Source organism: Rhizobium sp. BK212 (assembly GCF_014197475.1).
GTDB lineage: Bacteria > Pseudomonadota > Alphaproteobacteria > Rhizobiales > Rhizobiaceae > Rhizobium > Rhizobium anhuiense.
Genome location: NZ_JACIFS010000003.1, coordinates 511,933 through 568,663 on the forward strand (window position 1 = coordinate 511,933; position 56,731 = coordinate 568,663).

General features: G+C 61.3%; 54 protein-coding genes (2 of these 54 running past the window's edge). 18 read left to right on the forward strand and 36 right to left on the reverse strand.

Going from position 1 to position 56,731, the window contains the following annotated elements; all coding sequences use genetic code 11:
* Nucleotides 1-302, forward strand: the 3' portion of a protein-coding gene (locus FHT79_RS12425; RefSeq protein ID WP_047615141.1) for a DUF4864 domain-containing protein. 127 nt of this gene lie to the left of the window's left edge; the window shows 302 of its 429 coding nt (coding positions 128-429); the start codon falls outside the window, past its left edge; the stop codon is at nt 300-302.
* A gap of 90 nt (nt 303-392) precedes the next feature.
* Here FHT79_RS12425 and tgt read toward each other — a convergent pair whose 3' ends face one another.
* The 5 genes from tgt to coaD all read right to left on the reverse strand — a co-directional run bounded on the left by tgt (nt 393) and on the right by coaD (nt 4,339).
* Nucleotides 393-1,523, reverse strand: a complete 1,131-nt coding sequence (gene tgt, locus FHT79_RS12430; RefSeq protein WP_097594511.1) for a tRNA guanosine(34) transglycosylase Tgt — start codon at nt 1,521-1,523, stop codon at nt 393-395.
* Nucleotides 1,524-2,603 carry a tRNA preQ1(34) S-adenosylmethionine ribosyltransferase-isomerase QueA gene (gene queA, locus FHT79_RS12435; protein ID WP_097594512.1) on the reverse strand — a complete coding sequence of 360 codons (1,080 nt, stop codon included), beginning with the start codon at nt 2,601-2,603 and terminating at the stop codon, nt 1,524-1,526.
* A gap of 72 nt (nt 2,604-2,675) precedes the next feature.
* The gene (locus FHT79_RS12440) at nt 2,676-3,185 is read right to left on the reverse strand and encodes a peptidylprolyl isomerase (protein ID WP_028756879.1); all 510 of its coding nucleotides are present in this window, start codon (nt 3,183-3,185) and stop codon (nt 2,676-2,678) included.
* A gap of 28 nt (nt 3,186-3,213) precedes the next feature.
* Nucleotides 3,214-3,786, reverse strand: a complete 573-nt coding sequence (locus FHT79_RS12445) for a peptidylprolyl isomerase (protein ID WP_028756878.1) — start codon at nt 3,784-3,786, stop codon at nt 3,214-3,216.
* Nucleotides 3,787-3,844: 58 nt separating this feature from the next.
* On the reverse strand, nt 3,845-4,339 hold the full coding sequence (gene coaD / locus FHT79_RS12450; protein ID WP_003539657.1) for a pantetheine-phosphate adenylyltransferase: 495 nt from the start codon (nt 4,337-4,339) through the stop codon (nt 3,845-3,847).
* 253 nt (nt 4,340-4,592) lie between these two features.
* On the opposite strand from coaD, the gene FHT79_RS32120 reads away from it, so the two are divergent.
* The 3 genes from FHT79_RS32120 (at nt 4,593) to FHT79_RS32390 (ending at nt 5,232) form a co-directional block, all read left to right on the forward strand.
* Nucleotides 4,593-4,763: a hypothetical protein gene (locus FHT79_RS32120; protein ID WP_244604870.1), complete on the forward strand. Its 171-nt coding sequence runs from the start codon at nt 4,593-4,595 to the stop codon at nt 4,761-4,763.
* A 142-nt stretch (nt 4,764-4,905) separates the two neighbouring features.
* Nucleotides 4,906-5,061 (forward strand): hypothetical protein, encoded by a 156-nt coding sequence (locus FHT79_RS12460; RefSeq protein ID WP_164735989.1) that lies wholly within the window; start codon nt 4,906-4,908, stop codon nt 5,059-5,061.
* A 36-nt stretch (nt 5,062-5,097) separates the two neighbouring features.
* Nucleotides 5,098-5,232 (forward strand): hypothetical protein, encoded by a 135-nt coding sequence (locus FHT79_RS32390; RefSeq protein WP_018445350.1) that lies wholly within the window; start codon nt 5,098-5,100, stop codon nt 5,230-5,232.
* A 185-nt stretch (nt 5,233-5,417) separates the two neighbouring features.
* Here the strand turns inward: FHT79_RS32390 and gyrA are convergent, their stop codons facing one another.
* Nucleotides 5,418-8,240, reverse strand: coding sequence for a DNA gyrase subunit A (gene gyrA, locus FHT79_RS12465; protein ID WP_097594513.1), 2,823 nt, complete (start codon nt 8,238-8,240; stop codon nt 5,418-5,420).
* Between the two features lie 237 nt (nt 8,241-8,477).
* Here gyrA and FHT79_RS12470 point away from each other — a divergent pair, with 237 nt between their 5' ends.
* Complete coding sequence (locus tag FHT79_RS12470; RefSeq protein WP_018445353.1) at nt 8,478-9,125, forward strand: MarC family protein; 648 nt, start codon at nt 8,478-8,480, stop codon at nt 9,123-9,125.
* 84 nt (nt 9,126-9,209) lie between these two features.
* Here FHT79_RS12470 and FHT79_RS12475 read toward each other — a convergent pair whose 3' ends face one another.
* A complete protein-coding gene (locus FHT79_RS12475; protein WP_025554957.1) occupies nt 9,210-9,728 on the reverse strand; it encodes a single-stranded DNA-binding protein in 519 nt (172 codons plus the stop codon).
* Nucleotides 9,729-10,011: 283 nt separating this feature from the next.
* Here FHT79_RS12475 and uvrA point away from each other — a divergent pair, with 283 nt between their 5' ends.
* Genes uvrA through FHT79_RS12490 form a run of 3 tightly spaced genes read left to right on the forward strand, consistent with a single transcriptional unit; the run spans nt 10,012 to nt 14,222 of the window.
* Nucleotides 10,012-12,933 (forward strand): excinuclease ABC subunit UvrA, encoded by a 2,922-nt coding sequence (gene uvrA, locus FHT79_RS12480; protein ID WP_097594514.1) that lies wholly within the window; start codon nt 10,012-10,014, stop codon nt 12,931-12,933.
* Entirely contained in the window at nt 12,930-13,391 is a 462-nt protein-coding gene (locus FHT79_RS12485; protein ID WP_097594515.1) for a GNAT family N-acetyltransferase, read from the forward strand. The genes uvrA and FHT79_RS12485 overlap by 4 nt, the downstream gene beginning before the upstream one ends.
* A 24-nt stretch (nt 13,392-13,415) precedes the next feature.
* Nucleotides 13,416-14,222: a DUF72 domain-containing protein gene (locus FHT79_RS12490; protein ID WP_097594516.1), complete on the forward strand. Its 807-nt coding sequence runs from the start codon at nt 13,416-13,418 to the stop codon at nt 14,220-14,222.
* 105 nt (nt 14,223-14,327) lie between these two features.
* Here FHT79_RS12490 and FHT79_RS12495 read toward each other — a convergent pair whose 3' ends face one another.
* Nucleotides 14,328-15,800: an NAD(P)H-hydrate dehydratase gene (locus FHT79_RS12495; RefSeq protein ID WP_183903430.1), complete on the reverse strand. Its 1,473-nt coding sequence runs from the start codon at nt 15,798-15,800 to the stop codon at nt 14,328-14,330.
* 343 nt (nt 15,801-16,143) lie between these two features.
* On the opposite strand from FHT79_RS12495, the gene FHT79_RS12500 reads away from it, so the two are divergent.
* From FHT79_RS12500 to hspQ, 3 genes are all read left to right on the forward strand, one after another.
* Nucleotides 16,144-16,482: a P-II family nitrogen regulator gene (locus FHT79_RS12500; protein WP_003539626.1), complete on the forward strand. Its 339-nt coding sequence runs from the start codon at nt 16,144-16,146 to the stop codon at nt 16,480-16,482.
* A 78-nt stretch (nt 16,483-16,560) separates the two neighbouring features.
* Nucleotides 16,561-17,970 (forward strand): type I glutamate--ammonia ligase, encoded by a 1,410-nt coding sequence (gene glnA / locus FHT79_RS12505; RefSeq protein ID WP_028756888.1) that lies wholly within the window; start codon nt 16,561-16,563, stop codon nt 17,968-17,970.
* Nucleotides 17,971-18,229: 259 nt separating this feature from the next.
* On the forward strand, nt 18,230-18,559 hold the full coding sequence (gene hspQ, locus FHT79_RS12510; RefSeq protein ID WP_063475575.1) for a heat shock protein HspQ: 330 nt from the start codon (nt 18,230-18,232) through the stop codon (nt 18,557-18,559).
* Between the two features lie 116 nt (nt 18,560-18,675).
* On the opposite strand, the gene FHT79_RS12515 is transcribed toward hspQ, so the two are convergent.
* Nucleotides 18,676-19,335 carry an invasion associated locus B family protein gene (locus FHT79_RS12515; protein ID WP_047615121.1) on the reverse strand — a complete coding sequence of 220 codons (660 nt, stop codon included), beginning with the start codon at nt 19,333-19,335 and terminating at the stop codon, nt 18,676-18,678.
* Nucleotides 19,336-19,623: 288 nt separating this feature from the next.
* Here FHT79_RS12515 and FHT79_RS12520 point away from each other — a divergent pair, with 288 nt between their 5' ends.
* Together FHT79_RS12520 and FHT79_RS12525 are read left to right on the forward strand one after the other, a co-directional pair.
* Nucleotides 19,624-21,426, forward strand: coding sequence for an extracellular solute-binding protein (locus FHT79_RS12520; RefSeq protein WP_097594518.1), 1,803 nt, complete (start codon nt 19,624-19,626; stop codon nt 21,424-21,426).
* A 63-nt stretch (nt 21,427-21,489) separates the two neighbouring features.
* Entirely contained in the window at nt 21,490-22,161 is a 672-nt protein-coding gene (locus FHT79_RS12525; RefSeq protein WP_168333784.1) for a DsbA family oxidoreductase, read from the forward strand.
* A gap of 35 nt (nt 22,162-22,196) precedes the next feature.
* Here the strand turns inward: FHT79_RS12525 and FHT79_RS12530 are convergent, their stop codons facing one another.
* Genes FHT79_RS12530 through FHT79_RS12540 form a run of 3 tightly spaced genes read right to left on the reverse strand, consistent with a single transcriptional unit; the run spans nt 22,197 to nt 26,486 of the window.
* Nucleotides 22,197-22,664, reverse strand: a complete 468-nt coding sequence (locus FHT79_RS12530; RefSeq protein WP_097594520.1) for an OsmC family protein — start codon at nt 22,662-22,664, stop codon at nt 22,197-22,199.
* 16 nt (nt 22,665-22,680) lie between these two features.
* The gene (gene mfd / locus FHT79_RS12535; RefSeq protein ID WP_097594521.1) at nt 22,681-26,184 is read right to left on the reverse strand and encodes a transcription-repair coupling factor; all 3,504 of its coding nucleotides are present in this window, start codon (nt 26,182-26,184) and stop codon (nt 22,681-22,683) included.
* Nucleotides 26,181-26,486 carry a succinate dehydrogenase assembly factor 2 gene (locus tag FHT79_RS12540; protein WP_017960426.1) on the reverse strand — a complete coding sequence of 102 codons (306 nt, stop codon included), beginning with the start codon at nt 26,484-26,486 and terminating at the stop codon, nt 26,181-26,183. The genes mfd and FHT79_RS12540 overlap by 4 nt, the downstream gene beginning before the upstream one ends.
* Nucleotides 26,487-26,578: 92 nt before the next feature.
* Between FHT79_RS12540 and recG the strand changes: the two genes are divergently transcribed.
* Nucleotides 26,579-28,684: an ATP-dependent DNA helicase RecG gene (gene recG / locus FHT79_RS12545; RefSeq protein ID WP_097594522.1), complete on the forward strand. Its 2,106-nt coding sequence runs from the start codon at nt 26,579-26,581 to the stop codon at nt 28,682-28,684.
* Nucleotides 28,685-28,715: 31 nt separating this feature from the next.
* Here the strand turns inward: recG and FHT79_RS12550 are convergent, their stop codons facing one another.
* The 14 genes from FHT79_RS12550 to pcsA all read right to left on the reverse strand — a co-directional run bounded on the left by FHT79_RS12550 (nt 28,716) and on the right by pcsA (nt 44,995).
* Nucleotides 28,716-29,423 (reverse strand): DUF502 domain-containing protein, encoded by a 708-nt coding sequence (locus FHT79_RS12550; RefSeq protein WP_047615113.1) that lies wholly within the window; start codon nt 29,421-29,423, stop codon nt 28,716-28,718.
* 135 nt (nt 29,424-29,558) lie between these two features.
* Nucleotides 29,559-31,385: a glutamine--fructose-6-phosphate transaminase (isomerizing) gene (gene glmS / locus FHT79_RS12555; RefSeq protein ID WP_097594523.1), complete on the reverse strand. Its 1,827-nt coding sequence runs from the start codon at nt 31,383-31,385 to the stop codon at nt 29,559-29,561.
* A 109-nt stretch (nt 31,386-31,494) separates the two neighbouring features.
* On the reverse strand, nt 31,495-32,856 hold the full coding sequence (gene glmU / locus FHT79_RS12560) for a bifunctional UDP-N-acetylglucosamine diphosphorylase/glucosamine-1-phosphate N-acetyltransferase GlmU (RefSeq protein WP_047615423.1): 1,362 nt from the start codon (nt 32,854-32,856) through the stop codon (nt 31,495-31,497).
* Nucleotides 32,857-33,020: 164 nt separating this feature from the next.
* Nucleotides 33,021-33,806 carry a FadR/GntR family transcriptional regulator gene (locus FHT79_RS12565; RefSeq protein WP_047615420.1) on the reverse strand — a complete coding sequence of 262 codons (786 nt, stop codon included), beginning with the start codon at nt 33,804-33,806 and terminating at the stop codon, nt 33,021-33,023.
* Between the two features lie 16 nt (nt 33,807-33,822).
* Nucleotides 33,823-34,791 (reverse strand): galactofuranose ABC transporter, permease protein YjfF, encoded by a 969-nt coding sequence (yjfF, locus tag FHT79_RS12570; protein WP_047615110.1) that lies wholly within the window; start codon nt 34,789-34,791, stop codon nt 33,823-33,825.
* Nucleotides 34,788-35,801 (reverse strand): ABC transporter permease, encoded by a 1,014-nt coding sequence (locus tag FHT79_RS12575; RefSeq protein WP_047615108.1) that lies wholly within the window; start codon nt 35,799-35,801, stop codon nt 34,788-34,790. The genes yjfF and FHT79_RS12575 overlap by 4 nt, the downstream gene beginning before the upstream one ends.
* Nucleotides 35,798-37,321: a galactofuranose ABC transporter, ATP-binding protein YtfR gene (gene ytfR, locus FHT79_RS12580; RefSeq protein ID WP_047615106.1), complete on the reverse strand. Its 1,524-nt coding sequence runs from the start codon at nt 37,319-37,321 to the stop codon at nt 35,798-35,800. The genes FHT79_RS12575 and ytfR overlap by 4 nt, the downstream gene beginning before the upstream one ends.
* Nucleotides 37,322-37,439: 118 nt before the next feature.
* Entirely contained in the window at nt 37,440-38,402 is a 963-nt protein-coding gene (gene ytfQ, locus FHT79_RS12585; protein WP_063475569.1) for a galactofuranose ABC transporter, galactofuranose-binding protein YtfQ, read from the reverse strand.
* Nucleotides 38,403-38,546: 144 nt separating this feature from the next.
* The gene (locus tag FHT79_RS12590) at nt 38,547-39,623 is read right to left on the reverse strand and encodes a BMP family ABC transporter substrate-binding protein (RefSeq protein WP_047615813.1); all 1,077 of its coding nucleotides are present in this window, start codon (nt 39,621-39,623) and stop codon (nt 38,547-38,549) included.
* Nucleotides 39,624-39,676: 53 nt separating this feature from the next.
* Nucleotides 39,677-40,597 (reverse strand): ABC transporter permease, encoded by a 921-nt coding sequence (locus FHT79_RS12595; protein ID WP_063475568.1) that lies wholly within the window; start codon nt 40,595-40,597, stop codon nt 39,677-39,679.
* Entirely contained in the window at nt 40,594-41,679 is a 1,086-nt protein-coding gene (locus FHT79_RS12600) for an ABC transporter permease (protein WP_028757437.1), read from the reverse strand. Before FHT79_RS12600 ends, FHT79_RS12595 begins: the two co-directional genes overlap by 4 nt.
* Nucleotides 41,669-43,237 (reverse strand): ABC transporter ATP-binding protein, encoded by a 1,569-nt coding sequence (locus tag FHT79_RS12605; RefSeq protein ID WP_097594524.1) that lies wholly within the window; start codon nt 43,235-43,237, stop codon nt 41,669-41,671. Before FHT79_RS12605 ends, FHT79_RS12600 begins: the two co-directional genes overlap by 11 nt.
* A 39-nt stretch (nt 43,238-43,276) precedes the next feature.
* Nucleotides 43,277-44,257 (reverse strand): quinone oxidoreductase, encoded by a 981-nt coding sequence (locus FHT79_RS12610; protein ID WP_097594525.1) that lies wholly within the window; start codon nt 44,255-44,257, stop codon nt 43,277-43,279.
* A 9-nt stretch (nt 44,258-44,266) separates the two neighbouring features.
* Nucleotides 44,267-44,995 (reverse strand): phosphatidylcholine synthase, encoded by a 729-nt coding sequence (gene pcsA, locus FHT79_RS12615; RefSeq protein ID WP_097594526.1) that lies wholly within the window; start codon nt 44,993-44,995, stop codon nt 44,267-44,269.
* A 366-nt stretch (nt 44,996-45,361) separates the two neighbouring features.
* On the opposite strand from pcsA, the gene FHT79_RS12620 reads away from it, so the two are divergent.
* A complete protein-coding gene (locus FHT79_RS12620) occupies nt 45,362-46,174 on the forward strand; it encodes a ferredoxin--NADP reductase (RefSeq protein ID WP_097594527.1) in 813 nt (270 codons plus the stop codon).
* Between the two features lie 51 nt (nt 46,175-46,225).
* Here FHT79_RS12620 and FHT79_RS12625 read toward each other — a convergent pair whose 3' ends face one another.
* From FHT79_RS12625 to FHT79_RS12670, 10 genes are all read right to left on the reverse strand, one after another.
* Nucleotides 46,226-46,840, reverse strand: coding sequence for a GntR family transcriptional regulator (locus FHT79_RS12625; RefSeq protein WP_097594528.1), 615 nt, complete (start codon nt 46,838-46,840; stop codon nt 46,226-46,228).
* Between the two features lie 191 nt (nt 46,841-47,031).
* A complete protein-coding gene (locus FHT79_RS12630; protein ID WP_132574602.1) occupies nt 47,032-48,234 on the reverse strand; it encodes an ABC transporter permease in 1,203 nt (400 codons plus the stop codon).
* Nucleotides 48,224-48,940, reverse strand: coding sequence for an ABC transporter ATP-binding protein (locus FHT79_RS12635; protein ID WP_097594530.1), 717 nt, complete (start codon nt 48,938-48,940; stop codon nt 48,224-48,226). Before FHT79_RS12635 ends, FHT79_RS12630 begins: the two co-directional genes overlap by 11 nt.
* 12 nt (nt 48,941-48,952) lie before the next feature.
* The gene (locus FHT79_RS12640; RefSeq protein ID WP_097594531.1) at nt 48,953-50,245 is read right to left on the reverse strand and encodes an efflux RND transporter periplasmic adaptor subunit; all 1,293 of its coding nucleotides are present in this window, start codon (nt 50,243-50,245) and stop codon (nt 48,953-48,955) included.
* 256 nt (nt 50,246-50,501) lie between these two features.
* Entirely contained in the window at nt 50,502-50,876 is a 375-nt protein-coding gene (locus FHT79_RS12645) for a GFA family protein (protein WP_028757294.1), read from the reverse strand.
* A gap of 9 nt (nt 50,877-50,885) precedes the next feature.
* Nucleotides 50,886-51,095 carry a hypothetical protein gene (locus tag FHT79_RS12650; protein WP_097594532.1) on the reverse strand — a complete coding sequence of 70 codons (210 nt, stop codon included), beginning with the start codon at nt 51,093-51,095 and terminating at the stop codon, nt 50,886-50,888.
* Nucleotides 51,096-51,451: 356 nt separating this feature from the next.
* Nucleotides 51,452-52,078, reverse strand: a complete 627-nt coding sequence (locus FHT79_RS12655; RefSeq protein WP_183903431.1) for an isoprenylcysteine carboxylmethyltransferase family protein — start codon at nt 52,076-52,078, stop codon at nt 51,452-51,454.
* 73 nt (nt 52,079-52,151) lie between these two features.
* The gene (locus FHT79_RS12660) at nt 52,152-52,862 is read right to left on the reverse strand and encodes a YafY family protein (protein WP_348649671.1); all 711 of its coding nucleotides are present in this window, start codon (nt 52,860-52,862) and stop codon (nt 52,152-52,154) included.
* A gap of 2 nt (nt 52,863-52,864) precedes the next feature.
* Nucleotides 52,865-53,797: an NAD(P)-dependent alcohol dehydrogenase gene (locus FHT79_RS12665; RefSeq protein ID WP_183903433.1), complete on the reverse strand. Its 933-nt coding sequence runs from the start codon at nt 53,795-53,797 to the stop codon at nt 52,865-52,867.
* Nucleotides 53,798-53,817: 20 nt separating this feature from the next.
* Complete coding sequence (locus FHT79_RS12670) at nt 53,818-54,186, reverse strand: antibiotic biosynthesis monooxygenase family protein (RefSeq protein ID WP_028757298.1); 369 nt, start codon at nt 54,184-54,186, stop codon at nt 53,818-53,820.
* Nucleotides 54,187-54,500: 314 nt separating this feature from the next.
* Between FHT79_RS12670 and FHT79_RS12675 the strand changes: the two genes are divergently transcribed.
* The 3 genes from FHT79_RS12675 to FHT79_RS12685 all read left to right on the forward strand — a co-directional run.
* Nucleotides 54,501-54,881 (forward strand): DUF2255 family protein, encoded by a 381-nt coding sequence (locus FHT79_RS12675; RefSeq protein ID WP_028757299.1) that lies wholly within the window; start codon nt 54,501-54,503, stop codon nt 54,879-54,881.
* A gap of 87 nt (nt 54,882-54,968) precedes the next feature.
* Nucleotides 54,969-55,952, forward strand: coding sequence for an aldo/keto reductase (locus FHT79_RS12680; protein WP_028757300.1), 984 nt, complete (start codon nt 54,969-54,971; stop codon nt 55,950-55,952).
* A 73-nt stretch (nt 55,953-56,025) separates the two neighbouring features.
* Nucleotides 56,026-56,731 carry the 5' portion of a carboxymuconolactone decarboxylase family protein gene (locus FHT79_RS12685; RefSeq protein WP_028757301.1) on the forward strand. The gene runs 89 nt beyond the window's last position, so the window shows 706 of its 795 coding nt (coding positions 1-706); it begins with the start codon at nt 56,026-56,028; the stop codon falls past the right edge of the window.

The following is a 56,731-nucleotide window of genomic DNA, read 5'->3' on the forward strand; positions in this document are numbered from 1 at the left end:
AGGACGATGCCGAGACCGCCTATTCCTTCGCCGCTCCCGGCATCCGGGCGATGTATCCCGACAAGAATCTGTTCTTCGCCATGGTGAAGAAGAGCTACGAGCCGGTCTATCATCCCGGCAACTACGCCTTCGGCCGCAGCCGCTCGATCGACAACGGCGCGCTGATCTATCACGAAGTGCTGATTTCAGGCCGCGATGGCAAAGACTGGACGGCGATCTACCAGATCACCCGCCAGCCGGATGGCAGCTACCGGATCAACGGCGTGCAGATCATCCCAGATGCGGACAGCAAGGGTATTTGATCCCGATCGATCCAACCTCGTTGGATTGGATCAAACAGGTTCGATCGGGATCAAACAGGTTCGATCGGGATCAAACAGGTTTGATCGGGATCACACGGGCTGGAGATCGCCTCTTGCCCATTCCTCCTGCGTTTCCGCCATGAAATCGGCGAAGCGGCCTTCGGCGATCGCCTTGCGGATGCCCTGCATCAGTTCCTGGTAATAGGCGAGATTGTTCCAGGAGAGCAGCATGCCGCCGAGCGCCTCGTTGGAGCGGACGAGATGGTGCAGATAGGCACGCGAATAATCGCGTGAGGCCGGACAATTCGACTGTTCGTCGAGCGGGCGCATATCCTCGGCATGGCGGGCATTGCGGATGTTGACCTTGCCGCGGCGGGTAAAGGCCAGGCCATGGCGGCCGGAGCGAGTGGGCATGACGCAGTCGAACATGTCGATGCCGCGCGCAACCGATTTCAGAATATCATCCGGCGTGCCGACACCCATGAGGTAACGCGGCTTTTCCAGAGGAAGGACCGGCAGCGTCGTTTCCAGCATCTGCAGCATGACATCCTGCGGCTCGCCGACAGCGAGGCCGCCGATGGCATAGCCCTTGAGGTCGAGTTGGCTCAATGCCTCGGCCGAACGGATACGCAGCGCCGGGATGTCGCCGCCCTGAACGATGCCGAACATCGCCTTGCCGGGCTGCTCGCCGAAGGCCACCCGGCAGCGTTCGGCCCAGCGCAGCGACATTTCCATGGCGCGCTCAATCTCTTTCGCCTCGGCCGGCAGTGCCACGCATTCGTCGAGCTGCATCTGGATATCGGAGCCGAGCAGCCCCTGGATTTCTATGGAGCGCTCCGGCGACATGTGATGCAGGCTGCCGTCGACATGCGATTTGAAGGTGACGCCCTGCTCGTCGAGTTTACGCAGGCCGGACAGCGACATGACCTGGAACCCACCGGAGTCGGTCAGGATCGGATGTTCCCAACGGATGAGCTTATGCAGGCCGCCAAGGCGGGCGACGCGCTCGGCCGTCGGGCGCAGCATCAGGTGATAGGTATTGCCGAGGATGATGTCGGCGCCGGTCTCGCGCACCTGGTCGAGATACATGGCTTTGACCGTGCCGACGGTGCCAACCGGCATGAAGGCCGGCGTGCGGATATCGCCGCGCGGCATGGAGATCTTGCCGAGGCGGGCGCCGGCATCGGTCTTGTCAAGCGTGAATTGGAAGCGGTCGGTCATCTAATCTTTCCGGAAGAGAAGGCTGGCATCGCCATATGAATAGAAGCGGTAGCCCGTCTGGATGGCGTGGTCATAGGCGGCGCGCATAGTGTCGAGGCCTGAAAAGGCCGAGACCAGCATGAAGAGCGTCGAGCGCGGCAGGTGGAAATTGGTCATCAGCATGTCGACGGCCTTGAAGCGGTAACCCGGCGTGATGAAAATGCCGGTGGCGCCGCTCCAGGCGCGAATTTCGCCACTGTCTTGTGTTGCGCTCTCGATCAGCCGCAGTGAGGTGGTGCCGACGCAAATGATGCGTCCCCCTCTTTGCTTGACGGCATTCAGCCGGGCGGCGGTTTCGGTGCCGACATAACCGCTTTCGAGATGCATTTTGTGATCGGCGGTATCGTCTGCCTTGACGGGCAGGAAGGTGCCGGCACCGACATGCAGCGTCACGAAATGGCGTTCGACACCGGCCTTGTCGAGCGCCTCGAACAAAGCGGGTGTAAAATGCAGGCCGGCCGTGGGGGCTGCAACAGCGCCCTCCTCCCGTGCATAGATGGTCTGATAGTCGGCGCGGTCGCGTTCATCCTCCGGCCGCTTGGCGGCAATATAGGGCGGCAGAGGAATGTGACCGACGCTGGCAATCGCTTCGTCCAGTGCGGGGCCGGAGAGATCGAAGGCCAGTGTCACTTCGCCGGCCTCGCCCTTTTCTTCCACCGTCGCGTCAAGCGAGCCGATCATGCAGCTTTCGCCGGAATGGCCGAAGGCGATGCGGTCGCCCTCCTTGATACGCTTGCCGGGCTTGGCGAAGGCCTTCCATTTGTTGGCGCCGATACGCATGTGCAGCGTCGCCGACACCTGCTGGCCGCCCGCACCCTCTCGATGGCGAATGCCCTCGAGCTGGGCCGGAATAACCTTGGTGTCGTTGAAGACGAGCGCGTCACCGGGCCGCAGAAAAGACGGCAGATCGCCGACGCGATAATCCCGGATGTTCTCCACATTCGGATCGACGACGAGCAGCCGCGCGCTGTCGCGCGGCTCGGCGGGCCGCAACGCGATGCGTTCATCAGGCAGGTCGAAATCGAAAAGGTCTACGCGCATCAGGGCACTTTCAGGCAAAGCGAAACCCGCCCCGCGCTTTCGCGCAAGGGCGGGTTTCAGCAGAAATCACAATCAGACGTCGGCGGCAACCCGCATGGAGACGATCGAGTCCGGATCGGAAACCGGCTCGCCGCGCTTGATCTTGTCGACGTTGTCCATGCCTTCGATGACCTGGCCCCAGACGGAATACTGCTTGTTCAGCCACGGCGCGTCGGTAAAGCAGATGAAGAACTGAGAGTTGGCCGAGTTCGGGTTCTGCGAACGGGCCATCGAGCATGTGCCGCGCGTATGGGTGGTTGCCGAGAATTCAGCCTTCAGGTCCGGCTTGGAGGAGCCGCCCATGCCGGCGCGGCTGGGATTGAAGGTTTCCGAGCCCTTCTTGCCGAATTCGACATCGCCCGTCTGGGCCATGAAATCCTGGATGACGCGGTGGAAGACGACGCCGTCATAGGCCTTCTCGCGGGCGAGTTCCTTGATGCGGGCGACATGCTCCGGGGCGACCTGCGGCAAAAGCTGAATGACAACCTTGCCCTTGGTGGTTTCCAGAATGATGGTGTTTTCGGGATCCTTGATCTCGGCCATTGCCTTCTCCTCTTGTTTCTCTCGTAACTTACTTCTTGCCCAGGGTGACCTTGATCATCCTGTCGGGACTTTTGACTTCGCCGTTCTGGCCTTCGCCGCGCTTGATCTTGTCGACATTTTCCATGCCGGAAACGACCTTGCCGACGACGGTGTACTGGCCGTTCAGGAAGGAACCGTCGGCGAACATGATGAAGAACTGCGAATTGGCGGAATTCGGATCCTGCGAACGGGCCATGCCGACCGTGCCGCGCACGAACGGGGTCTTGGAGAATTCAGCCGGAATGTCAGGCAGATCGGAAGAGCCGGTGCCGGCGAGGCTCGCATCGAAGCCCTTTTCCATATTGCCGTACTTGACGTCGCCGGTCTGAGCCATGAAACCGTCGATCACGCGGTGGAATGCGACGTTGTCGTATTCGCCCTTCTTTGCCAGTGCTTCGATCTGGGCGACATGCTTCGGCGCCACCTCAGGCATCAACTGAATGACGACGGGGCCGTTCTTCAGCTGGATGGTGAGATAGTGATCGGCCGACTGGGCGAAGGCATCTCCGGCGAAGGAGGCGAGATACAGCACGCCGGCAAATGCGAGATAAAAGAGTTTCATATGAGCTCCATTGCGGCGGGTTCCGCCTGGTCTTTGCGCTTGCTAGTCTTTGTTCTTACTAGTTTGGGCGCTTGGATGTGAGGGCTTGCAAGACGGCGGCCGGCACGAAAGCGCTGACATCGCCGCCCATGGCGGCGATCTGGCGGACCAATGTGGCGGTTATGGGCCGCGAGGCCGTGCCCGCCGGCAAAAAGATGGTCTGGATATCGGGCGCCATCGTCCGGTTCATTCCGGCCATCTGCATTTCGTAATCAAGGTCGGTGCCGTCGCGAAGACCGCGGATCAACAATGTTGCTCCATGGGTGCGGGCGGCATCGACGACCAGATTGTCGAAGGCGACGACGGTGATGTCACCGGTCTTGCCGGGCAGCGCTTCAGCCAGCGAACGGCGGATCAGCTCAGCTCTCTCTTCGAAGGAGAAGAGCGGCGCCTTGCCGGGATGGATGCCGATCGCGACGATCACCTTTTCGGCGACGTTCAGCGCCTGGACCAGAACATCCACATGCCCATTGGTGATCGGGTCGAAAGACCCGGGATAGAAAGCTGTCGTCATGTGACCAGACCGTTGATTTGACGCCTTTTGTCACGGATGCCGCTCTGCCGCAAGTGATTTGGGCAGGTCCGGCGAGAGTGCCGCACGTCCATCCGGACACGCCAAGGACGTTCTATCATTTTGAATTGGCAGGCGGTTGAACGGCGGATGAATGGTCCGTTCAAGGCCGTTTCAGACAGGATCTGCTTTACTCGGATCATCAAATGCAGCCGATGCCATTCCGGCATCCGGCGTTCCCTGAAAGACCAAGTCCATGCTGATCGTGCTTGTTGCACTTGCCGTCGTTTCCTCCCTCGCCGCCGAGATGGCCTATGGCTATTTCGCCGATCGATATGAGGTGAGCTGGGTGCGGCCGGAGCTTGCCGAACATGCGGCGATCGTGCGCGCCCAGGGCCGGCTGCGCGAAAACGGGCTTCGAATCTGAACGCCAGATGAACGAGACATTCAAGGAGGCTTCAGATCGCCATTGGTAAACACCCCCTCAACATCCGCGGAACCATTTTCAAACGGATGCGTTCATTCAACCGACCCCATAGATGCGATCAGCGCGGCAGGAAGGACTAAAGATGCCCGGTAAGATTACGATGATTAACCTGCTCTGGATGGTAATGGTCACGGGCATGCTGACCGCAACCGTCGCTCTCTATGATCAGAAGGTCGATACGTCCAAGGTTTATGGTCCCTATGCTTCGGCCCGGACGGCCGTGCTAGGCCAGTACTGAGGGGCGAGAACGCAACTCCCCAGGAAAGGAATGCCTATGTTCACGATCTTGACAGTGCTCACCGCCCTCATCAGCGTGATGTTCATCGTGTCCGTGGCCTCGACGATCTCAGCGCTTCGGCGTGAAGGCGAAGAGGTGAAAGCTCTGAACGAAAAACATAGAGCATTCTGACATTCCTTTCTGACCACCCACTTCCCACCCTCGAGCGGCACCCTTCCGTCGCCAGGGCCATTCAAAGCCGGATGCACCCAGCATCCGGCTTTTTCTTTCGGTATGATCTGAACCATCCCCGAACTTGAAAAAGAAATGGGCGCTTGAAAAGAAAAGGGCGGCTCGAAGCCGCCCCCTTCATGTGATCATTCCGCGGCAGGCCCGGCCGGATCGCCATCGGCAACCGGGCCTTGATCGGTGGCGCTTTCATCGGTCGCAGGGGCGCCTTCGGCGACCTCGACAGCCTCCTCCGTCTCGTCTTCCTCCGGCTCGCTGATGCGCTCGACCGAAACAACCTTCTCGTCCTTGGCGGTGGAGAAGATGGTGACGCCCTTGGTGGCGCGGCTGGCGATGCGGATGCCGCCGACCGGCACGCGGATCAGTTGGCCACGATCGGAGACCAGCATGATCTGGTCGCCGTCATCAACAGGGAAGGCCGCGACCTGTTCGCCGATCTCGCCGGTTTTCGACGTATCGGTGGCGCGGATGCCCTTGCCGCCGCGGCCGGAGATGCGGAAATCATAGGAGGACGAACGCTTGCCGAAGCCTTTTTCCGAGACCGTCAACACGAACTGCTCGCGTGCCTTCAGCTCTTCATAACGCTCGTCGGAAAGCTGCCCCTCTTCGGTGACTTCTTCGCCAACCAGCGCAATATCCTCTTCATCCACGCCCGTCGCCCGACGCTCGGTGGCGGAACGCTTGAGATAGGCAGCACGCTCCCACGGCTCGGCATCGACATGACCGACGATCGTCATCGAGATGATGCGGTCGCCATCGCCGAGATTGATGCCGCGCACACCTATCGAGTTGCGGCCGGCAAAGACGCGGACGTCGTCGACGGAGAAGCGGATGCACTGACCGAGCGCCGTCGTCAGCAGCACGTCATCCTGATCCGTGCAGGTCTCGACGGAGAGGATTTCGTCGCCCTCCTCCTCGAGCTTCATGGCGATCTTGCCGTTGCGGTTGACCTGGACGAAGTCCGACAGCTTGTTGCGGCGAACCGTGCCGCGCGTCGTCGAGAACATGACGTCGAGATTGTCCCAGCTCGTCTCGTCCTCGGGCAGGGGCAGGATGGTGGTGATGCGCTCGCCGGGTGCGAGCGGCAGCATGTTGATGAGGGCCTTGCCGCGCGAGGTCGGCGTGCCGATCGGCAGGCGCCAGACCTTTTCCTTGTAGACGATGCCCCGCGAAGAGAAGAACAGGACCGGCGTATGGGTATTGACTACGAATAGCCGGCTAACGAAATCCTCGTCGCGGGTGGTCATGCCGGAGCGGCCCTTGCCGCCGCGGCGCTGGGCGCGGTAGGTGGTCAGCGGCACGCGCTTGATGTAACCGAGATGCGAGACGGTGACGACCATGTCTTCGCGGGCGATCAGATCCTCGTCGTCCATTTCGAGGCCGCCATCGACGATCTCGGTGCGGCGCGGCGTGCCGAACTCGTCGCGGACGGCGGTGAGTTCATCCTTGACGATGGTCTGGATGCGGACGCGCGAAGAAAGAATATCGAGGTAATCCTTGATTTCGTCGCCAATCTTGTTGAGTTCGTCGCCGATTTCGTCGCGGCCGAGGGCCGTCAGGCGGGCAAGGCGCAGCTCGAGGATGGCGCGGGCCTGTTCCTCGGAGAGATTGTAGGTCAGGTCGTCATTAATGCGATGGCGCGGATCGTCGATCAGACGGATCAGGCTTTCGACATCTGCCGCCGGCCAGCGGCGGGTCATCAGCTCTTCGCGGGCCGACTGCGGATCGGGCGCCTGGCGGATAACGCGGATGACCTCGTCGATATTGGCGACGGCAATGGCGAGACCGACCAACACATGGGCGCGGTCACGCGCCTTGCGCAGCAGGAATTTCGTTCTCCGGCTAACGACTTCTTCGCGGAAGGAGACGAAGGCGCGCAGCATGTCGAGCAGGGTCAGCTGCTCGGGTTTGCCGCCGTTCAGCGCCACCATGTTGCAGCCGAAGGACGTCTGCAGCGGCGTGTAGCGATAGAGCTGATTGAGGATGACCTCGGCATTGGCGTCGCGCTTCAGCTCGACGACGACGCGATAACCCTGGCGGTCGGATTCGTCGCGCAGATCGGAGATGCCTTCGATGCGCTTGTCGCGCACCAGCTCGGCCATCTTCTCGATCATCGTCGCCTTGTTCACCTGATAGGGAATCTCGGTGATGATGATCTGCTCGCGGTCGCCGCGCATCGGCTCGATGGCGGCGACGCCGCGCATGATGACGGAGCCGCGGCCGGTCTCGTAAGCCGAGCGGATGCCGGCACGGCCGAGGATCTTCGCACCCGTCGGGAAGTCGGGGCCGGGAATGATCTGCATCAGTTCCGGCAGCTCGATTGCCGGGTCGTCGATCAGCGCGATGCAGCCGTCGATGACTTCAGAGAGATTGTGCGGCGGGATGTTGGTCGCCATGCCGACGGCGATGCCACCGGCGCCGTTAACGAGCAGGTTCGGAAACTTGGCGGGCACCACGACCGGCTCGGAGAGCGTGCCGTCGTAGTTGTCGCGGAAGTCGACGGTTTCCTTGTCGAGATCGTCAAGCAGCGAATGGGCAGCCTTTTCGAGGCGGCATTCGGTGTAACGTTCAGCCGCCGGCGGATCGCCATCGACCGAGCCGAAATTGCCCTGCCCGTCGATCAGCGGCAGACGCAGCGACCAGGGCTGCGCCATGCGGGCGAGCGCATCATAGATCGCAGTATTGCCGTGCGGATGGTATTTACCCATCACGTCACCGGTGACGCGGGCGCATTTGACGTATTTCTTGTTCCAGTCGATGCCGAGCTCGGACATGCCGTAGAGGATGCGCCGGTGCACGGGCTTCAGGCCGTCGCGCACGTCGGGCAGCGCGCGGCTGACGATGACGCTCATGGCGTAATCGAGATACGACCGCTGCATTTCCTCCATGATGGAGATGGGCTCGATGCCTGGCGGGAGCTTCCCGCCGCCGGGGGGTGTTTGCTCAGTCAAAACAGATCACGATCTCTTCTAGAATCACTTGAAGATTTATAGCGGAAAGCCTGTTCCCACGCCAATTTTCACAGCGCGTTTTGAACAGGCTTTTGCGGCTTAAAGAGGGTAAAACATATAAGTTGCGCGGCCGGACCGGACAAATCCGCCCCCGGCCGCCGCGGGAAATTTGCCAAATCGGAATCCCCGCTTCACAATCACAAAAACCAAGTGACTATATGGGGTTCCGGAGAGACGATGGCAAGCGCCGACCAATTGATCAACGCCTTCACGACGCTGCTCGTCACCATCGATCCGCCCGGTCTCGCACCGATCTTTCTGGGCCTGACGACAGGCATGAGCCGCAGTGAGCGTACACAGGTGGCGTTGCGTGGCTCGACCATCGCCTTCATCATTCTCGCGGTCTTCGCGCTGTTTGGCGCCGGCGTGCTCAGCGTGCTGGGGATTTCGATCGGCGCCTTCCGCATCGCCGGCGGACTGCTGCTCTTCTGGATCGCCTTCGAGATGGTGTTCGAGAAGCGCCAGGACCGCAAGGAAAAGGCCACCGAGGTGGCAATCACCAAGGATCATATCGAAAATATCGCCGTCTTTCCCCTCGCCTTGCCGCTGATTGCCGGCCCCGGCGCGATCTCGGCGACGATCCTGCTTGCTGGAACGCTCGCCACCTCCGTCGGAAAAGCGCAACTGATCGGCGTTCTTGCCGGCAATCTGCTGCTGACCTTCCTCATGCTGCTCGTCGCCGAACGGCTGGACCGTTTCCTCGGCGTCACCGGCCGGGCGATCCTGACACGGCTTCTCGGCGTCATCCTCGCCGCCCTAGCCGCCCAATTCGTCGTCGATGGCGCCAAATCGGCGCTCAATCTGATCAGCGCGACGCCGCACTGAGGGCGGGAGATCAAAGAAAAAGAGCATGACGCCGTCAAAGGCATCATGCTCTCAGGTCTTTCACCAGCCCAGGAAGGCTCGCGATCAGAACGGGATGTCGTCGTCGAGATCCCGCGAGAAATTGCCGCCGCCAGCGCCGCCACGGCTCGGGGATGAAGAGGGAGCCGGCGCGCCGTAGTCGTCGCCATAATCGTTGCCGCCGCTGCTGCCGCGGCCGCCGCCGAAACCGGAGCTGGCACCGCCGCCTTCACCGCGGCCATCGAGCATCGTCAGCGTCGAATTGAAGCCCTGCAGCACCACTTCGGTGCTGTAGCGGTCCTGGCCCTGCTGGTCCTGCCACTTGCGGGTCTGCAGCTGGCCTTCGATATAGAGCTTGGCGCCCTTCTTCACATATTGCTCGACAACCTTGCAGAGGCCTTCGTTGAAGACGACGACAGTGTGCCATTCGGTCTTTTCACGGCGCTCGCCGGAATTGCGGTCGCGCCAGGTTTCCGAGGTCGCGATACGAAGATTGGCGATCGGCCGGCCATCCTGAGTGCGGCGGATTTCGGGGTCTGCACCCACGTTTCCAACCAGAATTACCTTATTCACGCTACCAGCCATACTTCTCACCCTGCCTGCCGCCCTGCCCGGCGGCGTTTAATCGATCGGCGCACCTTAAACCATCACGGACCGCCGATGCGCATGGGCGGCATTTAATCCACATGTTTATCCATCAGAAAGCCGCATGCATTCATCAGGAATTTTGTTCTTTATTTGTTCTAGTTTATCCGTATGATCCTGTCAACAGAATCGAAAACCTTGACCCTTCCCGGATATTCAGCCTCGACTCGCCCGCCGGCATCACTAAATAAGGGCTGTTATCCAGAAAACCAAAGCAGAGACGATGAGCGAACTGAAGACGATCTCCATCCGCGGCGCGCGCGAGCATAATCTCAAGAGCATCGATCTCGATCTGCCGCGTAACAAGCTGATCGTCATGACCGGGCTTTCGGGATCCGGCAAATCCTCGCTCGCCTTCGACACGATCTACGCCGAAGGCCAGCGGCGTTATGTCGAGAGCCTGTCGGCCTATGCCCGGCAGTTCCTCGAAATGATGCAGAAGCCCGACGTCGACCAGATCGACGGGCTGTCGCCGGCGATCTCGATCGAGCAGAAGACCACCTCGCGCAATCCGCGCTCGACGGTCGGCACCGTCACCGAGATCTACGACTATATGCGCCTGCTCTTTGCCCGCGTCGGCGTTCCCTATTCGCCGGCGACCGGTCTGCCGATCGAGAGCCAGACCGTCAGCCAGATGGTCGACCGCATCCTCGATTTCGGCGAGGGCACCCGTCTTTATATTCTTGCGCCGCTCGTGCGCGGACGCAAGGGCGAATACAAGAAGGAACTGGCGGAGCTGATGAAGAAGGGCTTCCAGCGCGTCAAGGTCGACGGCCAGTTCTACGAGATCGCCGAGGCGCCGGTGCTCGACAAGAAATACAAGCATGACATCGACGTGGTGGTCGACCGCATCGTCGTGCGCTCGGATGTCTCGGCGCGTCTGGCGGACAGCCTGGAGACCTGCCTGAAGCTTGCCGACGGGCTGGCGATCGCCGAATTCGCCGACAAGCCGCTGCCGCCGGAAGAGACGTCGGCCGGCGGCTCGGCCAACAAGTCGCTGAACGAGACGCATGAACGCGTGCTGTTTTCGGAGAAATTCGCCTGCCCGGTCTCGGGCTTCACCATTCCCGAGATCGAGCCGCGGCTGTTTTCCTTCAACAATCCCTTCGGCGCCTGCCCGACCTGCGACGGCCTCGGCGCCCAGCAGAAGATCGATCCGGACCTGATCGTGCCCGAGCCCGAACGGACGCTGCGCGACGGGGCGATCGCGCCCTGGGCCAAGTCGACCTCGCCCTATTACAACCAGACGCTGGAAGCGCTCGGCAAACATTACGGCTTCAAGCTCGGCACCCGCTGGAACGAGCTTTCCGACGAGGCCAAGGACGTCATCCTCAACGGCACCAACGACAAGATCGAATTCCATTATGCCGATGGCGCCCGCTCCTACACGACGCAGAAGAATTTCGAGGGCATCATCACCAATCTCGAGCGCCGCTGGAAGGAAACCGATTCCGCCTGGGCGCGCGAGGATATCGAGCGCTTCATGTCGGCCGCCCCCTGCCCTTCCTGCAACGGATTCCGCCTGAAGCCTGAGGCCTTGGCGGTGAAGATCGACACGCTGCATATCGGCGAAGTGACCGGGATGTCGATCCGCGTCGCCCGCGACTGGTTCGAGGCGCTGCCGGCAAGCTTCAATGCCAAGCAGAACGAGATCGCCGTGCGCATCCTCAAGGAAATCCGCGACCGCCTGCGCTTCCTCAACGATGTCGGCCTGGAATATCTCAGCCTGTCGCGCAATTCCGGCACGCTGTCGGGCGGCGAGAGCCAGCGCATCCGGCTTGCCTCGCAGATCGGCTCAGGGCTGACTGGCGTCCTCTACGTGCTCGACGAACCGTCGATCGGCCTGCATCAGCGCGACAATGCCCGGCTGCTCGACACGCTGAAGCACCTGCGCGACATCGGCAACACCGTCATCGTCGTCGAACATGACGAGGATGCGATCCTGACGGCCGACGACGTGGTCGACATCGGCCCGGCTGCCGGCATTCACGGCGGCCAGGTCATCGCCCATGGCACACCGCAGGACATCATGGACAGTCCGAACTCGCTGACCGGCAAATATCTCTCGGGCGAACTCGGCGTTCCCGTTCCCGATGAACGCCGCAAGCCGAAAAAGGGCCGCGAGATCAAGGTGGTCGGCGCGCGCGGCAACAATCTGAAGAACGTCACGGCATCGATCCCGCTCGGGGTGTTCACGGCGGTGACCGGTGTTTCCGGCGGCGGCAAGTCCACCTTCCTGATCGAAACGCTCTATAAGTCGGCAGCGCGCCGCGTCATGGGCGCACGCGAAAACCCGGCCGATCACGACCGCATCGACGGTTTCGAGCATATCGACAAGGTGATCGACATCGACCAGTCGCCGATCGGCCGCACGCCGCGCTCGAACCCGGCGACCTATACCGGCGCCTTCACGCCGATCCGCGACTGGTTCGCCGGCCTGCCGGAGGCAAAGGCCCGCGGCTACCAGCCGGGCCGCTTCTCCTTCAACGTCAAGGGTGGACGTTGCGAGGCCTGCCAGGGCGACGGCGTCATCAAGATCGAGATGCACTTCCTGCCCGATGTCTACGTCACCTGCGATGTCTGCCATGGCAAGCGTTACAACAGAGAGACGCTCGACGTCACCTTCAAGCACAAGTCGATCGCCGACGTGCTCGACATGACGGTGGAGGAAGGCGTCGATTTCTTCGCGGCGGTGCCCGCCGTGCGCGACAAGCTGCAATCGCTGAAGGATGTCGGCCTCGGTTACATCAAGGTCGGCCAGCAGGCCAATACGCTCTCGGGCGGCGAAGCGCAGCGCGTCAAGCTTGCCAAGGAGCTGTCGAAACGCTCGACCGGCCGCACGCTCTACATTCTCGACGAACCGACGACCGGCCTGCATTTTCACGACGTCGCCAAGCTGCTCGAAATGCTGCACGAACTGGTCAACCAGGGCAATTCGGTGGTGGTGATCGAGCACAATCTCGAAGTCATCAAGACCGCCGACTGGGTGCTCGATTTCGGCCCCGAGGGCGGTGATGGCGGCGGCGAGATCGTCGCGACCGGCACGCCGGAAGCGATCGTCAAGGAGAAGCGCTCCTATACCGGACACTTCCTGAAGGAATTGCTGGAACGGCGGCCGGCGAAGAAGGCGGTTGCGGCGGAATGACGATGAGGCCAGCGTCGCCCGATGATCTGGAAACGATCGCGACGCTGACAGCTGCCGCCTATCGGCCCTATACCGAACTCTTCGGCGCTGCGCCGATCCCGGCGACGGAGGATTACGCGCCGCGCATCGAACGCGGCGAGGTCTGGCTGCGCGAGGTCGGCGACGAAACGGCCGGCCTGGTGGTGGTCGAGCAGCATTCCGATCACCTCATGCTGTTCAGCATCGCGGTCTCGCCGGCCTTTCAGGGCGGCGGGCACGGGTTGGCGATGCTGCGCTGGCTGGAAGGCAAGGCGCGGGAATGGGCAGTGCCGGAAATCCGGCTCTACACGAATGCGCGGATGGAGCGGAACATCGCGCTCTATCGCGCCTTCGGTTTTCAGGAAACGGGTCGTCGGCCGAGCCCTTATCGGCCAGGATGGGCGCTCGTCGACATGACGAAAGAAATCGATGCGGCCTGAGCGGCTGCCAACCGGGAGGACGACATGACGAAATCCGGCACTATCCGCACCGGCATCGGCGGCTGGACCTTCGAGCCCTGGCGCGGGCATTTCTTTCCTGATGACCTGAAACAGAAAGACGAGTTGAATTATGCCAGCCGCCAGCTGAAGGTCATCGAGGTCAACGGCACCTATTACAGCACCCAGAAGCCTGCAGTCTTCGCCAAATGGGCGGCAGACGTGCCCGACGGCTTCATCTTTTCGCTGAAGGCGACGCGTTTCGTCACCAATCGGCGGGTGCTTGCCGAAGCCGGTGAATCGATGGAGCGGTTCCTGACATCGGGTATCAGCGAACTCGGCGATCATCTTGGGCCGCTGCTCTGGCAATTTGCGCCGACGAAGAAGTTCGATCCGGAAGATTTCGAGGCCTTCCTGAAGCTGCTGCCGGTAAAACAGGACGGGCTGGCGCTGCGCCACGTGGTCGAGGTGCGGCACGATTCCTTCAAGGTGCCGGAATTCGTGGGCCTGCTGGCGAAATACGGCGTAGCGCCTGTTTGTGCCGAACATTTCGAATATCCGATGATCGCCGACGTCACGGCGGATTTCGTCTATGCCAGGCTGCAGAAGGGATCGGACGATATTGCCACCTGCTATCCGGACAAGGAGCTGAAGGCCTGGGCAAAGCGACTGGAGACCTGGGCCGAAGGCAATATCCCCGATGACCTGCCGCTGATCGATGCCGATCGCAAAGTGAAGACCGAGCCGCGCGACGTCTTCGCCTTCATGATCCATGAGGGTAAGGTCAATGCGCCACACGGAGCCATCGCCCTGCAGCAAGCGCTGGCGAAATAAGCTTGGTGAGACTTGGCCCGGGGCTCAAAGCACCGGCGGCCCGAAGCTAACGCATCGCGGCCCGAAGCTGAAGCATCGCGGCCCGAAGCTGAAGCATCGGGCGGGCTAAAGCGGCAAGACGTGGGTGGCAAGCTCCTCCGCCGTCAACCCCTTGCCGGCGCGCTGGCCGGCCTCGCCATGCAGCCAGACGCCGGCCGCCGCGGCCTCGAAGGTCGGCAAGCCCTGGGCGAGCAATCCGCCGATGATGCCGGCGAGCACATCGCCGGAACCGGCGGTGGCAAGCCAGACCGGGGCATTGGTATTGATGAGCGCACGTCCATCCGGCGCGGCGATGACAGTATCGGCCCCCTTGTAGACGATCGCTGCATTGGCGCGGCGGGCAGCAGCGACAGCCTTGTCCACCTTGCCGAGCGCATCATCGCTGCCGATATCGGGAAAGAGCCGCGCGAATTCACCCTCGTGCGGCGTCAGCACCAGACGCGGCTCACCGCGGAAAAGATCAAACAATTGTTGCGGATCGTCCTTGAACGAGGAGATGCCGTCGGCATCGAGCACCAGATGGCGATCGGCAAGGGCCGAGACGAAGCCGCGCGCCCTGGCGCCGATGCCGAAACCGGGGCCGAGAACGAAAGTCTGCAGCCGCTTGTCGGTGAGCCAGCCGCCGAGGTGGACCTCGTCGTCGACCGCATGCAGCATGACGGCGGTGAGATGCGCCGCATTGGCGGAGATCGCCGCGCGGGGAGCGGCGATCGTCACCAGGCCGGCGCCGGCCTTCAGGCCCGCGGTCGCTGACATGCGCGCAGCACCGGTCTTGTCCGCCTCGCCCGAGAAGACGACCAGATGACCGCGCTTGTATTTGTGGGTTTCCAGCTGCTCGGCCGGCAGCAGACCCTTCCAGGCATCGGGCGTGTTCTCGGCGATAAGACCGGCAGCCTCAGCGCGGATGATGCGGGCGGGAATGCCGATATCGAAAACCTCCAATTCATTACAAAGCTCCCGGCCCGGCATCAGCAGATGGCCGGGCTTGCGGGTCATGAAGGTGACGGTGCTGCAGGCCTGGAAGGCAGCCCCCAGCACCTTGCCGGTGCGGCCATCGAGGCCGGAGGGCAGATCGATGGCGAGCACCGGACGACCAGACGCGGTGACGCGTCCGATCAGCGCGCGCACTTCGGCCGGGACCTCGCGGCCGAGCCCTGCCCCAAACAGACCGTCGATAACGACATCGCCGGTTTCGGGTTGGTAGATGCCGAGTTCCTGTCCCTTAAGCGCGCAGCCGGCTCGGGCACGGGCGGAATCGCCCTTCAGCTTCGCGGGATCACCGAGATGGAACAGCGCCACCGTCGCTCCACTCTGCTGCAGATGTCGTGCCGCGACATAGGCGTCGCCGCCATTGTTGCCGGGACCGCAAAGCACGACGAAACGAAGAGCGTCGGGATGACGTCGCAGGGCGGCAGCTGCAACCGCGGCACCCGCCTTCTCCATCAGGCCGAAGGAATCGATGCCGGATGCGGCAGCGGCGGCATCGACGGCCGCCATTTCGGCAGGCGTCAGGAGGAGGTGGGACAGATCTTTGCTCATCCCCTTATTCAATCGAAAAACGCCTAAAAAACAACCGCCTGAAACATCAAAGTGAAGGACGCATTTTAGGCATTTGCTTATATTTTAATCTTACAGATCCGTGTATTCGCAGTTGCGAAAATACCTGACTTTTTCGGTTTCGGATGTGTTTTTGATCAGAGACAATGTTTTTCCATCTGTTCCGTCACCAAAACGACATGAAATTCCCCGCAAACGCGGCTGTTTCGACAAAATCGACGCCTTTTTTCGATAAGATGGATTTCAAACTGGCACGATATCTGCATCATATCCGGCGAGCGGGAAAATTCCTGCCATAACGGGAGAAGCGGAGAGACATTTTCTCATGAAAAAGATCGAAGCGATCATTAAGCCTTTCAAGCTGGACGAAGTGAAGGAAGCCCTTCAGGAAGTCGGCCTGCAGGGTATCACAGTCACGGAAGCCAAGGGTTTCGGCCGTCAGAAGGGCCATACGGAACTCTACCGCGGAGCCGAATACGTCGTCGATTTCCTGCCGAAGGTAAAAGTCGAGGTCGTGCTGGCCGACGAGAACGCGGAGGCCGTCATCGACGCGATCCGCAAGGCGGCGCAGACCGGCCGCATCGGCGACGGAAAGATCTTCGTCTCCAACGTCGAAGAGGTTATCCGCATTCGTACCGGCGAGACCGGCATCGATGCCATCTGACCACTTTGCCAATTGCGCAAAGTCCGTTACCGTCACCGCCGACCTACACCGTCATCGCAAATCGGAGGAAACTAATTAATGGCGACAGCAAGCGAAATTCTGAAGCAGATCAAGGAAAACGACGTCAAGTTCGTCGATCTGCGCTTCACCGACCCGAAGGGCAAGCTGCAGCATGTGACGATGGACGTCGTCTGCGTCGATGAGGACATGTTCGCCGACGGCGTGATGTTCGACGGCTCCTCGATCGGCGGCTGGAAGGCCATCAACGAGTCCGACATGGTGCTGATGCCCGATACCGAGACGGTGCATATGGACCCGTTCTTCGCTCAGTCGACCATGGTCATCATGTGCGATATCCTCGATCCGGTTTCCGGCGAGGCCTATAACCGCGATCCGCGCGGCACCGCCAAGAAGGCCGAAGCCTACCTCAAGGCATCCGGCATCGGCGACACGATCTTCGTCGGCCCGGAAGCCGAGTTCTTCGTCTTCGACGACGTCAAGTACAAGGCCGATCCCTACAATACCGGCTTCAAGCTCGATTCGACCGAACTGCCGTCGAACGACGACACCGATTACGAAACCGGCAACCTCGGCCATCGCCCGCGCGTCAAGGGCGGCTATTTCCCGGTTCCTCCGGTCGACAGCGCCCAGGACATGCGTTCGGAAATGCTGACGGTGCTCTCCGAGATGGGCGTCGTCGTCGAAAAGCATCACCATGAAGTCGCTGCCGCCCAGCACGAACTCGGCATCAAGTTCGATACGCTGGTGCGCAACGCCGACAAGATGCAGATCTACAAATATGTCGTGCATCAGGTGGCCAATGCCTACGGCAAGACGGCGACCTTCATGCCGAAGCCGATCTTCGGCGACAACGGCTCGGGCATGCACGTGCACCAGTCGATCTGGAAGGGCGGCAAGCCGACCTTTGCCGGCGACGAATATGCAGGCCTCTCCGAGAGCTGCCTGTTCTATATCGGCGGCATCATCAAGCATGCCAAGGCGATCAACGCTTTCACCAACCCGTCGACGAACTCCTACAAGCGTCTCGTCCCGGGTTACGAAGCACCGGTGCTGCTCGCCTATTCGGCCCGCAACCGCTCGGCCTCCTGCCGCATTCCGTTCGGCTCCAACCCGAAGGCCAAGCGCGTCGAAGTCCGTTTCCCGGATCCGACAGCCAACCCCTACCTCGCCTTCGCCGCCATGCTGATGGCTGGCCTCGACGGCATCAAGAACAAGATCCATCCCGGCAAGGCCATGGACAAGGATCTGTACGACCTGCCGCCGAAGGAATTGAAGAAGATCCCGACCGTCTGCGGCTCACTGCGCGAAGCGCTCGAAAGCCTCGACAAGGACCGCAAGTTCCTGACAGCCGGCGGCGTTTTCGACGACGACCAGATCGATGCCTTCATCGAGCTGAAGATGGCAGAGGTGATGCGTTTCGAAATGACGCCGCATCCGGTCGAATACGACATGTACTATTCAGCCTGATCGGCTGCGAAAACCGAAAGTCCCGGCCCGCCGGGGCTTTCACCTCCCAGGTCATGGACGCCACCACAGCGCCGCGCGCCTTTCAGACGCGCAAAAGACGCTGTAGCACTTGGAGTGCTGCATAATTTTGTCCTTACATCGATTCCGAGCTAAGGAATTATGCAGTAGGAGGATATGACGTTCATGTGACGAACTCGCGCACAAATCTTGATTTGCGCGACACCAATCACCAAATTCGGTGATGAAAGGAAGTCGTACCATGAAAGAAAGAGTAGCAAAGTTCAGCATTGGCGAAGTGGTTCGGCACAAGGTTTTTCCGTTTCGCGGCGTCATCTTCGACGTTGATCCGGAGTTCGCGAATACGGAGGAATGGTGGAATTCCATTCCGGCCGAGGTGCGCCCGAGCAGGGACCAACCCTTCTATCACCTGCTCGCCGAAAATGACGAAAGCGAATATGTCGCTTATGTCTCCGAGCAGAACCTGATGAATGACGAAAGCGGCGCGCCGCTTCGCAACCCACAGATCTACCAGATTTTCGATCAGGCCCCGTCAGGGCAGTTCAAACCCAAGATGAGCTTCGCCCACTAAATCAGGCTGACCGACCGCAGGAAACAAGGCCTCGCACACTCCCGGCGAGGCCTTTTTCGTGGCGCAACAAAAAACCCGGCGTGAAGCCGGGTTTCTGTTCAAAAATGATGGCAGGATCACTGCGCCTTGGCTGCCTTCTGGGCATCTTCCAGCTTCTTGCGAGCTTCCTCGGCCTTCTTCTGCATGCTGTCCTGCAGGCTGCGCTGGCTTTCAGCGAGCTTGGATTCGGAAACGGGTTCGCCGTCATAAGCGCCGGTGAAGCCTTCAAGCGAAATCTTGATCGGGTTCGGCGCGCGGCGGAAGTTGATCGAGGTGAAGATCACGTCGCTGCCCTTCTTGAGGCTGGCGATCATCGCGTCGGTCAGCGGGATTTCGGCGGTGCACTTATCCGGCAGGCAGACAGCGTAGTCGAGCTTCTGGCCCTTGCCGCCGTCGATCTGCATGATGATGCCCGGGGGGATCAGGCGTGCGGTGGGAACCGAGACCTGCAGGAGCTTGCGGTTGATCTTGCCGGAAACCGAGATCAGGCCGACGGCCGTAACGAGCTGGCCGCCATTGGCGAGGATCAGGTTCTGGACAACACAGATGTCGTTGTCTTCCTGCTTGCTGCAGGTCTTGTACCAGCCGAGCTTCGGCGCACCGGAGGCCTGCGCATCGGCAGGCGCCGGTGCGGCCGCATCCTGGGCAAAGGAGGAGACCGGAGCCGAAGCGGCGCCGAACATCACTGCCAGAACGGACAGTGCTGCCCGCATTTTCTTTTCAGACTTGAACATCATAACGAATTCCGTCTCCTGATATCCGTTCGGGGCAGCGTCTTTGCCGCCCCAACCATCGGGTCGTTCGGCACTCCACCTCTTAAAAAAATAAGGCAAATGCATGACCCCGAAACTTCGGGTTCACCTGTTACATCGCAGCGTTCAAGATATCCAGCATTTCTTTGGCAATTTGAGAGGCAATTTCGCAGCCACGTCAAAGAAAACGCCGCTGCGTGTTGGAATCACTCGACCCCATGATAATCTCCCGCGTGAATCATGCCCCGTTTTTCACGGATCAAGGATTGCCGAATGCTCCGGATTATCGTCCCCTTCGTCCTCTCGCTGCTGTGCGGCGCTGTCGCCGCCGAGCCGCTGCACGGCATCGCGATGCACGGTGAGCCGGCTTTGCCGGCGGACTACAAACACTTCCCTTACGTCAATCCCGACGTAAAAAAAGGCGGCAAGATCACCTATGGCGTCGTCGGCACCTTCGACAGCCTCAACCCCTTCATCCTGAAGAGCATGCGCACGACGGCGCGCGGCATGTGGGATCCGGAATATGGGAATCTCGTCTACGAATCGCTGATGCAGCGCTCCAGGGACGAGCCGTTCACGCTCTATGGGCTGCTTGCCGAGACAGTCGAATGGGACGACGACAGAAGCTTCATTCAGTTCAACCTCAATCCGAAGGCGAAATGGGCCGATGGCCAGCCGGTAACGCCCGAAGACGTGATGTTCACCTTCGAACTGATGCGCGACAAGGGCCGCGTGCCCTTCGCCAACCGCCTCAACGTCGTCGCCAAGATGGAGAAGGTCGGCGAACACAGCGTGCGCTTCACCTTCAACGACAAGGCCGATCGCGAAACGCCGCTGATCTTCGGTCTTTTCCCGGTGCTGCCGAAACATGCGATCGATCCTGAAACCTTCGACCGTTCGTCCTTGACGCCGCCGGTCGGCTCCGGTCCCTACAAGGTAAAGACGGTGAAGCCCGGCGAGAGCATCACCTACGAGCGCGACCCGAATTATTGGGGCAAGGACATTCCCGCCAAGGTCGGCACCGACAATTACGACCAGATCACCGTCCAGTATTTCCTGCAGGACACGACGCTGTTCGAGGCCTTCAAGAAGGGCGATGTCGACATCTATCCCGACGGCAATCCCGGTCATTGGGCCAATGCCTATAATTTCCCCGCCGTCACCTCGGGGGCCGTGGTCAAGGACACATTCACGCCGAAACTGCCGAGCGGCATGCTCGGCTTCGTGTTCAACACGCGCCGGCCGATCTTTGCCGATCTCAAGGTGCGCGAAGGCCTGTCGCTGGTGTTCGATTTCGAATGGGCGAACAAAAACCTCTATTCCGGCGCCTACAAGCGCACGCAGAGCTTCTGGCAGAATTCCGAACTGTCGAGTTTCGGGGTTCCCGCCAATGCAGCCGAGCTTGCCCTGCTCGGGCCGATCAAGGACAAAATCGCGCCGGAGATTCTCGACGGCACCTACAAGCTGCCGGTGACCGACGGCTCCGGCCGCGACCGCAACGTGCTGAAGCAGGCCGTCGAACTGCTGAAACAGGGCGGATATACGATCCAGGGCGGCAAGATGCTCGATGCCTCCGGCCGCCAGCTCGCCTTCGAAATCATGACGCAGAATGCCGACCAGGAGAAGCTTGCCGTCGCCTATCAGCGTTCGCTGCAGACGATCGGCATCGCCGCTTCAATCCGCACCGTCGACGATTCGCAGTATCAGAGCCGGACGAACAGCTTCGACTACGATATGATCCTCAAGTCCTATACGTCTTCGTTGTCACCCGGAAATGAGCAGCTCGGCCGCTGGTCTTCAGCCGCCAAAACCCGCGAAGGCACCGACAGTTTCGCCGGTGTCGCCGACCCCGATATCGACACGCTGATCGACCATCTGCTTCGGGCGCGCTCGGCCGAGGATTTCACCGCGGCGGTGCGCTCCTACGACCGGCTGCTGCTGTCCGGCCATTACGTGCTGCCGCTCTACCACATCGACCAGCAATGGGTGGCGCGCAGCAAACGCATCGGCCATCCCGACAGCGTGCCGCTCTACGGAGCGCAGCTGCCGGTATGGTGGGATACAAGCGTGCAGTAAGACGCAGCCGAACCGCCTGCCAAATGTCTCCCTTGAGAGACACAACAGAATAAGGGAAATCATATGGAGCGTATCACCATCGACGTCGTCTCGGATGTCGTCTGCCCCTGGTGCTATCTCGGCAAGGCGCGGCTGGAGCTCGCCATCGCCGAGGTGCAGGACGAGATCGGCGTCGATATCAACTGGCGGCCGTACCGGCTCAACCCCGACTATCCCAAGGAAGGCGTCGACCAGAAGAAGGCGCTGGCTGAGAAGCTCGGCGGCGAGGAGCGCGTGGCGCAGGCGCACAAAATGCTCACCGATTACGGCCGCGACGTCGGCATCGCCTTCGATTTCGAGGCGATCAAGATCGGCCCGAACACGCTCGATGCCCATCGACTGATCCATTGGGCGATGATCGAAGGCCGCGAGAAACAGGACAAGGTCGTTGCCGCGCTGTTCAAGGCGAATTTCGAGGAAGGCCGCAATGTCGGCGACCACGCCGTGCTGCTCGATATCGCCGAGAAGGCCGGCCTCGACCGTTCGGTCATCGCTTCGCTGCTCGCCTCCGATGCCGATCGCGATCTGATCGTCGCCGAGATCAAGGCAGCGCAGGAGATGGGCGTCAACGGCGTGCCGTTCTTCATCTTCGATCAGCAGTATGCCGTTAGCGGCGCACAGACGCCTGACGTATTGGCGAATGCGCTGCGCGATATCGCCAAGGCGAAGGCCGAAGCGCGGTCGGGGCTCAACTAACAGACGGCAAGGCCCGACAACAGCCTTGGCTTAGCTTAGCCCAGGACGGGAATACAGCGCACTTCGGTCTTCACCGAATTGGCGATAAAGCATTCCTCATGAGCGCGATGATGCAGGGCTTCGAGCTCGCTGAGCGAGGGCTGCTTTTCGCCGCTAAAGACGACATGCGGCTTCAACGTCACCACGGTCATGGCAAGACGGCCTTCGGCATTCTTCTCCATGATGCCCTCGGCGGCATCGGTGTAGCTGTCGACGCAATAGCGCTGTTTGGCGGCGATCGACAGGAACCAGAGCATGTGGCAGCTGGAAAGCGAGGCAACGAAAGCCTCCTCCGGATCCACCGCGTCCTCGGCTGAATAGGGCAATGGGACAACATGCGAGGAAGAAGACGCCCTCACCTCAATGCCGCCGTCGAAGGTCCAGCGGTGGGCGCGGCTGTAGCGGTTGTCGGTGAAAGTCTCGCCGTTCCGCTCCCACACGATCGTCGCGCCATATGTCGCCATCTTCGTCTCCCTCTGTTTACTTCGCCATCTCGGCCAATTGCGTCATGATCACCGCGGCGCCTTGCAGGCGTTTTTCCGGGGTCGGCAGGTCGCGGGTCAGGAACAGGCTGTGGTCGGGGCGGATCTTCGCCATCGTGCCCTGCTTGCCGATATAACCGACGAGGTTTGCCGGATTGGGGAATTCCTTGTTGCGGAACTGCACGACGACGCCCTTCGGGCCGGCATCGAGCTTTTCGACATTGGCGGTACGGCAGAGCGACTTGATATAGACGATCTTCAAGAGATGCTGGACTTCGATCGGCATCGGGCCGAAGCGGTCGATCATCTCGGCGCCGAAGCCATCGATCTCCTTGAGCTCGGTGACTTCGCCGAGACGCCGGTAGAGCGCCATGCGCAGATGCAGGTCCGGCACGTAATTTTCCGGGATCATCACCGTCGTGCCGACGGAGATCTGCGGCGACCAGCCGGTGTCGTGGATCTCGTCGACGCCCTTGACCTCGGCGACCGCCTCTTCCAGCATCTGCTGATAGAGTTCGAAACCGACCTCCTTGATATGACCGGACTGCTCCTCGCCGAGCAGGTTGCCGGCGCCGCGGATATCGAGGTCGTGGCTTGCCAGCTGGAAGCCGGCGCCGAGCGTATCCAGCGACTGCAACACCTTGAGGCGGCGCTCAGCGGTTGCCGTCAGCACCTTATTGACCGGCAGGGTGAAGAGCGCAAAGGCGCGCACCTTCGAGCGGCCGACCCGGCCCCTCAGCTGATAGAGCTGGGCCAGGCCGAACATATCGGCGCGGTGAACGATCAGCGTGTTGGCTGTGGGCACGTCGAGGCCGGATTCGACGATGGTGGTCGACAACAGCACGTCGTAGCGGCCTTCATAGAAGGCGTTCATGATATCTTCGAGTTCGCCGGCCGGCATCTGGCCGTGGGCGATCGCCACCTTCAGCTCCGGCACATCCGACTGCAGGAAGGCACTGATATCCTCGAGATCGGCAAGCCTGGGGCAGACATAGAAGCTCTGGCCGCCGCGATAATGCTCGCGCATCAGCGTCTCGCGAATGACAAGGCTGTCGAAGGGCGAGATGAAGGTGCGCACCGCCATGCGGTCGACCGGGGGCGTGGTGATCAGCGACAATTCGCGCACGCCGGTCATGGCAAGCTGCAGCGTGCGCGGGATCGGGGTTGCCGACAGCGTCAACACATGCACGTCGCTCTTCAGCTCCTTCAGTCGCTCCTTGTGCTTGACGCCGAAATGCTGCTCCTCGTCGATGACGAGCAGGCCGAGATTGGCGAATTTGATGCCGGCGCCGAGCAACGCATGGGTGCCGACGACGATATCGGTCTTGCCGTCCGCGACTTCCTTCTTGGTCAGCGCCAGCTCCTTGGCCCCGACGAGGCGCGAGGCCTGCTGGACACGCACCGGCAGGCCGCGAAAACGCTCGGAAAAGGTCTTGAAATGCTGGCGGGCGAGCAATGTCGTCGGTACGACGACGGCGACCTGGACGCCGTTCATCGCTGCAACGAAAGCGGCGCGCAGCGCCACTTCGGTCTTGCCGAAGCCGACGTCGCCGCAGACGAGGCGGTCCATCGGCCGGCCGGCGCCGAGATCGGAGCGCACCGCCTCGATGGCGTTATCCTGGTCCTCGGTCTCGTCATAGGGGAAGCGCGCGGCGAATTCGTCGTAGAGGCCGTCCGGCGTCGTCAGCATCGGCGCGTGGCGCGTCAAGCGCTCGGCGGCGATGCGGATCAACGCATCGGCCATGTCGAGCAGGCGCTTCTTCAGCTTGGCCTTGCGCATCTGCCAGGCGCCGCCGCCGAGCTTGTCGAGTTGGGCGTCGGTGCCCTCGCCGCCGTAGCGCGAGAGCAGGTCGATGTTTTCGACCGGCAGGAAGAGCTTGGCCTCGTCGGCATATTGCAGCTCAAGGCAGGCATGCGGCGCACCGGCCGCCTCGATGGTCCGCAGCCCGACGAAGCGGCCGATGCCGTGTTCGGCATGGACGACGATCGAGCCCTCATCGAGGCCCGCGACCTCGGAGATGAAATCGGCGGCGCGTTTGCGGCGTTTGGAGCGGCGCACCATGCGGTCGCCCAATATATCCTGCTCGCCGATGACGACGAGGTCGCCGGCCTCGAAGCCGGCTTCGAGACTGAGCACGGCCGCGGCCGCCTCGCCTCTCGCCAGCGAACCGACATCCTTCAGCGCCTCGACCGGCTTGACCTTTTCCAAGCCGTGTTCGTTCAGCACCTGCAGCAGGCGTTCCAGCGAACCTTCGGTCCAGGCGGTGACCAGCACTTTGGCACCGGCGGCGCGCCGATCGGCAATATGCTTGACGACGACGTCGAAAATGTTGATGCGCTCAGCATCGCCGCCGCCCTCGGCGTTCGAACGGGCCCAACGCTGGCCCTGGCGGGCATCGACATTGACGACCCGCCTCGCCTCGCCCTCATGCTCGTTGAAGGGGCTGATGCGGATCGCGCCGAGCGCGTCGAGGGTTTTGATGAAAAGCTTGCTGTCGAGATAGAGCTGGCCAGGCGTCACCGGCTTGTACGGCGTGCCCTGATTCACCTGGCCCTTGGCCGGCTGGCCGGAGTTCAGACGGGCGTCGTAATAATCGAAAACGAGCTTGGAGCGCTCCTCCGCCGCCTCGCGCACCGTGTGGTCGATGACAACACGGAAGCCGCTGAGATAATCGAAGACGGTATCGAGCTTCTCATAGAAGAGCGGCAGCCAATGCTCCATGCCGGGGTAACGGCGGCCTTCGGACACGGCGAGATAGAGCGCGTCGTCGCGGGTGGTGGCGCCGAAAGCCGAAAGGTAATTCTTGCGGAAGCGACTGATCGTATCCGGCGTCAGCGTCACCTCGCTCATCGGATTGAGATCGAGGGAGCGCACCTGCCCGATCGTGCGCTGGCTGGCCGGATCGAAGCTGCGGATCGATTCCAGCGTGTCGCCGAAGAAATCCAGGCGGACCGGCTCTTCCGAACCCGGCACGAAGACATCGAGAATGCCGCCGCGCACGGCATATTCGCCGACCTCGCGAACGGTCGCGACGCGCTCGAAGCCGTTGCGCTCCAGGCGGCCGGCGAGATCGTCCATGCGCAGCTGGTTGCCGGGACGGGCCGAAAAGCTGAGGCTCTCGATGACATCCTGCGGCGCCACCTTCTGCAGCATGGCATTGGCGGTGACGAGCACGATTGCGGCATGCGGCTTCTTGCGATGGGCAATCAGGCCGCCAAGTGCGGCTAGCCGGCGGGCCGAGGTGTCGGCACTCGGCGAGACGCGGTCATAGGGCAGACAGTCCCAAGCCGGCAGGGTGAGAACCGGAATGTCGGGGGCGACGAAACCGAGCATCTGTTCGAGATCGGCCATGCGGTGGCCATCCGACATGACATAGGCGACCGGCTCTCCCGTTCGAGCGAGCTCGGCGAGCAGCAGCGTCTCCAGACCTGCCGGCACATTGCCGATCGTCAGCGGCTCGGCAATGGCCGCAAGCTTCTTCGCATCGAAACCAGGGATCATTCCGGCGTCCTGAGGGGCTTGTCGAAATCGGGCTTATAGGCGGCGATGCGGGCAAACATCGGTGTCTGGAAACGCTCGGGCACCGGCCATGTTCCCATGATCCAGCGGACGAGATCATTGTCCTCTTCCGCCATGATCGTCTCGAACTCATCGAGTTCGGCTTCCGACAGCGTCGCGACCTCGGCTTCGGCGAACTGGCCGAAGACCAGATCCATCTCGCGGATGCCGCGATGCCAGCAGCGGAAAAGGATCCTGCGGCGGCGCGGGTCGAGACCGGCACTCGTGAGCGTGACACCTGTCATGGCATTACCTTCCTGTTGATGCGCCTCTATAGACCCTGGAAAGCGGCTTGTCAGCCTTGCCAAGGCCGCATTGTTCATCGCATTTTGGCCGCATGCGCCCCGCCATTCTCGATCCTCTGTTTTCCCCCATTTCGGGCCTTCCGGGCGTCGGTCCGAAGATCGCCGACCTGCTGGTGAAGCTGCTCGGGCGCGAGACGCTGGAGGATTGCCGGGTCATCGATCTCCTCTTCCACGCGCCCTTTTCGCTGATCGACCGGCGCAACCAGCCGGGAATCGCGCGCGCGCCGCAGGGGGCGATCGTGACGATCACGGCGCGCGTCGACCGGCACCAGGTACCGCCGCGCGGCAAAAGCAATATCCCTTACCGCGTCTTCCTGCATGACGAAACCGGCGAGCTGACGCTGGTCTTCTTCCGCGGACAGGCGGCATGGCTGGAAAAGCAGCTGCCGACCGATGCCGAGGTGACGGTCAGCGGCAAGATCGACTGGTTCAACGGCCGCGCCTCGATGGTGCATCCCGATTATATCGTCAGGGCCGAGGAAGCGGAGAGCCTGCCGCTGGTCGAGCCGATCTATCCGCTGACGGCGGGGCTCTCGCCGAAGACACTGCGCAAGATCATCGATGCCGCCCTGCCGCGCTTTCCCGAGCTGCCGGAATGGATCGACCTCTCGCTGACACAAAAGCAGGGCCTGCCATCGATCCGCGACAGCTTCCACATGCTGCACGAGCCGCGCGACCCCGCCGATATCGACCCGCAAGCCCCTGCCCGGCGGCGGCTTGCCTATGACGAGTTCCTCGCCGGCCAGCTGTCGCTGAGCCTGGTGCGGCAGAGGCTGCGCAAGGTGGCGGGCCAGCCGGTGCATGCGACGGGTGCCGTCAGCAACAAGATCCTGAAATCCTTGCCCTTCTCACTCACGACAAGCCAGAACGAGGCGATCGCCGAGGTTTTGAAGGACATGGCGGGAGCCGAGCGCATGTTGCGGCTGCTGCAGGGTGATGTCGGCTCCGGCAAGACGCTGGTGGCGCTGATGGCGATGGCGGCGGTAATCGAGAGCGGCGGCCAGGCCGTGCTGATGGCGCCGACCGAAATCCTGGCGCGACAGCATCATGCGACGATCTCGAAATTCGCCGCTTCTGCCGGGCTTGGCATCGAGGTGCTGACTGGGCGCACCAAGGGACGCGAACGGGAGGAGATCCAGGAGCGCATCGCCTCGGGTGCTGCACAGATCGTCATCGGCACACATGCGCTGTTCCAGGACAGCGTCACCTACGCCAATCTGATGCTTGCCGTCGTCGACGAGCAACACCGTTTCGGCGTGCATCAGCGCCTGCGGCTGACGGCCAAGGGCATCTCGCCGCATATGCTTGTCATGACGGCGACACCGATCCCGCGCACGCTGGTGCTCGCCGCCTTCGGCGATATGGACGTCTCCAAGCTCACCGAAAAACCGGCCGGCCGCAAGCCGATCCAGACGATCACCGTGCCGATGGAACGAACCGGCGAAATCGTCGGGCGGCTGCAAAGCGCGATCGCCGAGGGCAAGAAGGCCTATTGGATCTGCCCGCTGGTCGAGGAGTCCGAAGAGCTCGACCTGATGTCGGCCGAGGAGCGGCATGCGACGCTCACCGCCGCGCTCGGCCCCGATATCGGCCTCATCCATGGCCGGATGAGCGGACCGGAGAAGGATGCGGCGATGTTGGCCTTCAAGAACGGCGAGACCCGGCTGCTCGTCGCCACGACCGTCGTCGAGGTCGGCGTCGACGTGCCGGATGCAACGATCATGGTGATCGAACATGCCGAACGCTTCGGCCTGGCGCAATTGCATCAGCTGCGCGGCCGGGTCGGGCGCGGCGACGAGGCCTCGACCTGCATCCTGCTCTATAAGGGGCCGCTCGGCGAGACCGGTCATGCCAGGCTCTCGATCATGCGCGAGACGGAAGACGGTTTCCGCATCGCCGAGGAGGACCTGAAGCTGCGCGGCGAAGGCGAATTGCTCGGTACAAGACAATCCGGCACGCCAGGTTTCCGCATCGCCAGCCTCGAGGCGCATGCCAACCTGCTGGAGATCGCCCGCAAGGATGCCGCCTATCTGATCGAGCGCGATCCGGAGCTGACCGGTGAAAGAGGACAGGCGATCCGCACCCTGCTCTATCTTTTCCGCCGTGACGAGGCGATCCGGTTTTTGAGAGCGGGTTGAAACGCGACGCCGCAGCGTTGGGCGACAGGCATCAATCCGCCTTGGAAACCGCCACCGGCTTCGGCCGCGGCAAATGCTTCTGCTTCGGATCGGCCGGCTTGTGTTCGGGCGCCACAAGCCCGCCCGAAATCAGGAACTTCGCGGCGTCTTCCGGCGACATATCGAGCATGACGATCTTCTCGCGCGGCACGAAGATGAGGAAGCCGGCCGTCGGCACCGGCGTCGGCGGCAGGAAGACGGCGACCATATCCTGGCCCATGGCATCGAACTTCGAAGCGATTTCGCCCTTGGCGTCGGTGGCGATGAAGATCAGCGCCCAGAGGCCTGGACCCGGATATTCGATGAGGCCGACCTTCTTGAAGGAGTTCGCCTGCTCCTTCAGCACGGTTTCGAAAATCTGCTTCACGCTTCTGTAGATTGTGCGCACCAGCGGCATGCGCTGGACGATCGATTCGCCGAAGCGGACGATACTCTGGCCAATCAGGTTCTTGCCGAGAAAGCCGACGACGGTGATCAGCACGACAGCGATCAGCAGGCCGAAACCGGGAATGGCGAAATTGAGATAACTTTCCGGATTCCAGCGCGCCGGAATATAGGGCCTGACCCAGCTGTCCGACCAGTGGATGAAGGTCCAGGTCAGCCAGATGGTGATCGCGATCGGGGCGCAGATGATCAGCCCTGCAAGGAAATTATTCCGCAACCGGGTCGCGACCGGCATTCTGGGGGTGTTGTCGGTCATCGTTTCCTGATGAACTCCATCTCAGTCGTGGACAGGCCGGAACGCCGGCCCTTCCCCCTTGTCCGCACACCAAAATTGCCAGAATTCGGGACGTCGCACAATATGTTTCGGCGCGACGATCCCGGCGTTGCAGGCTTATTCTACGGTCACGGATTTCGCCAGGTTGCGCGGCTGGTCGACATCGGTGCCCATGAAGACGGCGGTGTGATAGGCGAGCAGCTGGATCGGCAACGAGAAGATCATCGGCGCGATGATTTCATCGACCACAGGCAGGGTGATCGTTGCCATGGTCGGCAGTTTCGAGGCGCTAGCACCGGCCTCGTCCGTGATGAAGATGATGCGGCCGCCGCGGGCCGCGACCTCCTGCATGTTCGAGACGGTCTTTTCGAAGAACCGGTCATAGGGAGCGATAACGATGACCGGCATGTTCTCGTCGATCAGCGCAATCGGTCCGTGCTTCAATTCACCGGCGGCATAACCTTCGGCATGGATATAGGAGATTTCCTTGAGCTTCAGCGCACCTTCCATGGCGAGCGGGAAGCTGGTGCCGCGACCGAGATAGAGCACGTCCTTGCATTTCGACAGCTCGCGCGACAGGCTTTCCATCTGCGGCTGGATGAGGTTGAGCACCCGGCTCATGATGCGCGGCATTTCGGCGAGATGGCGCACCAGCGCCCTCTCCTCCTCAGCACTCACCGTGCCGCGCGCCTTGCCGGCGCCGATCGCCAGCGACGCCAGCACGGCAAGCTGGCAGGTGAAGGCCTTGGTCGAGGCGACGCCGATTTCGGGACCGGCCATGATCGGGAAGACGGCGTCGGATTCGCGCGCGATCGTCGATTCGCGGACATTGACGACGGCGCCGATCTTCAAGCCGTTGTCGCGGCAATAACGCAGCGATGCCAGTGTGTCGGCGGTCTCGCCGGATTGCGAGATGAAGAGTGCCGCCTGCGACGGCGACAGCGGCATTTCGCGGTAGCGGAATTCGGAGGCGACGTCGATTTCAACAGGCAGGCGGGCATAACGCTCGAACCAGTATTTGCCGACGAGACCGGCGAGATAGGCAGTGCCGCAAGCCGAGATCGCCAAGCCGGTCGTCGCCTTGAAGTCGATTGCCGCGGCATTGGCGCCGATCGTGTTTGCGGCGAAATCGACATAGTGGCTGAGCGCGTGGGAGATCACCTCCGGCTGCTCGTAAATTTCCTTTTCCATGAAATGGCGATGGTTGCCCTTGTCGACGACATAGGCGGTCGCCTGCGAGATCTGGCGGGCGCGCTTGACCGGCTTGCCGGCGAAATCCAGCACCGACACGCCGTCGCGGGTGAGGACGGCGCAATCGCCGTCGACGAGATAGCTGATCTCATTGGTGAAGGGCGACAGCGCGATCGCATCCGAGCCGAGGAACATCTCGCCGCGGCCGTAGCCGACGGCAAGCGGCGGGCCGGAACGGGCGGCCATGATCGTGCCGGGATCGGCCTTCAACATGACGGCCAGCGCATAGGCGCCGGTCACCCGGTTCAGCATCCTCAGCATGGCGGCGCGCGGCTCCAGGCCTTCGCGCAGATATTTCGCCATCAGATGGGCGACCACCTCGGTATCGGTCTGGGTTTCGAAGACCGACCCCTCTTCCGTCAACTCGTCGCGAAGCTCGGAAAAATTCTCAATGATGCCGTTATGGACGACGGCCACGCCTTCAACGAAATGCGGATGGGCATTGGTCTCATTGGGAACGCCGTGGGTCGCCCAGCGTGTATGGGCGATTCCGACGGTGCCGGGCAGTGGTTCGGTGTCGAGGCGCTTTTCCAGATTGAACAGCTTGCCCTCGGCGCGGCGGCGATCCATCACGCCGTCATGAATGGTGGCGACGCCGGCGGAATCATAGCCGCGATATTCGAGACGCTTCAGCGCATCGACCAGGCGCCCGGCAACAGGCTGATTTCCGACGATCCCCACAATGCCGCACATATAGTATCCCCATAAAGGCTTCGATGACGAGGCCAGTCCTAACGATTCCTGCTTATTTCTCAATCACCTCGGCGGTCACTTTGAATTTCCGCCGGTTACGCAAGGCCGGTCAGCCCTTCGCCTTCTTCGCCGCCTTGATGGCGAGCGCCCGTTCGCGCAACAGCGTCGCGCGGCCGGGTTTGATCTCCTGCCGGGCGCGGCCTAGCGCCAGCGCATCGGCCGGCACATCGACGGTGATGACGCTGCCGGAGCCGACATAGGCGCCGTCGCCGATCGTCACCGGCGCGACCAGCGACGAGTTGGACCCGATGAAAGCGTTGTCGCCGATCACCGTCTCGCTCTTGTTGACGCCGTCATAGTTGCAGGTGATCGTGCCGGCGCCGATATTGCTGCCAGCGCCGATGACGGCATCGCCGATATAGGTGAGATGATTGACCTTGGCGCCCTCACCGAGCCGGCCGTTCTTGACCTCGCAGAAGTTGCCGACCTTGGCGCCGCTGGCGAGGTCGGCACCCGGCCGCAGCCGGGCGAAGGGGCCGACCGTCGCGCCCTGGCTCACATGGGCGCCTTCGATATGCGAGAAGGCATGAATGACGGCGCCGCTGTCGATCACCGCGCCGGGACCGAAGACAACATTCGGCTCGATCAGCGCATCCTGGCCGATGACGGTATCGTAGGCGAGAAAGACGGTTTCCGGGGCGATCATGGTGACGCCTGAAAGCATCATCTCGTGGCGGCGGCGCTCCTGCCAGAAGCGCTCGATAACGGCGAGTTCCGCACGGGTGTTGCAGCCGGTCATCTCGATCTCGGGGGCATCGACCGCGGTGACGCGTCCGCCGAGCGATCTGGCGATCTCGACGAGATCGGTCAGGTAGAATTCGCCCTTGGCATTGGCATTGCCGATGCGCGAGAGAAGGTCGAGCGCCTTGCGGCCGTTGATCGCCATCAGCCCGCTGTTGCACCAGGTGACGGTGCGCTCGGCATCGGTCGCATCCTTTTCCTCGCGGATGGCGATGAGTTCGCCATCCTTGACGAGCAGGCGGCCGTAGCCGCTCGGGCGGTCGGTGTGGAAGCCGATGACGACGACGTCGCTTCCGTCGGCCAGCCCCTGGCGGGCGGCCTTCAGCGGCCCGTCGGTCTGGAGCGGCACGTCGCCATAGGTGACGAGGATATCGTCATAACCCTTGGCGATCGCTTCGCGCGCCGCCAGCACCGCGTGGCCGGTGCCGAGGCGTTCCTTCTGCAGATAGGATTGGATGCCGACGCCGGCAACGCTTCCAGCCTTTGCCACCTCCTCGGCATCGCGGCCGACGACAAGCGCCACGGATGAGATACCGGCGGAGGCGACCGCATCGACCACATGGGCGATCATCGGCCGTCCGGCGACGGGATGCAGCACCTTCGATTTCGAGGATTTCATCCGCGTGCTGTCACCGGCGGCAAGGATGACGGCAAGACAAGTGCGTTCCATGATGTGCTCCGCGAATCCGCGCCATGAGGCGGCTTTGTTGCCTCTTACTGCATAATTCCTGAAATCGGAATCGATTTGAGGATAAAATTGCACAGCAGTTCAGAGTGCCGCAGCGTGCCTTGCGCGTCTGAAGAAACGCCTGGCGCTGTCGATAGGCAGAACCTTCACAAAGGTGAAATTGCCGCCGAAATCGGCCCTGTCACAGCCTCCGAACCGCGAGCCGCGAAGGCCTCGTGCACATGATGGCGGCCGTCCAGGATGACGTCCTCCATTGCGCGGCGCGCGGCAGCGCTATCGCCGGAAACGATCGCATCGACGATGCGCATATGGGTGTCGGCGATATTGGCGAAGCCGTTTTCGGTTGGCGGTGTGCTCATCCGGAACATGCCGACGAGGGCCGCTTCGATGAGGCTGCCCAAGGTGCGCATGAAGGGATTGTGCGAGGCTTCGGCGATCGCCAGGTGGAAACGAAGGTCGGCGAGCGCCAGGCTGTCGGCCGTATGGCCGCTTGCCGCCATATCGAGCGCCAGCCCCCGCAGCGTCTCGATATCCTCGGCATTCGCCCGTTCGGCGACGAGACTGGCGGCGAAGGGTTCGACAGCGAGGCGGATATCATAAAGCTGCAGCAGGAATTCTTCCGTCACGCCGTTGTCGAAGTGCCAGGCGATGATCTCGCTGTCGAACATGTTCCAGAGGTTCTTCTCGGTCACACGTGTGCCGACCCGCGCCTTGGCGACGACCATGCCCTTGGCGGCGAGCGTCTTCATCGTCTCGCGCAACACGGTGCGAGACACTTTGAAGCGTTGCGCCAGTTCCGTATCGCCCGGCAGGATCGAGCCGACAGGATAGGTGCCGGCAACGATCGCCTTGCCGAGCTCGTCGACCACCTGCGCATGGCTAGTCCGGGTTCTGCGTCCGGTCTTCCGTGTCTCGTCCAATTTGTTGCGCAAGCGATCCGTCTCCCCCTCAGGCATACCTCTTGTTCAGACTGGAAAGGAACAGGATAGCCTTCTGCATCAGAATGAATGCAAACAGCAGGAGGCCGATCAGGATCTTGGTCCACCAGCTCGACAGCGTGCCGTCGAAGGTGATGTAGGTCTGAATGAGCCCCTGGATCAGGATACCGATCAAGGTTCCCGCCACGAATCCCGCTCCCCCGGTCAGCAGCGTCCCTCCAATGACGACTGCCGCGATCGCATCGAGCTCGACGCCGACTGCTGCAAGGGAATATCCAGCAGAGGTGTATAGCGAAAAAACGATTCCGGATAGACCCGCAAGAAAACCCGACAGCGCATAGATCTGGATCGTCGTACGGCCGACCGGCACGCCCATCAGCCGCGCCGTCTGCGGACCGCCGCCGAGGGCATAGACATTGGTGCCGAAGCGGGTGCGCTGGGCGATGAAGATGCCGACGGCAAAGACCAGAAGCATGATGCCGCCGATCAGCGTCAACCGGCCGCCGCCGGGCAGACGGTAATAGAGGCTCGTCAGCGTCGAATAATATTCGTTATCGATCGGGATGCTGTCGATCGAGAGCACGAAGGCCATGCCACGCGCCAGGAACATGCCGGCGAGCGTAACGATGAAGGCCGGCATGTCGAGATAGTGGATGATCGCGCCCATGATACCGCCAAAGGCAGTGGTGATGACGAGCACGAGGGCGAAGGCGAGCAGCGGATGGATCGAGGTGTTCTGCAGGATCACCGCAAGGAAGACGCCGGTAAAGGCGATGACCGAACCGATCGACAGATCGATGCCGCCGGAGATGATGACAAAGGTCATGCCGACGGCGGCGATGCCGAGAAAGGCATTGTCGGTCAGGAGATTGCCGATGACGCGCGTCGACAGCATGTTCGGATATTGCAGCGTGCAGCCGGCATAGGCGAGCACGAAGATGACGATGGTCGCAAGCAGCGGCAGGTATTTGGAGTTCATTTCGACTGCTCCCTTCCGCCCTGCCGGCGGCTGGCAAAGATAGCGAGCGATTGCACCGCCGGCGACTGGATGACGAGGATGACGATAATGATGACGGCCTTGATGATCAGGTTGAATTCGGGCGGGAAGCCGGAAGACAGGATGCCTGTATTCACCGCCTGGATGATCATCGCGCCGATCAGCGATCCGAGAATGCTGAAACGGCCGCCGAGCAGAGAATTGCCGCCGACGACGACGGCGAGGATGGCGTCGAGTTCCAGCCAGAGGCCGGCATTATTGGCATCGGCGCCCTTGATGTCGGCGGCGACGATGACGCCTGCAATCGAGGCGCAGAGGCCGCTCAGCATATAGACAGCCATCAGCAGTACCGGCGTCTGAATGCCGGAGAGCGTGCTGGCGCGGCGATTGATTCCGACGGCCTCGATCAGCATGCCGAGCGCCGTGCGGCGGACAAGCAAAATGACGAGCAGGCCGACGAGAATCCAGGTGACGACAGGCATCGGCAGAAGCAGCAGCGAACCGCTACCGAAGAAGGTCAGCCCGTCATCGTTGAAGGTCAGGATGGCGCCTTCGGTGATGAGCTGGGCGATGCCGCGGCCGGCCACCATCAGCACCAGCGTCGCGATGATCGGCTGGATGTTGAGGACAGCCACCAGAAAACCGTTCCAGACGCCGCAGGCAAGCCCAATCGAAAGCGTTAGGATAACGGTATAAGCAACTGAATTTCCAGACACAATCGACGATGCGGCGACAGCGCCGCAGATCGCGATGACCGCACCGACGGAAAGGTCGATGCCCTTGGTGGCAATCACCAGCGTCATGCCGATCGCCAGCAGCGCCACCGGCGCGCCGCGGTTGAGCACATCGATCAGGCTGCCATACAGCCGGTCATTTTGAACAACGACATTAAAAAACTGCGGCGACGTGATGAAATTCAACAAAAGAATGACAACAAGCGCAATCAATTGCGGCGCCAGGCGATAGGCCAGCGCCTTCAGCGAGGACCTCATGCCTCCTCCATCTTATGTTCGGCGGCGGCGATGGCTTCGACGATGCCGGCGGCCGTGATGCGTTCGCCTGTCAATTCGGCGATATGCTGCCGGTCGCGAAGGACGATGACACGTGAACTATAGGCGACAAGCTCTTCAAGTTCCGAGGAAATCACGATCAGCGACATGCCGCCGGCACAGAGCTCTTCGATCAGCTTGATGATCTCGGCATGGGCGCCGACATCGATGCCGCGGGTCGGCTCGTCGAGGATCAGAAACTTCGGATTGGTCGCCAGCCAGCGGGCGAGGATCGCCTTCTGCTGATTGCCGCCGGAAAGCAGGCGGATCGGCTTTTCGCGATCGGTGGTGCGGATATCGAGCGCCTTGATGTAGCGGTCGGCGAGCGCGTTCTGTTCGGCGCGCGAGAGCGGCCGGGTCCAGCCGCGGCGGGCCTGCAGCGCAAGCGCGATGTTTTCCCTGATCGACAGGTCGCCGATGATGCCATCGGTCTTGCGATCCTCGGGGCAGAAGCCAAAGTCCTTTTCGATTGCGGCGCGCGGGCTCGAAAGCGTCACAGGCTGGCCGTCGATCGTTGCGCTGCCGCTGTCGGCGTGCTCGATGCCGAACAGGAGTTCGGCGGTTTCGGTCCGGCCGGAGCCGAGCAGCCCGGCAATGCCGACCACCTCTCCGGCCCGCACCTCAAGGTCGAAGGGTTTGACTTTGCCGCGTTTGCCGTAGCCTGAAAAACGGTATCGGACTTCGCCTGCCGCGTGGCTGCGTTCCTTCACCGCCTCCTCGACATGCGCCAGTTCGCGGCCGAGCATCATGGCGATCAGGCCCTGGCGCGGCAGATCGGTGGCGTCGCGGGTGCCGACGAGCTTGCCATTGCGCAGCACGGTGATGCGGTCGCTGATCGCATAGACCTGCTCGAGAAAATGGGTGATGAAGACGATGCCCAGCCCACGCTGCTTCAGGTCCTCGATGATGCGGAAGAGCAGCGCCACCTCCTGATTGTCGAGGCTTGCCGTCGGCTCATCGAGGATCAGCACCTTGCCTGAGAGATCAACGGCACGGGCGATGGCAACCACTTGCTGGACGGCGACGGAGAAACGGCTGAGTTCGGCGGTGACGTCGATATCGATGCCATAGCCGGCAAGCAGATCGCGCGCCTTGCGGTTCATCGCCCTGACGTCGGTCATGCCGAAACGCCTCGGCTGGCGTCCGAGAAAGAGATTTTCGGCGACGCTCAGATTGGAAAGGAGATTGACCTCCTGGTAGACCGTGCCGATGCCGAGCTTCTGGGCGGCGAGCGTATTGGCCGGATTGATTTCCTGGCCGTCCAGCATCAGGCTGCCTTCGTCACGATGGTAGGCGCCGGTGATGCACTTGATCAGCGTCGATTTGCCGGCGCCGTTTTCGCCGAGCAATGCATGAACCTCGCCACGGCGCAGCGTGAAATCCACCTTGTCCAGGGCGACGGCGCCGGGGAAGAATTTCGATATGCCGGAGGCTGCGAGAATATTCTCGAAATTGTGAACCATGAGGGCTGCTGTTTCCTGATATTGCGCCTTACGCCTGTGCCAAAACCGGGCATGATGCCCGGCCGGCACCGGCAGTTCCGCACCGGTCCATGATGGGCCGGTGCGGTTCCAGGTTCAATCAGTAGCCCTGACCCTTCTTCTCTTCATAGACCTTCATCGGGTCGTCGGCAGGCGTGTAGAGCTTGGACTCGGTCTGGATCCATTTCGCCGGAGCCTTCTTGTCCTTCAGGTAGGCATCGAGCGCATCGAAGGCCGGACCTGCCATATTCGGCGTCAGCTCGACCGTGGCATTGGCCTCACCTTCCGACATGGCCTTGAAAATGTCGGGCACGGCGTCGATGGAGACGACGAGGATATCCTTGCCGGGCTTCAGGCCGGCTTCCTTGATCGCCTGGATGGCGCCGACCGCCATATCGTCGTTATGGGCGTAGAGAGCGCAGATATCCTTGCCGCCATTCTCGGCCTTCAGGAAGCTTTCCATGACTTCCTTGCCCTTGGTGCGGGTGAAGTCACCGGTCTGGCTACGAACGATCTTCAGGTTGTCGTGGCCGGCAAGAGCCTCTTCGAAGCCCTTCTTGCGGGCGATAGCCGGCGACGAACCGGTGGTGCCCTGCAGCTCGACGACGTTGCACTTCTTGTCGCCGACGGTCTTGACCAGGAAGTCGCCTGCAACCTTGCCTTCATGAACCAGATCCGACGTAACCGCCGTCAGGTACAGATCGTCGGGAGCCTTGATGGTACGGTCGAGAAGGATGACCGGAATCTTGGCTTCCTTGGCTTCCTTGAGAACGTCGTCCCAGCCGGTTTCGACGACCGGAGCAATGAGAATGGCATCGACGCCCTGAGCAATGAAGGAACGCAGAGCCTTGATCTGGTTTTCCTGCTTCTGCTGCGCATCGGCAAATTTCAGATCGATGCCGCGCTTCTTGGCCTGCTCCTTGGTCACGGTCGTTTCAGCCGCACGCCAGCCCGATTCCGAGCCGATCTGCGAGAAGCCGACAGTGAGGCCGGCGGCCGAAGCCGAACCGAACATGCAGGCAGCCAGAATCGTGGCACTCAAAAGTGCAGTCTTCAATTTCATGATTTCCTCCCAATGCCGCATCTCGCGGCGCAGGGTCAAAAAATCATATAGTATTACTTTTGTAAATCGGAATCTTGGGATGCGCTGCAGCAAAAAAAGAGCGCCCACAGGGGGCGCCCTTCGCAACTGCGAATTGAGTGCGGCTTATTGCGCGGGCAGCTTGTCGTCGACGCCTTCGACGTAGAAGTTCATGCCGAGCAGCGTACCGTCGTCGGCCTTTTCGCCGGCCTTCAGCCAAGGTGTGCCGTCCTGCTTGTTGATCGGGCCGGTAAAGGGATGCAGTTCGCCGGACTTGATCTTGGCTTCGGTCTCCTCGGCCATCTTCTTCACGTCGTCAGGCATGTTCGTGTACGGCGCCATCTTCAGGATGCCGTCCTTCAGGCCATCCCAGCTCTGCTCGGACTTCCAGGTGCCGTCCAGAAGCGCGTGAACGCGCTTGGAGTAGTAGGTACCCCAGGTATCGACGATCGCCGTCAGCTGTGCCTTCGGGCCGGCTGCGATCATGTCCGACGCCTGACCGAAGGCGTGGATGCCGCGTTCTTCGGCAACCTGCATCGGCGCAGTCGTATCAGTGTGCTGGGTCAGAACGTCGACGCCCTGGTCGATCATCGCCTTGGCGGCATCGGCTTCCTTGCCGGGGTCGAACCAGGTGTTGACCCAGATGACCTTCAGCTTGAAGCTCGGATCGATCGACTTGGCGCCTTGCTCGAAGGAGTTGATGCCCATCACGACTTCAGGAATCGGGAAGGAGGCGATGTAGGCCGCCCCGTGATTCTTTGAGGTCTTCGCGGCGATCTGGCCGAGAATGTAGCGGCCCTCATAGAAACGCGAGTTGTAGGTCGCCAGATTCGGGCCGGACTTGTAGCCGGTGCCGTGCTCGAACTTGACGTCAGGGAACTTGGCGGCGACCTTGACCGTCGCATCCATGAAGCCGAAGGACGTCGTGAAGATCAGCTTGCAGCCGGAACGGGCAAGGCGCTCGATGGCGCGCTCGGCATCCGGGCCTTCCGGCACGTTTTCGAGGTAAGGCGTTTCGATCTTGTCGCCGAACTCGGCCTGGACCTGCTGACGGCCGAGATCGTGGGCCTGCGAATAACCGCCGTCGGTATGCGAACCGACATAGACGAAGCAGATCTTCGTCTTGTCAGCGGCCTGAGCGGCGGAAGAGATGCCAATCACGGCGGCAGCCGAGGCGGCAAGGGCGAATGCGAACTTCTTCATGGTGACCCCTGTTGGTTTGAAGTTATTCCGGAAACCCGTCTTGTGTTGTTGCTTTATCGCTCCGGTACGAAGGCTTTTCCGAGCGACGCGGGCGTGTTGATCAACGTCGTACGCCGATTATGGGAAATGATGATGAGAACCACAATAGTCGCGGCATAGGGCAGCATCGAGAGGAATTGCGAGGGAATGCCGAGACCGAAGGCCTGCGCGTGAAGCTGCAGGATGGTGACCGCGCCGAAGAGATAGCCGCCGGCAAAGACCCGCCATGGCCGCCAAGAGGCGAACACGACAAGCGCCAGAGTGATCCAGCCGCGGCCGGCCGACATGTTCTCCGCCCATTGCGGTGTGTAGACCAGCGAAAGCTGCGCGCCGGCAAGACCGGCGCAGGCGCCCCCGAACATCACCGCCAGGTAGCGCGTGCGGATGACGTGAATGCCGAGCGCATGGGCCGAACCGTGATTGTCGCCGATCGCCCTGAGCTTCAGCCCGGTCCGGCTGCGAAACAGGAACCAGCTGACGCCGACCACAAGCGCGATCGACAGGTAGAAGATCAGATCCTGGCTGAAGAGAACGTGGCCGACGACCGGAATATCCGACAGGACGGGAATGACGATCTCTCCAAGCCGGATGCCGGGCACGCTGACATAGGCTTCGCCGAGCATGCCGGATGCGCCGAGGCCGAGTAGGGTGAGCGCCAGCCCGGTCGCCACCTGGTTTGCCACCAGCGTCAGCGTCAGGAAGGCGAACAGGAGAGAAAACAGTGCACCCGCCGCAATGCCGCAGACAATGCCGATATAGGGCGAGCCCGAGTTCTGCGCACCGGCAAAAGCAGCAACCGCGCCCATGATCATCATGCCCTCGACACCGAGATTGAGAACGCCGGAGCGCTCGGTCACGAGTTCGCCGAGTGCCGCGATGACGAGCGGCGTCGAGGCGGTGATGACGGTCAGCAGAATGGCTTCGAAGATGCTCATGCCGCCCCACCCCTTAACCGCGACCAGACAATGCGGATTTTGTAATAGATCAGCGTATCGCAGGAGAGCACGAAGAAGAGCAGCAGACCCTGGAAGACGCGGGTGACCTTGTCGGAAACGCCGAGCGAAAGCTGTGCTGCCTCGCCGCCGAGATAGGTCAGCGCCAGCACCAGGCCGGATGCGATGATGCCGAGCGGATTAAGGCGGCCGAGGAAGGCGACGATGATGGCGGTGAAGCCGTAGCCCGGCGAGATCGCCGGCTGCAGATGGCCGATCGAGCCTGAGACCTCACTGATGCCGGCAAGGCCGGCCAGCGCGCCCGAAAAGAGAAAGCTGAACCAGATCATCTTCTTCGACGAAAAGCCGGCAAAGCGCCCTGCCCGCTCGGATTGGCCGAGCACGACGATTTCGAAACCTTTCAGCGTATAGCGCAGCATGAACCAGACGCCGATCGCCGCAATGATGGCGAAAATGAAGGCCCAATGGGCGCGGCCAGATTCTTCCCAGATCGCCGGCAGCACCGCTTCCGGTGCGAAATCACGCGAGACCGGAAAATTGAAGCCCTTCGGATCGCGCCAGGCGCCGCGGATCAGCCAGTCGAGGAAGAGCTGGGCGATATAGACCAGCATCAGCGATGTCAGGATCTCATTGGTGTTGAAATGCGCCTTCAGCAGCGCCGGAATGGCAGCGAAGAGCGCACCGCCGAGTGCGCCAAGGATCAGCATCAGCGGCAGCACCAGCGGCGAATGCCAGTCGTAGAAGACGATCGGCAGATAGGAACCGGTGATGGCGCCGATGGTGAACTGGCCTTCGGCGCCGATATTCCAATTGTTCGAGCGGTAACAGACGGCAAGGCCGACGGCGATCAGTATCAGCGGAGCGGCCTTGATCGCCAATTCGTGCAGCGACCAGACCTCGAGCAGCGGCTCGATGAAGAAGGCGTCGAGGGCCTCGACCGGGTCCTTGCCGAGCATGGCGAACATGATGGCGCCAAAGGCCAGCGTCAGGACAAGGGCCAGGAGCGGCGAGACGAAAGCGTAGAGCTTCGAGACGTCGGGGCGTTTTTCAAGTTCAATGCGCATGGGGCGCCTCGGGTACAGAGCTGCTCTCGTGCAGGCCGCCCATCAGCAGGCCGATCTTTTCCCGCGTCAGTTCGCCCGCCGGGAACGGGCGGGAAAGACGGCCCTCGGAGATGACGGCGATATCGGTCGCCACTTCGAAAATCTCGTCGAGATCCTGGCTGATGACGACGACGGCCGAACCGCTCCGTGCCAGATCGACCAGGGCCTGGCGGATGCGGCTTGCCGCCCCGGCATCGACGCCCCAGGTCGGCTGGTTGACGACGAGGACCGCCGGCTGGCGGTCTAGCTCACGGCCGACGATGAATTTCTGCAGATTGCCGCCTGATAAGGAGCCGGCGGCAGGATCATCACCGCTCTTGCGGACATCCATGGCCTCGGAAATGCGCCGTGCGGCAGATTTCACCGCAGCGTGGCGGATGATGCCGAGCAGGCCGAGAAACGCCTTGCGGTCAGACTGGCTGCGGGCAAGGACGAGATTATCCGAGAGTTTCATGGCGGAGACGGCGGCATGGCCGTGACGCTCCTCCGGTACGAAGCCGGCGCCGAGAAGACGGCGGGCGGTAATGCCCTGATTGCCCACGTGCTTTTTGCGGATGACGATCGCCTCTGCCGAGGCGACCGGATATTCACCGGACAATGCATCGAAGAGTTCGCTCTGGCCGTTGCCGGCGACACCGGCAATGGCGAGAATTTCACCCGAGCGCACCGCCATAGACACATCGCGCAGCGGCATGGCGAAGGGGGTGCGGGCGGAGACGGAAAGATTGGCGACGGCAAGCTGTATCTCGCCTTTGTCGCTGCGTTCCGGGTGGGTCACCGTCGCCACTTCGCTGCCGACCATCATGCGGGCGAGCGATGCCGGCGTTTCCTGCCTGGGATCGCAGGCGCCGGTCACGCGGCCATGGCGCAGCACAGTGGCGCGATCGCAGATGCGCTGCACCTCTTCCAGGCGATGGCTGATATAAAGAACAGAACGCCCTTCGGCACGCAGCTTGAACAGCGTCTCGAACAGCTTGTCGGCCTCCTGCGGCGTCAGCACCGAGGTCGGCTCGTCGAGGATGATCAGCTTCGGGTTCTGCAGCAGCGCGCGGACGATCTCGATGCGCTGGCGCTCGCCGACCGAGAGATCGGCGACATGGGCATGCGGATCGAGCGGCAGGCCGTAGGCGACCGACAGCGCCCTCGCCTCCTCGGCGATCCGGTCGATCGGGATGGCGTCATCGAGCGACAGCGCGATGTTTTCGGCAACCGTCAGCGCCTCGAACAGCGAAAAATGCTGAAAGACCATGCCGATGCCGAGCTTGCGGGCTTCGCCCGGCGAGGTGATCGCAACCGGCTGGCCCTGCCAGAGGATATGCCCGCCCGTCGGCTCAAGAACGCCGAACAGCATCTTCACCAGAGTGGATTTGCCTGCACCATTTTCGCCGAGAAGCGCGTGAATTTCGCCCGGCGCGATATCGAGATCGATTTCATTGCAGGCGGCAAAGCTTCCGAAGAACTTCGTCAGCTTCTGGACCGATAATAACGCACCGGAATCCGGCACATTCAATGGCGACACGTTCCCCTCATTTCTTCTGCCAACCGGTCCGTTCGGATCTCATGGAATCAGCAGCGTCGTTCCTGTTGTTTTTCTTGTTTCCAGATCCGCATGAGCCCGCCCAACCTCACGCAGCGGATAAGTTTGATTGATATTGATACGCACTTTGTTGCTTTGCACAATATCAAATAGCGCTTTGGCGCTGTCGATCAGTTCCTGGCGCGCGGCGATATAGGTGAAGAGCGTCGGCCGCGTCGCAAAGAGCGAACCCCTCTGCGCCAGCATCGCCAGGGTGAAATTCTCGATCGGACCGGAGGATTGGCCGAAGGAGGCAAAGAGACCGCGCGGCTGCAGGCAGTCAAGCGACTGTGGAAAAGTATCACGGCCGATCGAATCGTAGACGACATCGACGCCCTTGCCGCTGGTGATTTCGCGGACACGGTCGACGAAATTGTCGCTCTTATAGTTGATCACATGGTCGTAGCCATGGGCAAGCGCCAGCTCGATCTTGTCTTCGGAGCCCGCCGTGCCGATGACGGTGGCGCCGAGCGCCTTTGCCCATTGGCCGGCGATCAAGCCGACGCCGCCGGCGGCAGCGTGGAACAGCAGGACCGTCTCAGGCCCGACCTTGAAGGTGCGGTTCAACAGATATTCGGCGGTCATGCCCTTCAGCATCATCGCCGCTGCCGTTTCGAGCGCGATGCCGTCAGGCACATGCACCAGATGGCGCGTTTCGATATTGCGCTCAGCGCTGTAGGCGCCATCGGCGCTGGCATAGGCGACGCGGTCGCCAACCTTGAAATCCTCGACGCCGGGGCCGACCGATGTCACGGTGCCGGCGCCCTCCTTGCCGGTGACGAAGGGTAGATGCGGCACCTTGTAGCTGCCGTTGCGGAAATAGACGTCGATGAAATTGAGGCCGACCGCCGCCTGCTTGATCTGCACTTCGCCCGCCGAGGGCGGCGGGAGATCGATCTCGACATAGTCGAAAACCTCCGGCCCGCCCGTCCTCGAAAATGAAACAGCCTGCGTTTTGGTCATCTGCCTATCCTAAGCTTCGCGTCCAAGGGCGGGGAAGAATTGCAGCACCGCGCCGATGACGTAAAGATAGAGCCCGGTCACGATAAAGAGAACGAGTGCCCATTCGGGCGTGTCGAAATGCATCAGCAGCGAAAAAATGCCGAGTGCCGACCACAGGAAAAAGACGCCGAGGTTGAGCGGGCGCAGTCTCTTGACGCGGACCGGATGCAGAAAATTGATCGGCAGGAAGGTCAGCACCACCGAGATAATGACGACGGCAAGCGCGGTCGTCGCGCTGGCATCGATGACGAACAGCGTGAAAACGATCATGTTCCAGACGACCGGGAAGCCGGAGAAGAAATACTCATCCGTCTTCATGCCCATATCGGCATAGTAGATGGCGCTGGAGACGACGATCATGCCGGCGGCGACGAAGGACCAGGGCTCGCCGATCATGCCGCTCTGATAGAGCGCGAAGGCCGGCAGAAGCACATAGGTGACGTAATCGATGATATTGTCGAGCGTATCGCCCGACCAGTTGGGCAGCACTTCCTTGACGCGCACCTTGCGGGCGATCGGCCCGTCTATGCCGTCGACGAGAAGGGCGAGACCCAGCCACCAGAACATGTCGATGAAGCGATGCTCGGCAGCGGCAACGACGCCGAGAAAGGCAAGGAAGGAGCCGGATGCCGTCAGGATATGGACGGAAAAGGCGCGCATCTCCGCGTAAGGAACACGCTTGTAGTTGAAAATCTTCATATTCCCCCGACCGCCCTATCGCGCTCGCCCCGGCAAGCATCTTTTTTATTTCGCCACCATTGCCGGACCTGTTGCTGAGGGTTCCGACGCCGTAGGTCTTTGTTGTCGCACCGTTTTTGCCAAAAACCGGCATCCATTTCGGCGCGCCGCTCTAATATGCATCCTTTGCCGGGCTTCGCCAGCAGGAAATACGACTTTCCCCGCCCGCCCCTGCTTGCCCCCTAGTGGCCATTGAATCCTGACAATGACATGCATATTTCCTCTGATGGGCGCTGCATGGAATGGAATGCCTTTAATTCCGGCCCGATATGTAATATCAGCCTCGCATCCGACAGTTCATCCGACGAAACGGGATCCTCTACCGCAATGAACGCGCCTGCAAAGACCGAAGACTTCGCCCCGTCCATCCCCGCCGGCGTTTACGCCGAGACGGTGCTCGCTGTGACGCATTACACCGACCGGCTCTTCCGCTTCACGATGACCCGGCCGCAGGGCTTCCGTTTCCGTTCCGGCGAATTCGCGATGATCGGCCTGATGGTCGAGGGCAAGCCGGTCTTCCGCGCCTATTCGATCGCCAGCCCAGCTTGGGCCGAAGAGCTTGAATTCTTCTCGATCAAGGTGCCGGACGGCCCGCTGACCTCGCATCTGCAGGCGATCAAGCCGGGCGACCAGGTGCTGATGCGCAAGAAGCCGACCGGCACGCTGGTGCTCGACGCGCTGACGCCCGGCCGTCGTCTCTACATGTTCTCGACGGGAACGGGCATTGCGCCTTTCGCCAGCCTGATCCGCGATCCCGAGACCTATGAGAAGTTCGAGGAAGTCATCCTCACCCATACGACCCGCGATGTCGCCGAGCTGAAATACGGCTTCGACCTCGTGCACGAAATCCAGAACGACGAATTGCTGAAGGAAGTCGTCGGCGACAAGCTGCGCCACTATGCGACCGTCACACGCGAGGATTTCGAATATCGCGGCCGCATCACCGACCTGATCTCCTCCGGCAAGCTGTTTACCGATCTCGGCGTACCGCCGCTCGACCCGGCGATTGACCGCGGCATGATCTGTGGCTCCTCGGCGATGCTGAAGGATACCAAGGAACTGCTCGAAAAGGCCGGCCTCAATGAAGGCGCCAACAGCAAGCCCGCCGAGTTCGTCATCGAGCGCGCTTTCGTCGGCTGAAAATTTTCCCGACAATCCGATCTGACAACGGCTCCGGAAACGGGGCCGTTTCTATTCCTGGCTGAGATAATTGATCAGCGTCGCCATGGTGGCGCGCGCCTCGTCCGGCCGGCCCTGATGGATGGCCTGGATGACGGCGACATGCAGCGCGATGGCGCGATCCATACGCTCCGGGCTTGCGGTGGAATACCAGAGGCGGCGCGAATGCGTCTGTACCGGGCCGAGCGCCGCCATGATGAAGCCGTTTGGGCAGGCATCCTCGAGAATTTCGTCGAAGGCCTTGTCAGCGGCAAAAAATCCGGCGAGATCACCCGTCACAGTGCATTCGTCCATGGCGCGGGCACAGTCGACGAGACGCGCGCGCTGTTCGTCGCTCGCATGTTCGGCGGCCAAGCCTGCTGCGATCGGCTCCAGCTCGCGGCGCACCTGCATGACATTGCGATGATCCTCAGTCGCGATCTTGGCGACCTGCAGCCCGACGCGCGGCTTCACCAGGATCAGCCCCTGCCAGGCAAGCTTTTGGATCGCCTCACGCACCGGCGTGCGCCCGTGGCCCGCCATATCGATCAGCTGCTTTTCGGTGACAAGCGCGCCGGGCTTCAACGCCAGCGTCACGATCAGATGCTCCAGCGCGAGATAGGCAAGATGGCTTTGTGAAGTCTGCATGCCTGGTTCCGTTGCCCTACTGATATATCACATAGTCGCACGCTCGAAAACCGATGGCAAGTCAGACTGATATATCAGAATAGAGACAGATAGATAACATAGCGAGCCTGCGAAGTTCGGTGAATGGTGTTGCGATACCAGCGCCTCCCCCACCCTCCGTTAGCGTGGAGACACATCATCCCACAACGCATTTATTCGTGCCGCAACGCCTCGATGGGGTTGAGCTGCGCTGCCCTTCTCGCCGGGAAATAGCCGAAGATCATGCCGATTGCCGCGGAGAACAGGAAGGCGACGGCTATCATCATCGGGCTGAAGACGAAGGGCACTTTCAGCAACGTCACCGCGCCGAAGCCGAGGCTGAGCCCCAGCACGATGCCGGTGATGCCGCCAAACAGCGACAGCGCCACGGCTTCGACCAGGAACTGGGTGAGCACCTGGTTTTCCAGGGCGCCGATTGCGAGACGAATGCCGATCTCGCGGGTGCGTTCGGTGACGGAGACCAGCATGATGTTCATGATGCCGATGCCGCCGACGAGCAGGCTGATGGCGGCGACGGCGCCGAGCAGGCCGGTCAGCAGCGTCGTCGTGCCGGTCATCGCCTCGGCGATCTGCGTCATGTCGTTGACGTTGAAATCGTCCTGGCGGCCGGGCACGATCTTGCGGCGCTCGCGCAGGAGATTTTCGACATCGGACTGCACCTTGGCCGTGGAGACGCCATCGCGCGCGGAGATGATGATCTGCGGCACGTTGGAGCTGCCGCTGATGCGCCGCTGGAATACCTTGACCGGCATGATCACGACATCGTCCTGATCGTTGCCCATGCCGGACTGGCCGCGTTTGGCGAGCACGCCGATCACCGGGCATGAGACCTTGCCGACGCGGATCTGCTGGCCTGTGGGGTCGGCGCTGCCGAAGAGCTGCGAGCGCACCGTCTCGCCGATGATGCAGCGCGACTGGCCGCGTTCCTCGGCGGGAGTGAACGTGCGGCCGAGCGCCAAATTCCAGTCCTGGGCGACGAAATAATCGTTGGTGGTGCCCGACACGCTGGTCGAATGGTTTTGGCCGCCGAAAATCACCGTCGCCGTGGACTGGTTGAGCGGCGCGACAGCCCTCAGGCCGCCGATCTGGTCGCGGATCGCCGCGACGTCCTTGATGCTGAAGCGCTTGGCCTCGGAGCTCGCCCGGCCGGGACCGAACTGGCCGGGACGGACGAACAGCATATTGGTGCCGAGCCGCGACAGTTCGGTCGAGACCTGCGCGGTGGTGCCGTTGCCGATCGTCACCAGCGCGATGACGGCGGCAACGCCGATGACGACGCCGAGCACGGTCAGGAAGGAGCGCAGCATGTTGCGGCTGATGGCCCGCAGCGCCAGCTTCAGCGTCTCAAAGAACATGATCCGCCCTCCTCCGGTGCTCGACCTCAGTCTCCAGCTTGCCGTCGACGAAACGCAACAGCCGCTGGGCATAGCCGGCGATATCGGGCTCATGGGTGACCATGACGATGGTGATGCCCTGCTCGCGGTTCAGCCGCGTCATCAGGTCCATGATCTCGACGCTGGTCTTGGTATCGAGATTGCCCGTGGGCTCGTCGGCCAAAAGCAGCGCCGGCTCGGTGACGATGGCGCGGGCGATGGCGACGCGCTGCTGCTGGCCGCCGGACAGTTCCTGGGTCTTATGATGTTCGCGGCCGGTGAGGCCGACCAGCGCCAGGGCTTCGCGGGCCCGTTCGCGCCGCTCACGCACCGCCATGCCGCGATAGATCAGCGGCAGCTCGACATTTTCGACGGCCGAGGTGCGCGACAGGAGGTTGAAACCCTGGAAGACGAAGCCCAGCATATGGCGGCGCAGCAGCGTCAGCTGGCTGCGGTCGAAGCCGCTGGTCGGAATGCCTTGGAAGATGTAGTCGCCTGATGTCGGCACGTCGAGGCAGCCGAGGATGTTCATCGCCGTCGACTTGCCGGAGCCTGATGGACCCATGATTGCAACGAATTCATGGGCATTGATCGCCAGGTCGACGCGGTCGAGCGCGCGGATCGCCGCCTCGCCCTCGCCGTAGATTTTCGAGACCTGCCTGAATTCGATGAGCGGCGGGCTTGCCATCCGTCTCTCCGCCTAGTTCGCACGCGTCGTGGCGTCGGTCACCAGTGCGTCGTCCTGCTTGATGTCGCCGGAGACGACCTGAGTGAACTGGCCGTCGGATGAGCCGACCTGGATGATAACGGGTACCGGGTGGCCGTTGCGCAGCACCCAGACGCGGCGCTGCGCGCCCGTCAGCGCCGAACCGGCATTGTTGTTGCGCTGGCGTGGCGGGCCGAAGATACCGAAAATGCCGCGGCCGCGCCTTTCGGCCTGCGCCGGGGCGTAGCGTAGCGCGGCGTTCGGCACCATCAGCGTGTCCTTGACGGCCTCGACGGTGACATCGGCCGTCGCCGTCATGCCGGGGCGCAGCAGCAGATCGGCATTGTCGACCGACAGCACCGCCTTGTAGGTCACGACATTATTGACCACTTCGGAGGCGAAGCGGATCTGCTCGATTTCGGCGGGAAAAGTCCGGTCGGGATAGGCGTCAACCGTGAACTTCGCCTTCTGGCCGACGGCGATCTGGCCGACATCGGCTTCGTCGACATCGACCTGCAGCTCCATTTTCTTCAGGTCGCCGGCAATGGTGAAAAGGATCGGCGCCGAAAGCGAGGCGGCAACGGTAGCGCCCGGATTGACCGAACGGGTGAGGATGACGCCGTCGATCGGCGAGATGATCTTCGCCTTGGCGAGATTGACTTCGGCAAGCTGCAGGTCGGCCTCCGAGGCCAGCACTTCGGCCTCATTGATGTCTTTGGCGGCAACGGCGGAATCATATTTGTAGGTGGCGTCGTCGAGGCTCTGCTGGGTGGAGACATTGCTCCTGACCAGGCTCTTCAACCGCTCGAGCGAGGTGCCCGCCGATTGCATGTCGGCATTGGCCTTGACGACGTTCGCCTTGGCCGAATTGAGCTTGGCGCGCGAACTCTTCACATCCGCCTCGAGCTTGTTAGTGTCGAGAAGGGCGAGCACCTCGCCTGATTTGACCGTGCTGTTGTAATCGACATTGACGTCGCGAACCGTGCCGGAAAGCTCGCTCGATATATCCACCTGCTCGGTCGGTTGCACCGAGCCGGTGGCGGTGACGAGCACGGTCAGGTCGCCGCGTTTTGCCGGCTGGGTGGCGTAGCTCACTTCGCTCTGCCCTCTGCCCATATAGACATAAGCGGCGCCTGCGGCGGCGGCGATGACGAGGAGAAGAATGAGCAGGCGCCCACGCCAGCGGCTGCGCTTGCCCTGACGTCCCGACGCGGCAAGGATCGCTGCGAGGTCGGACGCTTCACCTGTCTTTGCTCCGGTTTCGCTGCCGCTTACGATTTTGTTCATGCTGTCCTCGATCAGTGCCGCTTGCGGCCTCTGCGGTGAAATAATCACAACTCAGATGAACCGGCGATTAGCGTTGCCGCGGAAGTGGCACGGAATTGCGGATGGGTGAAATGAAATATTGGTAAGGAAAGTCAAGTTTTGGGTGCGCCTGAGCATGTCGCGCAATGTGTGCCGCGGTTTTGCGATCACGACATGCGGCCAACCCAAGACCTAAAGCCCGGCAAGCGATGTCGATCGCGACGCGCTTTAGCGCCCGTCAGTTCGCATCCTCGACAAATTGGCCGGCGCCGGGCAAAGGATGCAGCCAGGGTTCACGCCGCTTGATCCAGACTTCATGGCCGGGCGCAAGGTCGGTCGGCGGCGTGTCGAGCGAGCCCAGGCGGAGCTCCGCCTCATCGTCTCTGAGGCAGAAAAGCCGGCTGCCGCAAGCAGGGCAGAAGCTGCGGCCGGCGAACGTGGCGATCTCACCGCTGTGGAAAAAAGCCTGACGTGGCCAGACCGCGAAGAACACAAAGGCGGAGCCGCTCGATTTGCGGCAATCGGCGCAGTGGCAGAGGCCGACGCGAAGCGGCTCGCCTTCCACCCTGTAGGCGACCGCTCCGCAAAGGCAGCCTCCGGTTCGGATCCTCATAAAGCGCCGTCAGGCGTCGAGATTGGTCGGCAGGCCCGGCGGGCGCCGCTTCGCCGCCATCAACAGGTCGAGTTCGGTCGCCGACGGGCCGAACTTGTCGTAGAGGCGCTTTGCCTCCTTGTCATCCAACCGGTATTTCCTGGTAAACTCGCCGATGCTGTAGGGGCGGCCACGCAACACTCTCCGCGCCGGGGTCGCCGTATTCGGTGCGTCGGTCATGGTTTTCTCCTTTTCGTCACGTCCCCTTTAAGCTAGTGCGACCCGTCGATTTGGAAAGAGCCGGCGCGCCGCATCGAGGCTTCCGGCATGGGGGAATGCGGTTGTTTTCCTGGAACCTTTTCGCCAATATGTGGGTTATCGGACCGAGGTTGCGGGCCGCGCCAAGCGGACGCGGCGGTGCCGGAGAACATCGGGATTTTTCCGCTTTCTCCCGATGGCCAACGAAATGGCAGACGAGTTCCCTACCCGCCCGGTCCGCCTCGTTGACGCCATCCCTTCACCATGAAGCCGGAGAGTTCCGCGATAGCCTAACACGCTTATTGACTCGCCTCGACGTGCTGTTCACACGGTCACTTTCAAGGGACAATAATAGCCATGGCTAGAAAGCCGCTTTCTCGAAGGTATTCGACCAGTTCAGAAAAGGGGATGGTGGCGATAGTGAAGAGAGAATCTCTGGACGTAACCAGCAGAGCCCGGCTGGAAATCACGGGAACCTGCCCCCATTCGAAATTCGAGAAATGGGGCCAGAACAACGGGGTACGCCGAGAGTATTCTGCATATTGCTCGCCGAACAGGTGAGATAAATATACGGCCTCTCGCTCCGCCGTATATCTGAAGACGAGATAGGCGAGCAATGTGAAAATTGCGGTAGAGAGCAGGCTTCCAAACACCAGGCAGACGCCGATGATCATGCACAGCGAAAAGACGTACAGAGGGTTGCGAGTGATCGAATAGGGTCCCTTAGTCACGAGCTCGGAATTCTTTCGACCTCCAATATAGACGGTCGACCAGATTCGTCCGATTACACCAAAGGCGATCAGCAATGTTCCGACTTGAGCGAGTAACGTCGGAATAATGCTTTTCGAAGGGAATATCGGATGCACAATAAGCTGGACGGTTACAAAAGCCACCGTGAGTGCCCAAAGCACAAAGATTCGCCGCTTCTGCTTGAACGGAAGACTGGCAGACGTTGGATAGACCATAACTGGTTCCTATCTTTATAAAACAATGAAATGGTTTAGGCTCTGGTTGCCCGCTCCTTAGCGAGGAAGGCAGTTATCCGCCGTCTTCCACCTTCTTTTTCTTGCAAGGATGCTCCTCTTGCGCGCGCCATTCCCTCACCAGCTGGCGGCGGTTGCGCGGATAGCGATCGTCCAAGAAATCGACCGCCAAAATGTGGTCAGCCTGAAAAACGCGAAATTCGTTATGCAATTCGCACCAGCCAGCGACAGACCGTTTTGAGTCGATAAATCCCAGCATGATGGGCCATATGGTCCGGTCCGACACAGTGCCTATTTGATCTGTGTGCGTGATGTGGATCTTCCGCTGGTCGCGCATCGCTCGTCTGACCTGCGCCAGGTCAAGCAACGTTGAGCCCTTCTCAGCACCGCCAACAAAGAATGTATTGTCGTCCAAGCCTTGCCGCATGTCAGGAGGAAGGACACCGCCAATTTTTGCGAGCGCTTTTTGAACAGCGCACGCCAAAGCGTCGTCAGTATGCCGGCTAACCCATTGCGCCCCGGCTACAAGCGCCTGAATTTCCTCTTCGGTCAGAGAAAGCGGCGGTAAAAGAAATCCTGGGCGCAGTAGATAGCCGACGCCTGGCTCCCCATCGATATCTGCACCCATCGCTTGTAGCGTAACCATGTCACGACGAATCGTTCGAAGCGAAACGCCGAGCTCTCGTGCCAATACCTCGCCGGACACCGTCCCACGGTGACGGCGAAGAACCTGCATGAGGTCAAATAATCGGTGGCTTCGCGACACGATTAATCCATCCCAACAAGGGCTTTCCCACCAAGCCGGCGCCCAGCCTCAAGAGCTGTGATGAGTTGGATCGCCTCGGTAAGGGGCACAATTTCGGCGATTGGAAGGCGAATTTTTCCGTCTTTGGCTGCGCGCGCAAGGTTATCCAGAATATCGGCTCTCGGCGTGCACACGACAACCTTCAGACGCCGATTAAACATCGCACGAACGAATTTTGCTGGTGTGGGATTGATATCCAAAAATCGACCTTTCTCACGCAAAAGACCAGTACCCACCGCTATCGGCATCGTGGCAGCGGTGTCATAGACTACATCGAAGCGCCCGCGAATAGTCGACAAATCAGTCGTGCGATAGTCGAAGACGGTTTGAACTCCGAGAGACCGTGCCCGCTCCATGGCGCCTGCGCTGCAACTGCCCGAAACCGTCGCGCCTCGCATGAGCGCGATTTGCACCGCCGCTTCCCCCACCCCACCGGTACAGCCATTGATAAAGACACGCTCGCCGGCCTTCAGCTCCGCCTTGTCGACCAGGCCGTTCCAAGCGGTGGCTCCCGGAGTTCCGAGGCAGGCGGCATCCTCAAACGAAACTGTTTCAGGCTTCTTTGCCAAGAAGATTTCTTTGGTGACAACGGCCTGCCCCAGCGCACCACTTTCCTTGAAGCGGGCAAGGCCGAACACCGGGTCGCCGATCTTGAAACGCGCAACACCCGGGCCGATGGCAATAACCGTCCCGGAGATGTCCATACCCATCGCACGGGGGAAGGTCTTGCCGGTAACAATCTTCATGCTGCCGGCCCGCAGCTTCCAGTCAATGGGATTGATAGCTGCAAACTTGACCCTAACAGCCACTTCGCCTTTGTTAGGCATGGCCAGTTCAAAGTCTTCGAGCCGCATCAGATGCGGACCGCCATACTGGTGATATTGAATGCGTTTCATCTGCGTGTCACAGTTCCATCTCAAGCCGTGCACAGATCGGCAACCGCCACCTTGGCGAATAGGTGAGGCCGCGCGACGACTGATGGCGGATGGGCCTTGAGCTTCTCCTGGAATTCGGGAGTTTGGAAAGCCTCGCGCCATGCGCTCACGCTGTCGAAGACAGCGTAATTGAGATATGTTGGGTTCTCGCCGATGGCACGGTGTAGCTGCGTCGAGATGAAGCCGGGTTGGCGTTTCATGAACAGCGAGTCAGCGGTCCAGGCAGCAAGGAAGGCATCTTCCTCCTCCGGGACCATAGTTAAGAGATTGATCATCACTATTGGGCCGCCTTCAAGGTCTTTCTGACGCGCGACGGGATAGGCAGGATCGAGTGGTTCAAATCTGGACATATTTTCAAATGCCTTTTCAACGCATGAAGGAAACTGAGGTCTCGCTCTGTTGAGACGCGGTATACACCCGCATGGTGACAGTTTCCGGCACCATGCTTTCTCAGAACTCGACTTGCCTTCAACTTCATTTGCGAAATCAAGACGCATCTTTGCCCGAAAATACACGACCGGCACTCTTCATCCGTATTGATGATTCTCGCTCATAAGTTCATGCGATTTGCCACGCCTAATCATAGCTAGGCGCGCGCTTTATATTCAGAGCATAAGATCGGGAAGCGGTCGACGACTGTGGCCGAGACGAGCGGAGAGCGACAATGAACTGGTCGAATGACGAGCTTAGCAAAATCGATCGAGCCGACGATTTGAAAATCGCACCGTTTCGGGAAGATGGCGTCACCTATGGGACCCCGACCTGGATCTGGGAGGTCGTGGTCGATGGCGCGCTCTACGTACGCGGCTACCATGGTCAGAAGTCCCGCTGGTATCAGGCCGCGGTCCACCAGAAGGCCGGACGGATCATTGCGGCCGGCATGACGCGCATGGTCGCCTTCGAGCCGGTCGACGGTCCGATCAATGATCGCATCGATGACGCCTACCGCGCGAAATACGGCAAGAGCCAGTATCTACCACCGATGGTCAGCACCCGAGCACGCGCGGCAACCGTTAGGATCACGCCACGAGAGGAAAATACCTAACGGCGGCCGGATCGAATGCGGTCGGCATCGCCTCGAGGCGCGCGTCGTCGATAGCTCTTCAAATCAACTTCAAAGAAGGAGAAGCAAATGATCAAGCGCACGCTGGGCCAGGGCCTTGAAGTATCCGCTTTATCGCTAGGCGCCATGGGCTATGGCAAGGCCCGCGAGCTCCCGGACCGGGCTGACATGATCGACCTGATTCGAACTGCTGTCGAACACGGCATGGACTTCTTCGACACCGCCGAAGTCTATGGCCCCTGGACGAACGAGGAGATGGTCGGCCAGGCGCTTGCTCCGGTTCGCGACAAGGTGAAGATCGCGACGAAGTTCGGCTGGGATATCGATCAGGAGACTGGCGAGCACCGTGGTGGCGTCAACAGCAAGCCGGCACAGATCCGCCGCGCCATTGAGGGCAGCCTAAAGCGCCTGCGCATCGACCACATCGACCTCTATTATCAGCACCGGGTCGATCCGGGAGTGCCTATGGAAGATGTAGCCGGGACGGTCGGGGAACTGATTGCCGAGGGCAAAGTGCGGTGGTTCGGCATGTCTGAGGCGGGTGCCCAATCCATACGGCGAGCGCATGCAGTGCAGCCGGTGGCAGCGTTGCAGAGCGAATATTCCTTGTGGACCCGCGAGCCCGAAGCCGAAGTCATCCCGACGATCGAGGAACTCGGTATCGGGCTTGTGCCGTTTAGCCCGCTCGGCAAGGGATTTCTGACCGGCAAGATCGACGTCAACACCACGTTCGACAATTCCGATATCCGAGCGGGAATCCCCCGCTTCTCCGAGGAAGCACGTATCGCCAACCAGAAGCTGGTCGATCTGATCCGCCAAATCGGCGAGAAGCATCGCGCAACGCCTGCGCAGGTCGCGCTAGCCTGGCTGCTGGCCCAGAAGCCCTGGATAGTTCCACTGTTCGGCACACGCAAGCTCGAGCGGTTCGAGGAGAATATCGGGGCGCTGAACGTCACCTTGGACAAGGTCGATCTGGATGAGATCGCGCAAGCCAACATCATCATTCAGGGAGCTCGTTACCCCGACGCAATGCTGCGCCGATCCGGTCTCTAGCGGCACACTGTGGCATCTATTGCAGGGTTAGCCCAAGGCGATGCCGGAACCACCAAGCTGGAAGGATATCATCATGAAACGACTTTTGGCCGCCACGGCAATCTCGGTCACTATGGGCGAGCCTGTCATGGCCCAGGAAAGTATTGGCGGCGGAGCCATGCCGAGAAGTGCTTCATCACTGTCGCTCAGCGACATTCAGTCCGTATCGCCGGCCCTTGGCCGCTACGCAGAAGAAGACGTGATCGGAAACCTGTGGCAAAGGCCGCAACTGTCACGCCGCGATCGCAGCATCGTCACGGTGGCCGTTTTGATCGCCCGAAGTCAAGCAGTCGATCTGAAGCACCATCTTGGCGTCGCTCTCGATAACGGGGTGACCCCGACGGAGGTTTCCGAGATCATCACGCATCTGGCTTTCTACTCAGGCTGGTCGAACGCGATGTTCGCAATCGTCGCGACGAAGGACGTATTCAAAGATCGGGGCATCACGGCCGATCAGATGCCTGCGGCCTCTCCACAACTGCTGCCGCTCAACGAAGAGACCGAGTGCCAACGCGCGACCGGCGTTGAGAAGAATGTGGGCCCGATCTCTCCGGGGCTGGTGCAGTTTACCACCGATCCACTGTTCCTCGATCTCTGGCAGCGGCCGGGCCTTGCACCGCGCGACCGTAGCCTTGTGACGGTCAGTTCGCTGATCGCATCTGGCCAGAGCACCCAGATTACCTATCACCTCAACCGCGCCATGGATAACGGCCTTACCGCCGAAGAAGCCGGCGAGGTCG

Bases quoted from the DNA above. Each gene is read 5' to 3' on its own strand.
- yjfF (WP_047615110.1), bottom strand. From the start codon at position 34,791: ATGAACTCCAAATACCTGCCGCTGCTTGCGACCATCGTCATCTTCGTG.
- FHT79_RS12655 (WP_183903431.1), bottom strand. From the start codon at position 52,078: ATGGTCTATCCAACGTCTGCCAGTCTTCCGTTCAAGCAGAAGCGGCGA.
- FHT79_RS12590 (WP_047615813.1), bottom strand. From the start codon at position 39,623: ATGAAGAAGTTCGCATTCGCCCTTGCCGCCTCGGCTGCCGCCGTGATT.
- FHT79_RS12680 (WP_028757300.1), top strand. From the start codon at position 54,969: ATGATCAAGCGCACGCTGGGCCAGGGCCTTGAAGTATCCGCTTTATCG.
- recG (WP_097594522.1), top strand. From the start codon at position 26,579: ATGCGCCCCGCCATTCTCGATCCTCTGTTTTCCCCCATTTCGGGCCTT.
- FHT79_RS12515 (WP_047615121.1), bottom strand. From the start codon at position 19,335: ATGATGTTCAAGTCTGAAAAGAAAATGCGGGCAGCACTGTCCGTTCTG.
- FHT79_RS12445 (WP_028756878.1), bottom strand. From the start codon at position 3,786: ATGAAACTCTTTTATCTCGCATTTGCCGGCGTGCTGTATCTCGCCTCC.
- FHT79_RS12530 (WP_097594520.1), bottom strand. From the start codon at position 22,664: ATGGCGACATATGGCGCGACGATCGTGTGGGAGCGGAACGGCGAGACT.
- FHT79_RS12665 (WP_183903433.1), bottom strand. From the start codon at position 53,797: ATGAAACGCATTCAATATCACCAGTATGGCGGTCCGCATCTGATGCGG.
- FHT79_RS12490 (WP_097594516.1), top strand. From the start codon at position 13,416: ATGACGAAATCCGGCACTATCCGCACCGGCATCGGCGGCTGGACCTTC.
- FHT79_RS32390 (WP_018445350.1), top strand. From the start codon at position 5,098: ATGTTCACGATCTTGACAGTGCTCACCGCCCTCATCAGCGTGATGTTC.
- FHT79_RS12620 (WP_097594527.1), top strand. From the start codon at position 45,362: ATGAACGCGCCTGCAAAGACCGAAGACTTCGCCCCGTCCATCCCCGCC.
- FHT79_RS12645 (WP_028757294.1), bottom strand. From the start codon at position 50,876: ATGAGGATCCGAACCGGAGGCTGCCTTTGCGGAGCGGTCGCCTACAGG.
- FHT79_RS12485 (WP_097594515.1), top strand. From the start codon at position 12,930: ATGACGATGAGGCCAGCGTCGCCCGATGATCTGGAAACGATCGCGACG.
- FHT79_RS32120 (WP_244604870.1), top strand. From the start codon at position 4,593: ATGCTGATCGTGCTTGTTGCACTTGCCGTCGTTTCCTCCCTCGCCGCC.
- FHT79_RS12520 (WP_097594518.1), top strand. From the start codon at position 19,624: ATGCTCCGGATTATCGTCCCCTTCGTCCTCTCGCTGCTGTGCGGCGCT.
- coaD (WP_003539657.1), bottom strand. From the start codon at position 4,339: ATGACGACAGCTTTCTATCCCGGGTCTTTCGACCCGATCACCAATGGG.
- uvrA (WP_097594514.1), top strand. From the start codon at position 10,012: ATGAGCGAACTGAAGACGATCTCCATCCGCGGCGCGCGCGAGCATAAT.
- FHT79_RS12610 (WP_097594525.1), bottom strand. From the start codon at position 44,257: ATGACCAAAACGCAGGCTGTTTCATTTTCGAGGACGGGCGGGCCGGAG.
- ytfQ (WP_063475569.1), bottom strand. From the start codon at position 38,402: ATGAAATTGAAGACTGCACTTTTGAGTGCCACGATTCTGGCTGCCTGC.
- FHT79_RS12440 (WP_028756879.1), bottom strand. From the start codon at position 3,185: ATGGCCGAGATCAAGGATCCCGAAAACACCATCATTCTGGAAACCACC.
- FHT79_RS12635 (WP_097594530.1), bottom strand. From the start codon at position 48,940: ATGGCAAGCCCGCCGCTCATCGAATTCAGGCAGGTCTCGAAAATCTAC.
- FHT79_RS12595 (WP_063475568.1), bottom strand. From the start codon at position 40,597: ATGAGCATCTTCGAAGCCATTCTGCTGACCGTCATCACCGCCTCGACG.
- FHT79_RS12495 (WP_183903430.1), bottom strand. From the start codon at position 15,800: ATGAGCAAAGATCTGTCCCACCTCCTCCTGACGCCTGCCGAAATGGCG.
- FHT79_RS12630 (WP_132574602.1), bottom strand. From the start codon at position 48,234: ATGTTCTTTGAGACGCTGAAGCTGGCGCTGCGGGCCATCAGCCGCAAC.
- glmS (WP_097594523.1), bottom strand. From the start codon at position 31,385: ATGTGCGGCATTGTGGGGATCGTCGGAAATCAGCCTGTTGCCGGGCGC.
- glmU (WP_047615423.1), bottom strand. From the start codon at position 32,856: ATGGAACGCACTTGTCTTGCCGTCATCCTTGCCGCCGGTGACAGCACG.
- queA (WP_097594512.1), bottom strand. From the start codon at position 2,603: ATGCGCGTAGACCTTTTCGATTTCGACCTGCCTGATGAACGCATCGCG.
- FHT79_RS12525 (WP_168333784.1), top strand. From the start codon at position 21,490: ATGGAGCGTATCACCATCGACGTCGTCTCGGATGTCGTCTGCCCCTGG.
- ytfR (WP_047615106.1), bottom strand. From the start codon at position 37,321: ATGGTTCACAATTTCGAGAATATTCTCGCAGCCTCCGGCATATCGAAA.
- hspQ (WP_063475575.1), top strand. From the start codon at position 18,230: ATGAAAGAAAGAGTAGCAAAGTTCAGCATTGGCGAAGTGGTTCGGCAC.
- FHT79_RS12540 (WP_017960426.1), bottom strand. From the start codon at position 26,486: ATGACAGGTGTCACGCTCACGAGTGCCGGTCTCGACCCGCGCCGCCGC.
- FHT79_RS12625 (WP_097594528.1), bottom strand. From the start codon at position 46,840: ATGCAGACTTCACAAAGCCATCTTGCCTATCTCGCGCTGGAGCATCTG.
- FHT79_RS12675 (WP_028757299.1), top strand. From the start codon at position 54,501: ATGAACTGGTCGAATGACGAGCTTAGCAAAATCGATCGAGCCGACGAT.
- pcsA (WP_097594526.1), bottom strand. From the start codon at position 44,995: ATGAAGATTTTCAACTACAAGCGTGTTCCTTACGCGGAGATGCGCGCC.
- glnA (WP_028756888.1), top strand. From the start codon at position 16,561: ATGGCGACAGCAAGCGAAATTCTGAAGCAGATCAAGGAAAACGACGTC.
- tgt (WP_097594511.1), bottom strand. From the start codon at position 1,523: ATGACCGACCGCTTCCAATTCACGCTTGACAAGACCGATGCCGGCGCC.
- FHT79_RS12575 (WP_047615108.1), bottom strand. From the start codon at position 35,801: ATGAGGTCCTCGCTGAAGGCGCTGGCCTATCGCCTGGCGCCGCAATTG.
- FHT79_RS12640 (WP_097594531.1), bottom strand. From the start codon at position 50,245: ATGAACAAAATCGTAAGCGGCAGCGAAACCGGAGCAAAGACAGGTGAA.
- FHT79_RS12470 (WP_018445353.1), top strand. From the start codon at position 8,478: ATGGCAAGCGCCGACCAATTGATCAACGCCTTCACGACGCTGCTCGTC.
- FHT79_RS12600 (WP_028757437.1), bottom strand. From the start codon at position 41,679: ATGCGCATTGAACTTGAAAAACGCCCCGACGTCTCGAAGCTCTACGCT.
- FHT79_RS12460 (WP_164735989.1), top strand. From the start codon at position 4,906: ATGCCCGGTAAGATTACGATGATTAACCTGCTCTGGATGGTAATGGTC.
- FHT79_RS12670 (WP_028757298.1), bottom strand. From the start codon at position 54,186: ATGTCCAGATTTGAACCACTCGATCCTGCCTATCCCGTCGCGCGTCAG.
- mfd (WP_097594521.1), bottom strand. From the start codon at position 26,184: ATGATCCCTGGTTTCGATGCGAAGAAGCTTGCGGCCATTGCCGAGCCG.
- FHT79_RS12500 (WP_003539626.1), top strand. From the start codon at position 16,144: ATGAAAAAGATCGAAGCGATCATTAAGCCTTTCAAGCTGGACGAAGTG.
- FHT79_RS12550 (WP_047615113.1), bottom strand. From the start codon at position 29,423: ATGACCGACAACACCCCCAGAATGCCGGTCGCGACCCGGTTGCGGAAT.
- FHT79_RS12650 (WP_097594532.1), bottom strand. From the start codon at position 51,095: ATGACCGACGCACCGAATACGGCGACCCCGGCGCGGAGAGTGTTGCGT.
- FHT79_RS12475 (WP_025554957.1), bottom strand. From the start codon at position 9,728: ATGGCTGGTAGCGTGAATAAGGTAATTCTGGTTGGAAACGTGGGTGCA.